This is a genomic window from Aeromonas sobria (assembly GCF_000820145.1).
GTDB classification, from domain to species: domain Bacteria; phylum Pseudomonadota; class Gammaproteobacteria; order Enterobacterales; family Aeromonadaceae; genus Aeromonas; species Aeromonas sobria.
In genome coordinates, this window is sequence record NZ_CDBW01000029.1 from 1 (window position 1) to 57,671 (window position 57,671).

The 57,671-nt window shown below is 59.7% G+C and carries 43 protein-coding genes and 1 pseudogene (1 of these 44 running past the window's edge); 32 read left to right on the forward strand and 12 right to left on the reverse strand.

Annotated elements, in window-relative coordinates; translation table 11 throughout:
• Positions 1-214: 214 nt before the first annotated feature.
• Both BN1135_RS22665 and fabB read right to left on the reverse strand, forming a co-directional pair.
• Positions 215-475 (reverse strand): annotated as a pseudogene (locus BN1135_RS22665) (dipeptidase PepE); the annotation flags it as partial.
• A gap of 741 nt (positions 476-1,216) precedes the next feature.
• Positions 1,217-2,428, reverse strand: coding sequence for a beta-ketoacyl-ACP synthase I (fabB, locus tag BN1135_RS13150; RefSeq protein WP_042021771.1), 1,212 nt, complete (start codon positions 2,426-2,428; stop codon positions 1,217-1,219).
• Between the two features lie 769 nt (positions 2,429-3,197).
• Here fabB and ygeW point away from each other — a divergent pair.
• The 7 genes from ygeW to BN1135_RS13185 all read left to right on the forward strand — a co-directional run bounded on the left by ygeW (position 3,198) and on the right by BN1135_RS13185 (position 12,025).
• Positions 3,198-4,385, forward strand: a complete 1,188-nt coding sequence (ygeW, locus tag BN1135_RS13155) for a knotted carbamoyltransferase YgeW (protein ID WP_042021773.1) — start codon at positions 3,198-3,200, stop codon at positions 4,383-4,385.
• 137 nt (positions 4,386-4,522) lie between these two features.
• Positions 4,523-5,722, forward strand: a complete 1,200-nt coding sequence (gene dpaL / locus BN1135_RS13160) for a diaminopropionate ammonia-lyase (protein WP_042021775.1) — start codon at positions 4,523-4,525, stop codon at positions 5,720-5,722.
• Between the two features lie 109 nt (positions 5,723-5,831).
• On the forward strand, positions 5,832-7,049 hold the full coding sequence (locus BN1135_RS13165) for a YgeY family selenium metabolism-linked hydrolase (protein WP_042021778.1): 1,218 nt from the start codon (positions 5,832-5,834) through the stop codon (positions 7,047-7,049).
• 109 nt (positions 7,050-7,158) lie between these two features.
• Positions 7,159-8,610 (forward strand): dihydropyrimidinase, encoded by a 1,452-nt coding sequence (hydA, locus tag BN1135_RS13170; protein ID WP_042021781.1) that lies wholly within the window; start codon positions 7,159-7,161, stop codon positions 8,608-8,610.
• A gap of 104 nt (positions 8,611-8,714) precedes the next feature.
• The gene (arcC, locus tag BN1135_RS13175; RefSeq protein WP_042021783.1) at positions 8,715-9,647 is read left to right on the forward strand and encodes a carbamate kinase; all 933 of its coding nucleotides are present in this window, start codon (positions 8,715-8,717) and stop codon (positions 9,645-9,647) included.
• A gap of 195 nt (positions 9,648-9,842) precedes the next feature.
• A complete protein-coding gene (locus BN1135_RS13180; protein WP_042021784.1) occupies positions 9,843-10,766 on the forward strand; it encodes a DMT family transporter in 924 nt (307 codons plus the stop codon).
• A gap of 173 nt (positions 10,767-10,939) precedes the next feature.
• Positions 10,940-12,025 (forward strand): calcium/sodium antiporter, encoded by a 1,086-nt coding sequence (locus tag BN1135_RS13185; RefSeq protein ID WP_042021786.1) that lies wholly within the window; start codon positions 10,940-10,942, stop codon positions 12,023-12,025.
• Between the two features lie 130 nt (positions 12,026-12,155).
• Here BN1135_RS13185 and yqeB read toward each other — a convergent pair whose 3' ends face one another.
• Positions 12,156-13,748 carry a selenium-dependent molybdenum cofactor biosynthesis protein YqeB gene (gene yqeB / locus BN1135_RS13190; RefSeq protein ID WP_042021789.1) on the reverse strand — a complete coding sequence of 531 codons (1,593 nt, stop codon included), beginning with the start codon at positions 13,746-13,748 and terminating at the stop codon, positions 12,156-12,158.
• A gap of 27 nt (positions 13,749-13,775) precedes the next feature.
• The gene (yqeC, locus tag BN1135_RS13195) at positions 13,776-14,624 is read right to left on the reverse strand and encodes a selenium cofactor biosynthesis protein YqeC (protein WP_042021791.1); all 849 of its coding nucleotides are present in this window, start codon (positions 14,622-14,624) and stop codon (positions 13,776-13,778) included.
• Position 14,625: 1 nt separating this feature from the next.
• Here yqeC and mocA point away from each other — a divergent pair, with 1 nt between their 5' ends.
• From mocA to xdhC, 11 genes are all read left to right on the forward strand, one after another.
• Positions 14,626-15,273: a molybdenum cofactor cytidylyltransferase gene (gene mocA, locus BN1135_RS13200; protein WP_223290138.1), complete on the forward strand. Its 648-nt coding sequence runs from the start codon at positions 14,626-14,628 to the stop codon at positions 15,271-15,273.
• 320 nt (positions 15,274-15,593) lie between these two features.
• Entirely contained in the window at positions 15,594-18,704 is a 3,111-nt protein-coding gene (gene ygfK, locus BN1135_RS13205; RefSeq protein ID WP_042021795.1) for a putative selenate reductase subunit YgfK, read from the forward strand.
• 30 nt (positions 18,705-18,734) lie between these two features.
• A complete protein-coding gene (gene ssnA / locus BN1135_RS13210) occupies positions 18,735-20,063 on the forward strand; it encodes a putative aminohydrolase SsnA (RefSeq protein WP_042021796.1) in 1,329 nt (442 codons plus the stop codon).
• Between the two features lie 81 nt (positions 20,064-20,144).
• Positions 20,145-20,921 (forward strand): molybdopterin-dependent oxidoreductase FAD-binding subunit, encoded by a 777-nt coding sequence (gene ygfM, locus BN1135_RS13215; protein WP_042021798.1) that lies wholly within the window; start codon positions 20,145-20,147, stop codon positions 20,919-20,921.
• Positions 20,918-23,797: a molybdopterin-dependent oxidoreductase Mo/Fe-S-binding subunit gene (locus BN1135_RS13220; protein ID WP_213391083.1), complete on the forward strand. Its 2,880-nt coding sequence runs from the start codon at positions 20,918-20,920 to the stop codon at positions 23,795-23,797. The genes ygfM and BN1135_RS13220 overlap by 4 nt, the downstream gene beginning before the upstream one ends.
• A 123-nt stretch (positions 23,798-23,920) precedes the next feature.
• Positions 23,921-25,444, forward strand: coding sequence for a nucleobase:cation symporter-2 family protein (locus tag BN1135_RS13225; protein WP_042021800.1), 1,524 nt, complete (start codon positions 23,921-23,923; stop codon positions 25,442-25,444).
• Positions 25,445-25,496: 52 nt separating this feature from the next.
• Positions 25,497-26,813, forward strand: a complete 1,317-nt coding sequence (gene guaD / locus BN1135_RS13230) for a guanine deaminase (RefSeq protein WP_042021803.1) — start codon at positions 25,497-25,499, stop codon at positions 26,811-26,813.
• Positions 26,814-27,209: 396 nt separating this feature from the next.
• Entirely contained in the window at positions 27,210-28,511 is a 1,302-nt protein-coding gene (locus BN1135_RS13235) for an NCS2 family permease (RefSeq protein ID WP_223290139.1), read from the forward strand.
• Between the two features lie 393 nt (positions 28,512-28,904).
• Positions 28,905-31,223 carry a xanthine dehydrogenase molybdenum-binding subunit XdhA gene (gene xdhA / locus BN1135_RS13240; protein ID WP_042021806.1) on the forward strand — a complete coding sequence of 773 codons (2,319 nt, stop codon included), beginning with the start codon at positions 28,905-28,907 and terminating at the stop codon, positions 31,221-31,223.
• Positions 31,216-32,094: a xanthine dehydrogenase FAD-binding subunit XdhB gene (gene xdhB, locus BN1135_RS13245; protein ID WP_042021808.1), complete on the forward strand. Its 879-nt coding sequence runs from the start codon at positions 31,216-31,218 to the stop codon at positions 32,092-32,094. Before xdhA ends, xdhB begins: the two co-directional genes overlap by 8 nt.
• The gene (gene xdhC / locus BN1135_RS13250) at positions 32,091-32,576 is read left to right on the forward strand and encodes a xanthine dehydrogenase iron sulfur-binding subunit XdhC (protein ID WP_042021810.1); all 486 of its coding nucleotides are present in this window, start codon (positions 32,091-32,093) and stop codon (positions 32,574-32,576) included. Before xdhB ends, xdhC begins: the two co-directional genes overlap by 4 nt.
• Before the next feature lie 119 nt (positions 32,577-32,695).
• Here the strand turns inward: xdhC and BN1135_RS13255 are convergent, their stop codons facing one another.
• Positions 32,696-33,235: a glycine zipper 2TM domain-containing protein gene (locus BN1135_RS13255; protein WP_042021812.1), complete on the reverse strand. Its 540-nt coding sequence runs from the start codon at positions 33,233-33,235 to the stop codon at positions 32,696-32,698.
• Positions 33,236-33,751: 516 nt separating this feature from the next.
• Here BN1135_RS13255 and BN1135_RS13260 point away from each other — a divergent pair.
• Positions 33,752-33,940 (forward strand): hypothetical protein, encoded by a 189-nt coding sequence (locus BN1135_RS13260; RefSeq protein ID WP_042021814.1) that lies wholly within the window; start codon positions 33,752-33,754, stop codon positions 33,938-33,940.
• A 66-nt stretch (positions 33,941-34,006) separates the two neighbouring features.
• On the opposite strand, the gene BN1135_RS13265 is transcribed toward BN1135_RS13260, so the two are convergent.
• On the reverse strand, positions 34,007-35,533 hold the full coding sequence (locus BN1135_RS13265) for a YfcC family protein (protein ID WP_042021816.1): 1,527 nt from the start codon (positions 35,531-35,533) through the stop codon (positions 34,007-34,009).
• Between the two features lie 656 nt (positions 35,534-36,189).
• On the opposite strand from BN1135_RS13265, the gene BN1135_RS13270 reads away from it, so the two are divergent.
• Positions 36,190-37,812, forward strand: coding sequence for an acyl-CoA synthetase (locus tag BN1135_RS13270; RefSeq protein ID WP_042021819.1), 1,623 nt, complete (start codon positions 36,190-36,192; stop codon positions 37,810-37,812).
• A gap of 92 nt (positions 37,813-37,904) precedes the next feature.
• On the opposite strand, the gene BN1135_RS13275 is transcribed toward BN1135_RS13270, so the two are convergent.
• From BN1135_RS13275 to BN1135_RS13285, 3 genes are all read right to left on the reverse strand, one after another.
• Complete coding sequence (locus tag BN1135_RS13275) at positions 37,905-39,206, reverse strand: sensor domain-containing diguanylate cyclase (RefSeq protein ID WP_223290137.1); 1,302 nt, start codon at positions 39,204-39,206, stop codon at positions 37,905-37,907.
• Positions 39,207-39,440: 234 nt separating this feature from the next.
• The gene (locus BN1135_RS13280; protein ID WP_042021824.1) at positions 39,441-39,644 is read right to left on the reverse strand and encodes a hypothetical protein; all 204 of its coding nucleotides are present in this window, start codon (positions 39,642-39,644) and stop codon (positions 39,441-39,443) included.
• A 664-nt stretch (positions 39,645-40,308) separates the two neighbouring features.
• Positions 40,309-41,550 (reverse strand): lipase family alpha/beta hydrolase, encoded by a 1,242-nt coding sequence (locus BN1135_RS13285; protein ID WP_042021826.1) that lies wholly within the window; start codon positions 41,548-41,550, stop codon positions 40,309-40,311.
• A gap of 216 nt (positions 41,551-41,766) precedes the next feature.
• On the opposite strand from BN1135_RS13285, the gene BN1135_RS13290 reads away from it, so the two are divergent.
• The 12 genes from BN1135_RS13290 (at position 41,767) to BN1135_RS13345 (ending at position 54,752) form a co-directional block, all read left to right on the forward strand.
• Positions 41,767-42,753, forward strand: a complete 987-nt coding sequence (locus BN1135_RS13290) for a Wadjet anti-phage system protein JetD domain-containing protein (protein ID WP_042021828.1) — start codon at positions 41,767-41,769, stop codon at positions 42,751-42,753.
• A 928-nt stretch (positions 42,754-43,681) separates the two neighbouring features.
• On the forward strand, positions 43,682-44,815 hold the full coding sequence (hybO, locus tag BN1135_RS13295; protein WP_042021830.1) for a hydrogenase 2 small subunit: 1,134 nt from the start codon (positions 43,682-43,684) through the stop codon (positions 44,813-44,815).
• Positions 44,816-44,817: 2 nt separating this feature from the next.
• Positions 44,818-45,867, forward strand: a complete 1,050-nt coding sequence (gene hybA / locus BN1135_RS13300) for a hydrogenase 2 operon protein HybA (protein ID WP_042021833.1) — start codon at positions 44,818-44,820, stop codon at positions 45,865-45,867.
• Positions 45,860-47,047 (forward strand): Ni/Fe-hydrogenase cytochrome b subunit, encoded by a 1,188-nt coding sequence (hybB, locus tag BN1135_RS13305; RefSeq protein ID WP_042021836.1) that lies wholly within the window; start codon positions 45,860-45,862, stop codon positions 47,045-47,047. Before hybA ends, hybB begins: the two co-directional genes overlap by 8 nt.
• Complete coding sequence (gene hybC / locus BN1135_RS13310; protein WP_042021838.1) at positions 47,044-48,747, forward strand: hydrogenase 2 large subunit; 1,704 nt, start codon at positions 47,044-47,046, stop codon at positions 48,745-48,747. The genes hybB and hybC overlap by 4 nt, the downstream gene beginning before the upstream one ends.
• Positions 48,747-49,277 (forward strand): HyaD/HybD family hydrogenase maturation endopeptidase, encoded by a 531-nt coding sequence (locus tag BN1135_RS13315; RefSeq protein ID WP_042021839.1) that lies wholly within the window; start codon positions 48,747-48,749, stop codon positions 49,275-49,277. Before hybC ends, BN1135_RS13315 begins: the two co-directional genes overlap by 1 nt.
• Complete coding sequence (gene hybE, locus BN1135_RS13320; protein WP_042021840.1) at positions 49,259-49,786, forward strand: hydrogenase-2 assembly chaperone; 528 nt, start codon at positions 49,259-49,261, stop codon at positions 49,784-49,786. The genes BN1135_RS13315 and hybE overlap by 19 nt, the downstream gene beginning before the upstream one ends.
• A gap of 129 nt (positions 49,787-49,915) precedes the next feature.
• A complete protein-coding gene (locus BN1135_RS13325; protein ID WP_042021841.1) occupies positions 49,916-51,526 on the forward strand; it encodes an ABC transporter substrate-binding protein in 1,611 nt (536 codons plus the stop codon).
• Positions 51,511-52,521 (forward strand): ABC transporter permease, encoded by a 1,011-nt coding sequence (locus BN1135_RS13330; RefSeq protein ID WP_042021842.1) that lies wholly within the window; start codon positions 51,511-51,513, stop codon positions 52,519-52,521. Before BN1135_RS13325 ends, BN1135_RS13330 begins: the two co-directional genes overlap by 16 nt.
• Positions 52,511-53,326, forward strand: coding sequence for an ABC transporter permease (locus BN1135_RS13335; protein ID WP_042021843.1), 816 nt, complete (start codon positions 52,511-52,513; stop codon positions 53,324-53,326). The genes BN1135_RS13330 and BN1135_RS13335 overlap by 11 nt, the downstream gene beginning before the upstream one ends.
• Entirely contained in the window at positions 53,320-54,108 is a 789-nt protein-coding gene (locus BN1135_RS13340; protein ID WP_042021844.1) for an ATP-binding cassette domain-containing protein, read from the forward strand. Before BN1135_RS13335 ends, BN1135_RS13340 begins: the two co-directional genes overlap by 7 nt.
• Positions 54,108-54,752, forward strand: a complete 645-nt coding sequence (locus BN1135_RS13345) for an ATP-binding cassette domain-containing protein (protein WP_042021845.1) — start codon at positions 54,108-54,110, stop codon at positions 54,750-54,752. The genes BN1135_RS13340 and BN1135_RS13345 overlap by 1 nt, the downstream gene beginning before the upstream one ends.
• A 21-nt stretch (positions 54,753-54,773) precedes the next feature.
• Here BN1135_RS13345 and BN1135_RS13350 read toward each other — a convergent pair whose 3' ends face one another.
• The 3 genes from BN1135_RS13350 to BN1135_RS13360 form a co-directional block, all read right to left on the reverse strand.
• On the reverse strand, positions 54,774-55,619 hold the full coding sequence (locus BN1135_RS13350; protein ID WP_042021846.1) for a DUF2927 domain-containing protein: 846 nt from the start codon (positions 55,617-55,619) through the stop codon (positions 54,774-54,776).
• A 26-nt stretch (positions 55,620-55,645) separates the two neighbouring features.
• On the reverse strand, positions 55,646-56,149 hold the full coding sequence (locus BN1135_RS13355; protein WP_042021847.1) for a M48 family metallopeptidase: 504 nt from the start codon (positions 56,147-56,149) through the stop codon (positions 55,646-55,648).
• Positions 56,150-56,371: 222 nt separating this feature from the next.
• On the reverse strand, positions 56,372-57,671 hold the 3' portion of the coding sequence (locus BN1135_RS13360; RefSeq protein WP_042021848.1) for an L-serine ammonia-lyase. 71 nt of this gene lie beyond the right edge of the window; 1,300 of the gene's 1,371 nt are visible here — the last part of the coding sequence; its start codon lies off the right edge, out of view; the stop codon is at positions 56,372-56,374.

Here is a 57,671-nt window from a genome sequence, read left to right on the forward strand (position 1 = left end):
TTGGGAAACAACGCCGGGGTAAGGGAAAGAGGGATGGTTTCGCCATCCCTCTTTTGCTTTTCTGGCTGCGCTATAGATGGTCAGGCCATCTTGAACGGCGTCAACGCTGCCAGTGGGGCATCCATGAATTCCTGCACCTCCTCGCCGTCTTGTAGCTCTCGCCGCGGGCGCTCCAGTATTCGAGGGTGTCGCCGCTGCTCTCACCGATTATCTGCAGCAGCTGGTTCAGGCGCCAGGTATTGCCAGCGTTGATGAAGATGGAATTCATAGGGTTGTCGAACTGATGGATGCTGATGGTTTCCACCCCTAAGCTTGTGCCAAGCTCATTGGCCTTGGCATCCCAGTCACTGCTGGTCACTACATAGGGGATGAGGCGGATGCGCTTGACCTGTTTGCGAGCGAGCAGGGTTTGCGCCCGAGCTCAGCCGAGCAGACCCGTAAATTCGGTGGCTTTACGTGGTTGAGCAATAGCTATTCTATGAACCGTGTCCTATCGGATATATGGCTGGCATCTGCGGCTATGCAATCAGCTTACGGTATGGCTTCGGGCTAATGTGGCATGTGGCGAATCAGCTTGAGTGGCCATCTGCTCATGATGGTCACTTCCCAACCTTTGCCATTGCTCGCTCAACCATGGTGGCTGGGGTTCTTTCCAGTGACGCATGATTGCACTCGGGGCAGATCTCAAACCAGTTGTAGCCTCGTACCATGACGTCACTCTTGGGGGCGACCGTCTTGTGCCAGCCACATTTGGGGCAGTGAAAGGTAGAAGGGGGCGGGGTAATAGGCATAGGATCCTCAACAAGTTCCGTTTTGGTCCAATTTACCACAGTGACGACTTGTTGAGTGAAGCTGTTTCTGCATGTTGCATCGAAAATCCCCGTTCTTTCAGAACGGGATTAGGTCAAATAAGGTTCTTGATGGCTATGTCCCAATGATGTGTTGAAAGGCTCATATTCAAGTAGGCCATCAGAGATTACAGCGTTCTTCGGGTTGAACAACGGGATGGGGATATCCGGGGTTATATGGCTGGCAAGGGGAGGTAACGGGGTGGTATGGCAGGATGAGCAGCTGTTGGGGTGATACGAATAGAGGCAAATAAAAAATCCGAAACCAACTCAAGTGGTTTCGGATTTTTTCAGTTCTGAAGGACCAATCAAAAGATCCCAAGCTGATGGTGATTGCACCCTGAGGCGCGTTTTATATCAGCCGGATATCAGCCTTTGAACTTGCTGAACACCAGAGAGGCGTTGGTACCGCCAAAGCCAAAGCTGTTGGACATGATGGTATTGAGCTCGGCCTCTTCGTACTCGCGTACGATGGGCAGACCTTCAGCCTTCTCGTCCAGGGTCTCGATGTTGATGCTGGGGGCAATAAAGCCGTGTTCCATCATCAGCAGGGAGTAGACAGCCTCATGAACGCCTGCGGCGCCCAGCGCATGGCCGGTCATCGCCTTGGTGGCGGAGATCTTGGGGCCCTTGGTGCCAAACAGGGTCTGGATAGCTTCCAGCTCTTTGGTATCACCAACCGGAGTGGAGGTGCCGTGGGTGTTGATGTAATCAACAGTGCCAACACCTTGCATCGCCATCTTCATGCAACGCACCGCGCCTTCACCGCTCGGTGCAACCATGTCGTAGCCATCGGAGGTGGCACCGTAACCGGTCAGTTCGGCATAGATGTGAGCACCACGGGCCAGCGCATGTTCCAGCTCTTCAACGACCAGAATGCCACCGCCACCGGAGATAACGAAACCGTCACGGTTCGCATCATAGGTACGGGACGCTTTTTCCGGGGTGTCGTTGTACTTGGTGGAGAGGGCGCCCATGGCGTCAAACTGGATGGTAGAGGACCAGTCCAGCTCTTCACCGCCGCCAGCGAACACCACATCCTGTTTGCCAAGCTGGATCAACTCCATGGCGTGACCGATGCAATGAGCAGAGGTAGCGCAGGCAGAGCTGATGGAGTAGTTGACACCCTTGATCTGGAACGGGGTCGCCAGGCAGGCAGAGGTGGTGGAAGACATGGTGCGCGGCACCATGTAAGGACCCACACGCTTGACCCCTTTCTCACGGGCGATGTCCACAGATTCCGAGGTGTTCTTGCCGGAGGCACCACCTGAACCGACCACCAGGCCGGTACGCTCGTTGGAGACCTGATCTTCCGCCAGACCGGCATCTTCAATGGCCTGCTGCATGGAGAGGTAGGCGTAGGCCGCAGCGTCGCCCATGAAACGCATGACTTTACGGTCGATCAGTTCAGACGGCTCGAGTTTGATGTTACCCCAGACACGGCTGCGCAGGCTGTGCTGCTCGAACTGCTCGGAATAGGTGATGCCGGATTTACCTGCTTTCAGGGAGGCCAGCACTTCTTCCTTGTTGTTGCCGATACTGGAGATGACGCCGATACCGGTGATCACTGCTCTTCTCATTAATTCATCTCGTCTGGAAAAACTGGCACCAAGTCTACCCGCTTTCAGCTGCCAAACTGGTCTGCTTTCACTTAGTAGGTAGAGAAGGTGTGCTTATGGTGAGTGCGAGAGCTTATCACGCTGCCTATCAGGTGTCAGTAACGGGAGAGCTCATCCATCTGTCGTGGCAGAGTGAACGCTTGGTGGTCTCAATCAACCTGGTAGCCTGGTGTAGCTGCGGGCCTGCGACGGTGAACAACCGCTGCAACCCCCAGGCAAGCACGGGGAACTGCGCTATTGCGTCATGCCTCGCCCCAACGTGATGAGTGCAGTTGCTGAAGATGAAAGGTTATGGCAGGACGGCATTGCCCTTGGGGCTGTCTCCCGAGGCCCGGGATATATAGCGCAGATATCAACGCACTCTGTTGAATTATCATAATGATAATGGTCAGCCAGATTATATCATTTCAACCCCTGTAGAACGGGCTGAATGATAATTCTCACCCCCATTGGGCGAGACAATTTATTTATGATTATCTGGGGGGGTAATGCGTTGGTCAGATGTATCTGGCGTTTCATGGAATAAATCGCTGAAATAGCTGCTTTTTTTGTGGGTGGCATCACATACTTTCGCCATTTATTAATATCTGCCAGAATTTTATTAGCTTGGCATGGTTATTGATTGCCTTACATCGACGCTAACCGATGAGCTCACCCACAACCGGGATGCTGGTGACATCGTGAGTGAAAGGGGAGCTATCCATATCTCATCCAATGATTGGGGCGAACGATGAAAGCAGTTAACGAATTAATCAAAGAGATCAGAGCACTCAAGTCCAACCTGCATGAAAAAGATTTTCTGCTGACCTGGGAGCAAACCCCTCAGGAGCTGGAGCTGGTATTGAAACTGGCCGAATCCCTCAAGACCCTGCGCGCCGAAAATATCTGCACCAAACTGTTTAATAGCGGGCTCGGTATCTCGGTTTTCCGCGATAACTCCACCCGAACCCGCTTCTCTTACGCCTCCGCCTTGAACCTGCTCGGTCTGGCCCAGCAGGACCTAGATGAGGGTAAATCCCAGATCGCCCACGGCGAGACCGTCCGTGAAACTGCCAACATGATCTCGTTTTGCGCCGATGCCATCGGGATCCGTGACGACATGTTCCTCGGTGCCGGTAACGCCTATATGCGCGAAGTGGGCGCTGCACTGGACGAAGGGTTCGAAAAAGGTGTGCTGCCCCAGCGTCCGGCACTGGTCAACCTGCAGTGCGACATTGATCACCCGACCCAGTCGATGGCTGATCTCGCCTGGTTGCAGGAGCACTTCGGCAGTCTGGAGAGCCTCAAGGGCAAGAAGATTGCCATGACCTGGGCCTACTCCCCGAGCTACGGCAAGCCGCTCTCCGTGCCCCAGGGCATCATAGGTCTGATGACCCGTTTCGGCATGGATGTGACCCTGGCCCACCCGGAAGGGTATGACCTGATCCCGGACGTGATCGAAGTGGCCAAAGAGAATGCCAAGGCCTCCGGCGGCAGCTTTCGTCAGGTCACCTCCATAGAAGAGGCGTTCAAGGACGCCGATATCGTCTATCCCAAGTCCTGGGCCCCCTACAAGGTGATGGAGCAGCGCACCGAGCTGCTGCGTGCCAATGACCACGCTGGCCTCAAGGAGCTGGAGAAACACTGTCTGGAGCAGAACGCCAAGCACAAGGATTGGCACTGCACCGAGGAGATGATGAAACTCACCAAGAGGGGCGAGGCGCTCTATATGCACTGCCTGCCCGCCGATATTTCCGGTGTCTCCTGCAAAGAGGGTGAAGTGACCGAAGGGGTATTCGAAAAATATCGTATCGCCACTTACAAAGAGGCGAGCTGGAAGCCCTATATTATCGCCGCCATGATCATGGCCCGTAAATTCTCCGCTCCGGCCGAAACCCTGGAAAATCTGATTAAAGAGGCGCAAAAGCGGGTTAAATAAATAACAGCAGGGCAGGGTGAGTATTCATCCTGCCTAGACTGTATAACCCATTATTTCGAGTTTTCTCCCCGTGGCATCTGAATAACGGATCTCCCGGCGAGGCAGCTCTTTGTCAGGTAACGCCTAGTGAGGTAAGCATGTCCCAATTTTCTTTGAAGATGGATATTGCCGATAACCGCTTTTTTACCGCCGAGCCATCACCGCTGTTTTCCCGTGTTGAAGCACAAAAGGCTCGTGCCTTTCATAAAAAACTGGCCGGTTATGAGCCGACTCCCCTGTGCGACCTTATCGATCTGGCCGCCTATATCGGGGTGAAAAATATATTGGTCAAGGATGAGTCAAAGCGCTTTGGCCTCAATGCCTTCAAGATGCTGGGTGGCGTTTATGCCATCGCCAACCTGCTCTGTGAAAAATATGGGGTGGCTATCGAGGATTTCTCCTTTGATCTCATCAAACGCACCATCAAGGAGCCGATGACCTTCGCCACCACCACAGATGGCAACCATGGTCGCGGCGTTGCCTGGGCTGCCAAGCAGGTGGGTCAGCATGCGGTGGTCTACATGCCCAAGGGCTCCGCCCAGGAGCGGGTGGATCACATCCTCAACCTCGGTGCCGAGTGCATTGTCACCGACATGAACTATGACGACACCGTGCGCCTGACCATGAAGATGGCCGAAGAGCGCGGTTGGCACATTGTGCAGGACACCGCCTGGGAGGGCTACACCAAGATCCCGACCTGGATCATGCAGGGTTACTCCACCCTGGCCGACGAAGCGGTCGAGCAGATGCAGGATATGGGCATCAAGCAGCCCACTCACGTGCTGCTGCAGGCCGGGGTAGGGGCGCTGGCGGGCGGGGTGCTCGGTTATCTGGTTGACTGCTTCGGGGCAAAAAACCTGCACAGCATAGTGGTCGAGCCGGATCAGGCCGACTGCATCTACCGCTCCGGCGTGGCGGGGGAGATGGTCAACGTGGGGGGTGATATGCGCACCATCATGGCCGGTCTCGCCTGTGGCGAACCCAACCCGCTCGGCTGGCCACTGCTCAGAAGCTGCACCACCCAGTTCATCTCCTGTGACGACAAGGTGTCGGCGCTGGGCATGCGGGTGCTGGGCAACCCCCTTGGCAATGACCCCCGCATTATCTCCGGCGAATCCGGCTCGGTCGGCACCGGTGTGTTGGCGGCAGTACGTCACCACCCGGATCGCGCGGCGCTGATGGTGCGTCTCGGGCTGGATAGCAACTCGGTGGTGCTGATCATCAACACCGAAGGGGATACCGATGTGACCCACTACCGGGAAGTGGTGTGGGAAGGCAAGCATCCAGCCTGCGAGTAATCACCACGAATCAAAGAAATGATCGCGCCCTGTCAACGGGGCGCGGTAACGGGCACAGGGCGCTGCCGACGAACAGGCCGCGCACTCTCAGTTGTTATGGAGAATCACAATGAGCAAGCAAATTCCGTTTGAAATGGTGTTGGAGAAGGCCTACCAGTACAAGGCCGAGATGAGTCAGTTCCTGCGCGACATGATCGCTATCCCGAGCGAAAGCTGCGATGAAGAGCGGGTGGTACTGCGCATCAAGCAGGAGATGGAGAAGGTTGGTTTCGACAAGGTCGAGATCGACCCCATGGGCAACGTGCTGGGCTATATCGGCCACGGCCCGCACCTGATCGCCATGGATGCCCACATCGATACCGTCGGGGTCGGCAACCGCGCCAACTGGACCTTCGACCCCTATGAGGGGATGGAAGATCACGAGATCATCGGCGGCCGTGGCGCCTCCGATCAGGAAGGGGGCATGGCCTCCATGGTCTATGCGGGCAAGATCATCAAGGATTTGGGGCTGGAAGATAAATACACCCTGCTGGTGACCGGTACCGTGCAGGAGGAGGATTGCGATGGTCTCTGCTGGCAGTACATCATCGAGCAGAGCAAGATCCGCCCCGAGTTTGTGGTCAGTACCGAGCCGACCGACTGCCAGATCTACCGTGGCCAGCGTGGCCGTATGGAGATCCGTGTCGAGGTGCAGGGTGTCAGTTGCCACGGCTCCGCGCCGGAGCGCGGTGACAACGCCATCTTCAAGATGGGCCCGATCCTGGGCGAATTGCAGGAGCTCAGCCACAACCTTGGCAATGACGACTTCCTCGGCAAGGGGACCCTGACCGTTTCCGAGATCTTCTTCACCTCCCCGAGCCGCTGCGCGGTGGCGGACAGCTGCGCCGTCTCCATCGACCGCCGTCTCACCTGGGGCGAGAGCTGGCAAGGTGCGCTGGACGAGATCCGAGCCCTGCCTGCGGTACAAGCCGCCGGTGCCGAGGTCTCCATGTACCAGTACGATCGTCCGGCCTATACCGGTCTGGTCTACCCGACCGAGTGCTACTTCCCGACCTGGAAAGTGGAAGAGGATCACATCACGGTCAAGACCCTCTCCAAGGCCTATCGCGAGCTGTTCCGCAAAGAGCCGGTGGTGGACAAGTGGACCTTCTCGACCAACGGGGTCTCCATCATGGGTCGCCACGGCATTCCGGTCATCGGCTTTGGTCCAGGTAAAGAGCCGGAAGCCCACGCCCCGAACGAGAAGACCTGGAAAGAGCATCTGGTCAAGTGCGCCGCCATGTATGCGGTGATCCCCATGCTCTATCTGGCCGAGCTGGACAAGTAAGGGGTCTGCCGGGGGGTGACCGCTATCGTCGCCCGGCTGTTGCAAGTGCCCCGTCTGTGGCAGGCGGGGCCTTGGTGTTTGAAGCTATGGGAGGTTCGAGGTGGTGGGGATGAAACGGCTGATAAAAAACGGTGTGCTGGTCGATCCACAAGGGGAGTATCGTCAGGATCTGCTGATCGATAACGGGGTGATCCGCGCCCGTGCGGCCGATATCCAGCCCGATGGTGAGACCGAGGTGATCGATGCTAGCGGCTGCTACGTGATGCCCGGTGGCATCGACGTCCACACCCACTTCAACATCGATGTGGGCATCGCCCGCAGTTGCGATGACTTTTTCAGCGGTACCCGTGCCGCCGCTTGTGGTGGTACTACTTCCATCATCGACCACATGGGATTTGGCCCGGCGGGATGCAATCTGCATCACCAGCTGGCCCGTTATCACGACTACGCCGCCGATCAGGCGGTGATCGACTACAGCTTTCATGGCGTGATCCAGCATGTGGATGACGCCATCCTCCACGAAATGGCCGCCATGGTGCAGGAGGAGGGGATCAGCAGCTTCAAGCTCTATCTCACCTACCAGTACAAGTTGGGGGACCATGACGTGCTGCGCGCGCTGGCTCGCCTCAAAGAGGTGGGGGCGCTCGCCACCGTCCATCCCGAGAACGATGCCGCCATCGCGACGCGCCGTGCGGCCCTGTTGGCCGCTGGCCACCATGAGCCCTGGTATCACCCGCAAAGCCGTCCGCTGGAGTGCGAGGCGGAGGCGATCGCCCGGATGATCAATCTGGCGGGGCTGGCGGGCAATGCGCCGCTCTATATCGTCCACCTCTCCAACGGCTTGGGGCTGGAGTACCTCAAGCTGGCGCGCCGTCAGGGTCAGCCAGTCTGGGTGGAGACCTGCCCGCAATATCTGCTGCTCGATGACAGCTGCTACTACCGCGAAGACGGGGTCGACTTCCTGTTGAGCCCGCCGCTGCGCGGGCGCAGCGAGCAGGACAAGCTGTGGGTCGGCGTCGCTGCTGGCGACATCGATACAGTGGCGACCGATCACTGCAACTTCTCCCACGCCCAGCGCATGACCCTCTCGGGCGGCGATTTCAGCCGCTGCCCCAACGGCTTGCCCGGGGTCGAGAACCGGATGTTGCTGCTGTTTGCCCACGGGGTGCTCGGCGGGCGCATCTCGCCATCGCGCTTTGTGGCGCTCACCAGCGCCAATTCGGCGCGCCTGTTTGGCCTCTGGCCGCGCAAGGGCAATCTGCAGCCAGGGGCCGACGCCGATCTGGTGCTGATGGATCCCCGTGGCGAGACCCAAATCCGCCACGCCGCGCTGCATGACAACGGAGACTACAGCCCCTACGAGGGGATGCGCTGCCCCAGCCAGATCAGGATGACCCTCAGTCGCGGCGAGATCGTGGCCCGCGATGGTGAGTTCACCGGACAACGGGGTCATGGCCGCTTTCTGGCGAGGGCACCCTTTGATCCGCAGCTGGTTGATCCGCTGCTGGGCAAAGCGGTCAGTGCGCCATCCCCTTGCGCCACCCAGTTGGCAACTCGCTAGGGTGGGCATTTGCCACGGCACAAATGGCAGAAAACAGCACAGCGATAGACAGAACAACCGAGCCGGTATGACGCCGGCCAACCCTTATCATCGGAGAGCACAAGATGAAACAGCGTATCGTACTGGCCCTGGGGGGCAACGCTCTGGGCAACAACCTGCCCGAGCAGATGAAGGCGGTGCAGAGCACGGCGGGCACCATCGCCGACCTGATCGCCCAAGGGCACGAAGTGGTGGTCACCCACGGCAACGGGCCGCAGGTGGGGATGATCCAGCAGGCATTCGAGGTGGCGGCCCGCCACGAGCCAAAATCCCCCCATCTGCCGATGTCGGTCTGCGTGGCCCTGAGTCAGGGTTATATCGGTTATGACCTGCAAAACGCCCTGCGCGAAGCCTTGCTGGAGCGTGGCATCCACAAGCCGGTCGCTACTCTGGTGACGCAAGTGGAGGTGGATAAAAACGACCCCGCCTTCCTCGATCCGAGCAAACCCATCGGCGGTTTCTTCAGCAAGGAGGAGGCCGAGGTACTGATGGCGCAGGGTGAGCACCTCAAAGAGGATGCCGGTCGTGGTTATCGCCGGGTGGTGGCATCTCCCAAGCCCATTAACATTATCGAAAAAGAGACAGTCACCGCCATGCTGGCCGCCGGTCAGGTGGTGATCACCGTCGGTGGGGGCGGTATTCCGGTACTGCGGGAGGGGAACCATCTGCGTGGTGCCAGCGCGGTGATCGACAAGGATTGGGCCAGTGCCAAGCTGGCGGAACTGATCGACGCCGACATGCTGATCATCCTCACCGCGGTGGAGAAAGTCGCCATCAACTTCGGCAAGCCCGATGTGCAGTGGCTCGATACCCTGAGCGTGGCTGATGCCAACAGCTTTATCGCCCAGGGGCAGTTTGCCAAGGGCTCCATGTTGCCCAAGGTGGAGGCGGCGCTTTCCTTTGCCACCTCGCTGCCGGGACGCAAATCCCTCATCACCTTGCTGGAGAAGGCCGCCGAGGGGATCGCGGGCAAGACCGGCACCCTGATCAGCCAGTAACAGGCGTCTCTACGGTTGATATATGCGCAGGGGGCCTTGGCCCCCTGCTGTTTTTGGCAAGGGCGCTGCCGTGGCTGAGGTCGATATACTCATAGAGCGTGGCCCGACCGCCAGCACAGGGGTAAGATAGCCACCCCGATAAGGGGTTGGCCCACCGGAACAAGAGGCGAAAGGCAGAGCAATGCGTGGTGAGAGATGAGCACAAAGATCAATATGGCGGCGCTGGGGGGACTGGTCCTGCTCACCGCTATCTGGAGTTACAGCTGGATCGTGATGAAGCAGGTGATGCTCTACGCGGGAGCCTTCGAGTTCACTGCCCTGCGCTGCCTGTGCGGTTCCCTGGTGTTATTGCTGGTGCAGGCCCTGCGCGGCCGCCGTTATCTCAAACCCACCCCGTTTCGCTATACCCTCGCCATCGCGCTGTTCCAGACCTGTGGCATGGTGGGGTTGGCCCAGTGGGCCCTGATCAGCGGCGGTGCGGGCAAGGTGGCCATTCTGAGTTACACCATGCCGTTCTGGGTAGTGATCTTCGCGGCGCTCTTTTTGGGGGAGCGGTTGCGCAAGCTGCACTATCTGGCGGTTGGGGTGGCGGCCTGCGGGCTGCTGTTGGTGATCCAGCCCTGGCTGCTGCACCTTGAATCCCTTAAGAGCGCGCTGCTGGGGATTGCCTCCGGCATCTGCTGGGGGATCAGTGCCATCATCGCCAAGCGGATGTATGCCCGCCACCCCGGAGTGGATCTGATGTCCCTCACCACCTGGCAGATGATCTACGCCACTATCGTGATGACGCTGGTGGCGGCGCTGGTGCCAGAGCGCCCCATCGACTGGCAACCTTATGTGATGGGGGCGCTGGCCTATAGCGCCATCTTCGCCACCGCCATTGCCTGGAGTCTCTGGCTCTTCGTGCTGAAAAAACTGCCGGCAGGGGTAGCCAGCCTCAGCACCCTGGCGGTGCCGGTGACTGGCGTGCTGCTCTCCTGGTGGCTGCTCGGTGAAAACCCGGGGCCGGTAGAGGGGAGCGGCATCGGCCTTATCGTGCTTGCGCTGTTGGTGATCAGCCGCAAGGGCAAGCGCTCCGTGGTGTCGGTCGCAGGGGAGACCCGTATAAAGCACGGTTGAGCGGTTAGCGATCCGGCGCTGGGGTTCGTCTGGCGTGGATCAAGGCGCTCTTAAAAGAGCCCGCGACAGCAGAGCAACCTCTCGTTACTATGTCGTTACATAGCTGCGTTGGAACGCAGGTATATGATTCAATGTAATTATTTCAACGAACTTAACGGCAAGGATGAAACCGTATGATGACGCTGATGTGGTTGGCCATAGGCCTGGTGTGTCTGGTGGTGGGGGCTGAATCTCTGGTGCGAGGGGCATCGCGCCTCGCCACCATGATGGGTATCTCCCCGCTGGTGGTGGGATTGACCATAGTCGCTTTTGGGACCAGTGCCCCTGAACTGGCGGTGAGCATTCAGTCTGGCCTCGAGGGACAGGCGGGTATCGCGGTGGGTAACGTGGTCGGCAGCAATATCTTCAACGTGCTGTTTATTCTCGGCGTCTCGGCCTTGATTGTGCCGTTGGTAGTTTCGCAGCAGCTGGTGCGTTTCGATGTGCCCTTGATGATCGCCATTTCAGTGCTGGTGCTGCTGTTTGGTTGGGATGGCCGGATCTCAGCCTTCGAAGGGGCGCTGCTGTTTGCTGGTGTCGTCGCCTATACCGTGTTTCTGTTTGTCCAGAGTCGCCGTGAAACCAAGGCGGTGCAGGCGGAATATGAGCAGGAGTTTGGCCAAAAAGAGCCCGAGACACCTCACAGCTTGCCCCGCAATCTGCTCTTTATCGTGGCGGGATTGGGGATGTTGATCCTGGGCTCCCGCCTGCTGGTCAGCAGCGCGGTGGAGATTGCCCACTACTTCGGGGTGAGCGATCTGGTGATTGGCCTCACTATAGTGGCCGTCGGCACCTCACTGCCGGAGGTAGTGACCTCTATCGTCGCCGCCCTGCGCGGTGAGCGGGATATCGCGGTGGGCAACGTGGTAGGCAGCAATATTTTCAATATTCTCTGCGTACTGGGGCTCACCTCCATGGTGACGCCGGGGGGGCTCGAGGTGTCGGCCACCGCCCTGCAGTTCGATATTCCGGTGATGATTGCGGTGGCGCTCGCCTGCTTGCCCATCTTCTTCACCGGTTACACCATCGCCCGCTGGGAAGGGGCGCTGTTTCTGGCCTTTTACATCGGCTACACCACCTGGCTGATCCTGCACGCCACATCCAGTCCGCTGCAAAGCCAGTTCAGTGCAGCGCTGGTCGGCTTCGTGCTACCCCTGACGGCGATTACCCTGGCGGTGCTGGCGTTTCGTGCCTGGCGCCTGCAGCGAACCCAGCCGTGACGCAGGTAGCCCTGATGTAAAGGGAGCGGCATAACCCGACAGGCCGAAAAAAGCCCCACCATCACGGTGGGGCTTTCTGTTTGGCGGGTTGGTGCCGAAGTCGCAAACGCGAAGCTAGTTTTGCTTCCCCTTATCTGCGCTTGGCCAGGTGCATCATGGCTTCCAGCACTGCGCCGCCGATGGCACGGGCCTTGTCAGAGACGGTGGTGGCATCGGCGCGCTCGCCTCTGGGGTCGATATCGCCAATCTTGAAGCCGACTGGTACTTCGATGCCATCGCTCAGCAGCCCCCGCACCATGCCGGAGAGCGGCGCGATAATGGGGGCATCCCCCACATGGGCAATCACATCTCCTTCCTGCACCAGATCGCCGAGCTTGATCAGGCTCTTCATCACCCCGGGGGCGGGGGCACGCACCACCCGGCGGGCGGAGTGACCCTCGATCACCCCGGGAATGCCGGTATTGGGCTGGGCGGGGCCCTGATAGATGACCCGCCCCAGATGGTGGCCGCGGTTGGTTTCGATCACCGCATCACAGTCGCGTCCCGCCTCAAAACCCGGGCCCAAGGCCACCGTGATGGGGGCCATCTCCTTGTGGGTACCGAGGTTCTGCTTGGCCAAAATGGCATCCACCAGATAGCGGGGCTTGAGCTCGGAGAGGGTGGCGCAGTCGGGGTCAACCAGCAGCGGAATGATGCCCCGATCCAGCTGCTCGAACGCCTGCTCGACGCTCTCGACCCGCTTGGCGCGCACCCCTTCGACACTGGTTTCGCCGTCAAACATCCCTTGCGCGAAGGCGACGGTGCGGCGGATCACCGTGGGTTTGTCGAGATCCAGCATCACCACCTTGAAGCCCGCATTGTGCAGCCGCAACGCGACGCCGGTGGCGATATCGCCGGAGCCGCGCATTACCACCAGTTGATCCCGCTTGAGGCGCACATCGTCCTGCATCAGGCCGCCTGCCTTGCCGTTTTTCACTTGCAGCAGTTCGGCGAGGATGCTGATGGCGATCTCCTCGGGCGTCTCGGCACCGATGTTGTAGCCGATGGGGGCGTGCAAGCGCTGCAACTGCTCCAGACTCACCCCTTGCTGGCGCAGGGCCTGGGTGAAGGTCTGTACCTTGCGCTTGCTGGCGAGCAGCCCCAGATAGGCGAGGGGACGGTTTATCAGCCGCTCCAGCGCCTCCTTGTCCTGATGGTTGGTGGCGATGATGACAAAGTTGGCAGGTTCGATGGCCAGTGCCTCGATTACCGCGCTGATGGTGTCGGCCTGTTTGAGATGGGTGCCGGCGGGGAAGTGATCGGGGTTGAGGCTCCCTTCAAAGCAGTCGCCGACATGGATATCAAAACCGAGCGGTGCCGCAGCATGGGCCAGCGCCCGGTTGACGTGACCGGCGCCGATCAATACCAGACGGGGGCGCAGGCCGTAGACATCGATATAGACCGACATGGCGCCGCCACAATCCGACCCCACCGCATGTTCGCCGTTGCGGGCCATCCGGCCATGGAAGATGCGCGGCTTGCGCTCACCAATGGCGGCCACCGCCTCTTCGATCACCAGCCGTTCAATCATGCCGCCGCCGATGGTGCCGAGGATCTGGCCATCGGCCATCACCAGCATCTGGGCCTGATGGCGGGGGGTGGAGCCGCGGCTCTCGATGATCTGGGCAATGGCAAACGGGGTGTTCTCCTGTTCCAGTCGGGCTGCGTGTGAAAACAGATTCATAAGGTACCTCTTCTTATCCTTAAATCATCATGGGCGAGGCGGCTGTGCCTCATCCTGAGCGAAGTAGCCGAGTGCGTGGCGAATGGGCTGTGGCTCGCGAACCGCTCCCTGCCAGATGGCGTGGAGCTCGGGGTGCCGGGCCAGCAGGTTTATCAAGGGCGGTAGCCATGACGGCTCATTTTGATAATCGCCATTGATAAACCAGATCCGGCGCGCCCTGGCCGGGGTGCCCTTGAACACCCCCTGAGGGTGGGAGAGCAGCTTGTGAAACAGTGCCCAGTCGAGCGGGTCACCGGCCTCTATCCCGCACAGGGCCTGGAATTCGGCCCAGCGGTGGATCTGCTGCGGGTCGGCCTTGGCCCCCACCATGGCGCCGCCCGTCAGGGCGATCACCCAATCACTGCTCTGGGGAATGCAAGGTTCGTGCAAAGCGGGCACTTTCAATAACTTGTGATTGGCGCCATCCGCTTCGACCAGGATGAGATCGAAGCGTTGCTGCCCCTTGATGAGATCAATCTGCTGGGGTGTGGGGCCCGCCACCTTGCCGCTGGCCTGATCGATATGGCTGAACAGGGCGACCAGGGTCGGCTCATCGGGCAGTTGCTGACAGCGGGTCAGCTGGCGGACGGGATCGGCTTCCAGGATCAATTCCCGATAGTGTGACGGGGCAGGCAGAAACATCCGGGTGGTGGTGGTAATTAGCACCCTTTTACCCTGTTTATAAAAATATTCCGCCAGCCAGAACAGGGTGCTGGTTTTTCCACCGGCCCCGCAGAGGCTAATTAAGGTGGTATGGCTATCAATATTTTTGGTGAGCGGGTTTAATAGCGAATCTATATCTGGAAATGCGACAGCAACAGCGTGTGGGTGCGACATGATGACGACCAAAATAAATATCGAAGGGAGTGGAAAACAACGTTGCCAGGAACAAGTGCAGTGTGACTGTATAATAACGGCGGCGGGTTTATCTTCCCGAATGGGTACCTGGAAAATGATGCTACCTTATTGCCAGGGGACAATGCTTGATGCAAGTCTCAAAAATGCCCTGGCCTTTTGTCAGCGGGTTATTCTGGTGGTGGGCCATCGTGGCGAGGAGCTTCAACAACGCTACCTTGAGCGGCCGGATATTGTTGTCGTCCACAATCCCGACTATCGGCAGGGGCTGGGCAGCTCCATCCGCTCTGCCCTGGCGGCCAGTGACGCTGACTACCTCTTTATCAGCCACGGGGATCTCCCCTGTATCCCGCGCGATGTCTATCAACAGCTCTGGCTGGCTCGGGGCTGTGAGTCACTCTTTCCCACCTGGCAGGGGGAGGCGGGCCATCCGGTGTTGCTGCCCAAATCCCTTGCCCGCGAGCTGGCAGCGGCCCCGGTGCAGCCGTCGGTACGGCGCTGGTTGCAAGGGCATCCCCACCGTATGGTGCCAGTCGACAGCCCCGCCATCCTGTTTGATGTGGATACCCCGGAGCGCTATCAGGCGCTGCTGGGCGGTGCGCTGGAAAATGAGAACGAGCGCGCGAAATAACCCTGTTTTAAAAAGATAACGGGGAGATAAATGGCGTATCAAAGTGATATTTCTCGCACTTGATCTGATAGGGCGAGTTCTTTTTAGTCAGCTCATTCAGTAAATTTCAGAGTGATTGATAACTACTCGCAACACCCATAATGGTGGCATCGCAAAATATCCTCATTAATTGGAGCTGTCTCACGCTTTCACCCTAAAAAATAGTTTTGTAGCTGGTGTGGCCTGATAGTTGCTCCTCTCCTTGCCAAGGGGTAAAGCCCGTGCGGGATACCCCATTTATTCATGCTGCCAATGGGCAGAACAGCTGCAAGGAGATTGCCATGGGCGATATTATGCGACCCGTTCCGTTCAAGAACCTTCTGACCCGTATTTTCGCGGAATATAAAGAGAGTCAGAGCATTTTCGGTATTCCCGCCGCGCAATTCTATCGCAAGCAGGACGAGCGCAAGATCAATGTGTTCGGTGAAACCTGCGAAACCCCCATCGGTCCGGCGGCTGGCCCCCATACCCAGCTGGCCCAGAATATCGTCACCTCCTGGCTGACCGGCGGGCGCTTTATCGAGCTCAAGACGGTGCAGATCCTGGACCGTCTCGAACTGGCAAAGCCCTGTATCGACGCTGAAGATGAGTGCTTCAACACCGAGTGGTCCACCGAGTTCACCCTGCCCAAGGCGTTCGACGAGTATCTGAAGGCCTGGTTTGCCCTCTATCTGCTGGAGGAGGTGTTTGACCCGCGCCTTGAAGGGGAGGCCAAGTCCTTCATTTTCAACATGAGCGTGGGTTACAACCTCGATGGCATCAAACAGCCGGCGATGCAGCAGTTCATCCACAGCTTGAAGGATGCCAGCACCAGCCCGAAATTTGCCGAGTACCAGCAAGCGCTGCGCGAACTGGTGGCCGACGAGCAGTTTATCGCCGAGCTGGGACTGGGTGCCCGCCGCGATCGCCTGCAACAGCTGGTGGATCGTATCCCGGCCAATCTGGTGCACGGCGTCACCCTCTCTACCATGCACGGCTGCCCGCCCAACGAGATCGAGGCCATCTGCCGCTACATGCTGGAAGAGAAGGGGCTCAACACCTTCGTCAAACTGAATCCGACCCTGCTGGGCTACCCGCGGGTGCGCGAGATCCTCGACACCTGTGGCTTTGATTACATCGGTCTGAGCGAAGAGTCGTTCGATCACGACCTCAAGCTGGATCAGGCCAAGGCGATGCTGACCCGCCTGATGGCGCTGGGGGCCGAGAAGGGGCTCACCTTCGGGGTCAAGCTGACCAACACCCTCGGGACTATCAACCGCAAGGGGGCGCTGCCGGGTGATGAGATGTATATGTCCGGCCGCGCACTGTTCCCGCTCTCCATCAACGTGGCCGCCGTGCTGTCCCGCGCCTTCGATGGCAAGCTGCCCATCTCCTACTCGGGTGGTGCCAGCAAGTTCAACATCGCGGAGATCTTCGAGACCGGTATTCGTCCCATCACCATGGCCACCGACCTGCTGAAACCGGGTGGTTACCTGCGCCAGATCGAGTGCCTCAAAGAGATCGACGCTTCCGATAGTTGGGGCATGAGTCAGGTGGATGTGGCGAAGCTGGAGGCGCTGGCCGCCAAGGCCCTCACCATGGATTACACCCAGAAGGAGTGGAAGTCCGACGATCGTATCGAAGTGGGTGGCGGTCTGCCGATGACCGACTGCTACGTGGCGCCCTGTGTCACCGCCTGCGCCGTGCATCAGGATATCCCCGAGTACATTCGTCTGATGGGCGAGGGGGAGTATGTGGCAGCCCTTGAGCTGATTTATCAGCGCAACGCCCTGCCCGCCATCACCGGCCATATCTGCGATCACCAGTGCCAGTACAACTGCACCCGTCTCGACTACGACAGCCCGCTCAATATCCGCGAGCTAAAAAAAGTAGCGCTGGAGCGCGGCTGGGAAGGGTACAAGGCGCGCTGGCACAAACCGGCAGGCAGCGGTGACAAGCACCCGGTTGCGGTTATTGGTGCAGGCCCGGCCGGTCTCTCCGCCGGTTACTTCCTGGCCCGTGCCGGTCACCCGGTCACCGTGTTCGAGCGCGAAGCGGATGCCGGTGGCGTGGTCAAACACATCATCCCCGAGTTCCGCATCCCGGCCGAGCTTATCCAGCACGACATCGACTTTGTCGCCGCTCACGGGGTCAAGTTCGAGTTTGGTTGCGATCCGGCGCTCACCGTCGACAAGCTGCACGCCCAGGGCTTTACCTATGTCTTCGTCGGCATCGGCGCCGACAAGAATGGCGGCATGCGTCTCGAAGGGGGTCATGATCGGGTCTACAAGTCTTTTAACTTCCTGCGCAGCTTCAATCAGGGCAAACCGCTGCCGCTGGGCCGCCATGTGGCGGTGATCGGAGCCGGTAACACCGCCATGGACTGTGCCCGCGCCGCTCTCAAGGTGCCGGGTGTCAGCGATGTGACCGTGATCTACCGCCGCAGCGAGAAAGAGATGCCCGCCTATCGCGAGGAGTATCTGGAAGCGGTGGAGGATGGAGTACGTTTCTGCTTCCTCACCAATCCGGAGCGCTTTGAGAAAGATGGCAAGCTTGTCGTGCGGATGATGGCGCTGGGGGATCCTGACGAGCAGGGCCGCCGCCGTCCGGTGCCCACCGAGCAGACCGAAGTGATGCAGATGGATGCGCTGATCACCGCCATCGGCGAGCAGCCTGATTGCGAAGTATTGAAAGCGATGGGCATTCCCCTTGGCAGCGATGGCTGGCCGGACGTGGATAGCCAGACTGGCGAAACCAGCCGTCGCAACGTCTTCCTGATCGGTGACGTGCAGAGCGGCCCGTCCTCCATCGTCGGTGCCATCGGCGGTGCCCGCCGCGCCGCGGATCTGGTGCTCTCCCGCGAGCATATCGCTGGCAGTCAGGCCGAGGTCTCAATCCAGCCGTCGGGCAAGGATGAGATCTACCGCCGCAAGGGGAGCATCGCCGTCACCATGGTTGACAAGAGCGAGCGGGAGGCCTTCGTGGCGCAAGAGGCGCACCGCTGCCTCGAGTGCAACTACCTCTGCAGCAAGTGCGTGGATGTCTGCCCCAACCGGGCCAACGTTGCCATCGCGGTGCCGGGCTTCAAGGACCAGTTCCAGACCTTGCACCTGGATGCCTACTGCAACGAGTGCGGCAACTGCGCCCAGTTCTGCCCGTGGCAGGGCAAGCCCTATCAGGACAAGGTCACCATCTTCAGCCTGCCCGAGGACTTCGACAACAGCCGCAACCCCGGTTTCTATCTGGCGGAAGGCGGGGAACTGCGGATCCGTCAGGGGGGCGAGACCTACCGTCTCACTATCGATGCGCAGAGCCGGATCAAGGATGCCCCCGAGGCGCTCGCAGACATGTGCCGCATCATCAGCCATGTCCACGCCCATCACCACTACCTGCTGGGGGCCGTCGAGGTCTGAGCGAATAACGAATAAGCGAAGGAGCAAACCATGTTTATTCTGAAAAACGTCACCGCCGTCCAGCTGGAGCCGACCCGGGTACTGGAAGGGGTGGATATCGCCATCGAAGGCACGCTTATCAAAGCGGTAGGGCCCAATCTGCGGGCCCTCTACCCGGAGGCCAACTATCGGGAGATGGGGGGCAAGCTGGTGATGCCGGGCATCGTCTGTGCCCACAACCACTTCTACTCCGGCCTGTCGCGGGGGATCATGGCCAACATCGCCCCCTGCCCGGACTTTATCTCTACCCTGAAAAACCTCTGGTGGCGGCTCGATCGGGCGCTCGATGAGGAGTCCCTCTACTACAGCGGCCTCATCTGCTCGCTGGAGGCGATCAAGAGCGGCTGTAGCGCGGTGATCGACCACCAGGCCTCGCCCAACTTCATCAAGGGCTCGCTGAATGTGCTGCGCAAAGGGTTTATGGAGGCGGGTCTGCGCGGCATGACCTGCTTCGAGACCACGGATCGCAACGGTGGTCTGGCCGAGCTGCAGGCCGGGGTGGAGGAGAACATCCTGTTCGCACAACAGATCGATGCGGCCAAGGCCAAGGGGAGTGAACCTTATCTGGTGGAGGCCCATATCGGCGCCCACGCCCCCTTCACCGTGCCCGACGAGGGGCTGGCCATGCTGCGCGAAGCGGTGCAGGTGACCGGTCGTGGTCTGCATATCCATGTGGCGGAAGACCGCTACGACATGGCTCACGGCCACCACCACTATGGCAAGGAGCCCATCGCCCGGTTGGACGAGTTTGGCCTTATCGACAGCAAGAGCCTGATCGCCCACGGCATCTTCCTGAGCCCGGCCGACATCGAGCTGCTCAACAGCCGCGATGCCTTCCTGGTGCACAACGCCCGCTCCAACATGAACAACCACGTGGGCTACAACATGCACCTGCCGGAGTATCGCAATCTGGCGCTCGGGACCGACGGCATCGGCTCCGACATGCTCGAAGAGTTCAAGTTCGCCTACTTCAAGCACAAGGATGCCGGTGGTGCCCTGTGGCCCGACAGCTTTGCCCGCTTCCTCTGGAACGGCAACACCCTGCTGGAGCGCAACTTCGGCGCCAAATTTGGCCGCCTGGAGCCAGGCTACAAGGCCGACCTCACCATTTGCGACTACGACGCACCGACCCCGCTGGCGCCGCGCAACCTCGGCGGCCATCTCGCCTTCGGCATGGGATCTGCCTGCGTCAACAGCGTGATGGTGGAGGGGCGCATGGTCTATCAGGACCGCGAGTTCCCGTTCGATGTCGCGCCCATTTATGAGCAGGCCCGCAAGGTGGCGAGCCGCCTGTGGCAACGGATGGATCAGCTGGCCTAAGGCCACCTTCCGCAGTTTTTGGACCGGATTGCCCGCCCAGTGGATTCACCCGGCGGCGGGCAGCAAGAGTAAGGACGACACATGATTGAGCAATTCTTCCGACCCGAGCAACTGGGTCAGGCTTTGGAACTCAAGGCCAGCTTCGGCAACGACGCCGTCTACATGGGGGGCGGCAGCAAGCTTAACGCCGCCCCGACTCGCACCGACAAGAAGGTCGTTATCTCACTGGACAAGCTGGGGCTTGACCAGATTGAGCAGCAGCACGGCCAGCTCCATATCGGCGCCACCGTCACCCTGCAGACCCTGAAAGAGGATCCCCGTACCCCGGCCGCCCTGTGCGAGGCGCTGGGGTTTGTCTACTCCCGCCATCTGCGCAATCAGGCCACCATTGGCGGCGAAATTGCCTGCCAACAGCAGGACTCCCCGCTGTTGCCGGTACTGCTGGTGCTTGAAGCCGTGGTGGTGCTGGAGAACAACCTGCTGCAACCCATCGACGCCTATCTGGCGGGTCAGCGCAATGCCCTGGTGCTGGGGATTGTGCTGCCGGAACCTGAACTGCGCTGCGCCACCCGCCGCATCAGCCGCAATGCCGACGGGCTGGCGGTGATGATCGCCGCCGTGGCCCTCGACAGCATTGGCGAGATGCGGGTGGCCGTCGCTGGCGTCACCCCGCAGCCGATGCGTTTGCGGGATCTGGAGCGCCGCTCCTTGCACGATGCCGCGCTGGAGGCCGCCGTGAGCGAGCTGATCTCGCCCCGTGAGGATCTGGCGGGCAGCATAAGTTACAAGCGGTATATCACCGGTGTAGTGGTAGCGGATCTGCTGGTGGACTGCCAGCAGCAGGAGGTGCAAGCATGATGGAACTCAACTTTACCCTGAACGGTGCTCTGCGTACCGTCATCTGCAAGGCCGGTGATAACGCTCAAATGGTGCTGTTCAACCAGTGCCGGATGCACTCGGTGCGCAACAGCGACGACGGCTTCGGTTTCGCTGGCTCCGACGCCATTCTCTTCAACGGCAAGGTGATCAACGCTTCCCTGTTGATCGCCGCCCAGCTGGATGGATCAGACGTGCGCACCGCCGAGTCGCTCGGTAGCTGGAACCAGCTCAGTCTGGTGCAGCAGGCGATGGTGGATGTGGGCGTGGTGCAGTCCGGTTACAACGATCCGGCCGCCGCGCTGATCGTCACCGACCTGCTTGATCGCCATCCCGAGCCCACCCGTGATCAAATCGACGATGCCCTCTCGGGTCTGTTTCACCGCGATGGCGGTTACCAGCAGTTCTATCAGGCCATCGAGCTTGCCTGCTCACGGATGAAGGATCCCGATTACCTGTGCCAGATCGCCCCGGAATTTCGCGACGATCTGCGCCATATCGGCAAGAGCTGCCCGAAAGTGGACGCCGCCAAGATGGTGCAGGCCAAACCCTGCTACGTGGAGGACAGGGTTACCGACGATGCGCTGATCATCAAGATGCTGCGCAGTCCCCATCCCCATGCGGTGATCACCAAACTCGACGTGAGCCGAGCCGAAGCGCTGCCGGGTGTGGTGCATGTCATTACCCATCTCAACTGCCCGGATGTGTTTTACACCCCGGGTGGCCAGAGTGCCCCCGAGCCGTCACCGCTCGATCGCCGCATGTTTAGCCGCAAGGTACGCCACGTTGGGGACAGGGTTGCCGCCGTGGTGGCTGAGAGCGAAGCAGTCGCGCTGGCTGCGCTGAAACTCATCGAGGTCGAGTATCAGGTGCTGCCTGCGGTCATGAATATCGACGAGGCGATGGCCCCCAATGCACCGCTGGTGCATGACGAGCCCATCATCTATATGGCCGGTGCGCCTGCGGATCTGGAGCAGCAGAACGCCTGCTCGGTGCGACGTGGCGACGAGCACATGATCATCAACTTCCCCATCGGTTCCCGCCCGCACGAGAACATCGCCGCCAGCGTCCATGGCCAGATTGGTGACGTGGTCAAAGGCTTTGCCGAGGCGGACGAGATTGTCGAGCGCACCTACGAGTCGACCCAGGCCCAGCAGTGCCCGACCGAGCCGCACATCTGTTTTACCTACATGGATGGGGATCGTCTGGTCATTCACGCCTCCACTCAGGTGCCGTGGCACGTGCGCCGTCAGGTGGCGCGCATCGTAGGCCTCAAGCAGCATCAGGTGCACGTGATCAAGGAGCGGGTTGGGGGCGGCTTTGGCTCCAAGCAGGATATCCTGCTGGAAGAGGTGTGCGCCTGGGCGACCAGGGTCACCGGCCGTCCGGTCACCTTCCGCTACACCCGTGAAGAGGAGTTCATCAGCAACACCTCCCGCCACGTGGCCAAGGTGAAGGTGAAAGTGGGGGCCAAGAAAGATGGCACCATCACCGCCATCGAGATGGATTTTCGCGCCAACACCGGCCCTTACGGCAACCACTCCCTGACGGTGCCAAGCAACGGCCCTGCGCTCTCCCTGCCGCTCTATCCGTGCGACAACGTGCGCTTTACCGTCAACACCTACTACAGCAACATCTGTCCAACTGGCGCCTATCAGGGTTACGGCGCGCCCAAGGGTAACTTCGCGCTGACCATGGCCATTGCCGAACTGGCCGAGAAACTGGGGATCGATCAGCTCGACATGGTGGAGCACAACCGGGTGCACGAAGGGGACATCCTCAAGGTGCTGGGGGCCATCGGCGAGGGCAAGATGCCTACTTCTGTGCCCCACGCCGCCAGTTGCGCCCTTGAGCCGATCCTCAAACAGGGACGGGAGCTTATCGCCTGGGATAGCCCCAAACTCGCCGACGGAGATTGGCGCATCGGTCGTGGTGTCGCCATCATCATGCAAAAATCGGGGATCCCGGACATCGATCAGGCCAACTGCATGGTCAAGCTGGAATCGGACGGCACCTTTATCGTCCACTCCGGTGGCGCCGATATCGGTACCGGCCTCGATACCGTGGTCGCCAAACTGACCGCCGAAGTGCTCGGTTGCCCGCTCAGCGATGTGCATGTGATCTCTGGCGACACCGACCACGCCCTGTTCGACAAGGGGGCCTACGCCTCGTCTGGTACCTGCTTCTCCGGTAATGCGGCCAAGATGGCGGCCGAGAACCTCAAGGCGAAGATCCTGTTCCACGGTGCCGCCATGCTGGGGGAACCGGTGGAGGATGTGGAGCTGGTTCACCCGGGCATAGTGCGCGGCAAGCTGGGGGAGGTCTCTCTTGCCAAGATTGCCCACAAGTCAGAGACCGGCACCGGTTTTGGCATTCTGGTGGGCACCGCCAGCTACATCACCTCGGAGCTCGCCTTTCCGTATGGGGCCAACTTCGCTGAGGTGGCGGTCAACGTCAGAACCGGCCAGATCCGCCTCGACAAGTTCTACGCCCTGCTCGACTGCGGCACCCCCATTAACCCCGAGCTGGCCCTCGGCCAGATCTACGGGGCGACCATGCGGGCCATCGGCCACACCATGACCGAGGAGATTTGCTACGACAGCAAGGGCATCCCGCTCACCCGGGATCTCAAGAGCTATGGCGCGCCCAAGATCGGTGATATTCCCCGCGACTTCCGGGCCTTCCTGGTACCGAGTGATGACAAGGTCGGCCCCTACGGCGCCAAGTCCATCTCGGAGATCGGGGTGAACGGCGCGGCACCCGCCATCGCCACCGCCATCCACGACGCCTGCGGTGTCTGGCTGCGCAAGTGGCACTTCACGCCGGAGCAGATCCTGCGCGAACTGGGCAAGCTGTAGTCACAACAGAGGCAGAGACCGGCAGGGGGAGCAAGCTCCCCCTGCCGGATCAACCCGGGTCACTGTGGGGTGTGATGCGCCGGGGTTATTGGATCGTTTTCGATACGCCGGGAGTAATGAAGGATGTCTAAGAAATCGCGCAAGGACTCTGATCTTATCTACGCCTTGGAAGATAAGCCCCCCTTTGGCCAGTCGCTGGTCGGGGCTGTTACCCATCTACTGGCCATACTGGTTCCCATGGTTGCTCCGGCCCTGATCGTCGGGGCCGCCCTTAATCTTTCCCAAGAGATCACCACCTATCTGGTCTCGATGTCGATGATCGCCTCTGGCATCGGCACCTGGTTGCAAGTTCATCGTTACGGGCCCATTGGCTCGGGCCTCCTTTCCATTCAGTCGGTCAACTTCTCGTTCGTCACCGTGATGATCTCCATCGGGACCGCCATGGGGAAGGAGGGGATCGACGAAGCCCAGATCATCTCCTCGTTGATGGGGATCTCCTTCGTCGGAGCCTTTCTGGTGATGGGGGCCTCCTTTGTGCTGCCCTATCTGACCCGGGTCATCACCCCCACAGTGAGCGGTATCGTGGTGCTGATGATCGGTCTGTGTCTTATCAAGGTCGGCATCATCGACTTTGCCGGCGGTATGGCTGCCAAGAGCAGCGGTACCTTCGGTAACTATGAAAATCTCGGTGTCGGTTTGCTGGTGTTGGCAGTCGTCATCGGTTTTAACTGCTGCAAGAGCCCCCTGCTGCGCATGGGGGGGATCGCCATCGGCTTGCTGGTGGGCTATCTGGTCTCCATGATGCTGGGGATGGTGGACTTTTCTGTCTTGCAGGGGTTGCCCCTGATCACCGTGCCCATGTTGTTCAAATATGGTTTCTCCTTTGATTTCGGTGCCTTTCTGGTGGCGGGCACCATCTATCTGCTGAGCGTGCTGGAAGCGGTCGGGGCGCTGACCGCCACCGCCATGGTCTCTCATCGTCCGGTGGAGGGGGAGGAGTACACTCGCCGCCTCTCCGGTGGGGTGCTGGCCGATGGCTTGGTATCGGTGATTGCCTCGGCGCTGGGTTCCCTGCCGCTCACTACCTTCTCCCAGAATAACGGGGTGATCCAGATGACCGGGGTCGCCTCCCGTCATGTGGGCAAATTCATCGCCATGATCCTGGTGATCATGGGCATCTTCCCGGTGGTGGGTCGCTTCTTTACCACCATTCCATCACCCGTCCTCGGCGGGGCCATGACGCTGATGTTCTCGATGATCGCCATTGCGGGGTGCCGGATCATCATGACCCACGGCATGGATCGGCGGGAGACACTGATTGTGGCCACCTCGCTGGGGCTTGGGCTCGGTGTCTCCTATGACCCGAGTGTTTTCAGGGTGCTGCCCGATGCCCTCTATGTCTTGGTGGAAAACCCCATCTGCGCCGGGGGGATCACCGCCATCATCATGAATCTGGTGTTACCGCAAAGCCGCAAGCGCAAGGTGGCCGTCAAGGATGCCGAGGCGGTGGAGGTTATCCAGCTAAGCGACAAACCGGATGTGATCTTTACCGCCCGCAGCGCGGGCCAGCCATCGGCCAGCAAGGGTGAGGGTTCACTAGAGCCAGTGCCCAGGCAAGCGGTGGCGCCACAAGTGGAACGGATCTGACGGTTAAACCGGCAAAAAACGTCAACAGAACAAGAGAAACAGGGAAACGGTTATGAAAAACGACAACTCTGTCAAAGCGGTGCGCGGCAGTTTCTTCGATATCACCCGGGTGGTGGATCAGCCCGAGGAGATTGAGGCCAATGCCCGTCTTATCGAGGATGGCCTGCTGATCATTCGCAACGGTTGCATCGACTGGTTCGGTGAGTGGGAGGAGGGCAAGGCGCGCATTCCGGCCGAGGTGCGGGTGCGGGATTATCGCGGCAAGATGATAGTGCCGGGCTTTGTCGATACCCACATTCACTATCCTCAGAGCGAGATGGTGGGGGCCTACGGCGAGCAATTGCTGGAGTGGCTCAACAGTCACACCTTCCCGGCCGAGCGGCGCTACAACGATCTCGAGTATGCCCGCGAGATGTCCACCTTCTTTATCAAGCAGTTGCTGCGCAACGGCACCACCACTGCGCTGGTGTTCGGCACCGTTCATCCCGAGTCGGTGGACGCCCTGTTCGAGGCGGCCAGCCGCATCAATATGCGGATGATCGCCGGCAAGGTGATGATGGATCGCAATGCCCCCGATTATCTGCTTGATACCGCGCAGAGCAGCTATGTGCAGAGCAAGCAGCTTATCGAGCGCTGGCACGGCAATGGTCGCCTGCTTTATGCCATCACACCACGATTTGCCCCCACCTCGACCCCCGAGCAGCTCACGATGGCGCGGCGACTGCGCGAAGAGTTTCCCACCACCTATCTGCACACCCATCTGTGCGAGAACAAGGATGAGATCGCCTGGGTCAAATCCCTTTTCCCAGCGCACAAGGGCTATCTCGATGTCTATCACCAGCATGGGCTGACCGGTCACAACTGCGTCTTTGCCCACTGCGTCCATCTGGAAGAGCAGGAGTGGGATTGCCTGAAGGAGACCGGCTCCACCATCGCATTTTGCCCCACCTCCAACCTCTATCTCGGCAGTGGCCTGTTCAAGCTGCACAAGGCGTGGCGCAAGCAGATAAAGGTAGGGATGGGCACCGACATCGGCGCCGGCACCACCTTCAACATGCTGCAGACCCTCAACGAGGCCTATAAGGTGATGCAGTTGCAGGGCGAGCGGCTTTCGGCCTATCAGGCCTTCTATCTGGCCACTCTGGGCGGCGCCCATGCGCTGGGGTTGGATGAGAAGATCGGCAGCTTTGCGGTGGGCAAGGAGGCGGATTTCGTGGTGCTCGACCCGGTCGCCACCCCGCTGCAGCAGCTGCGTTATGACAACTCTACCACCCTGCGGGACAAGCTCTTTGTGTTGCTGACCCTGGGGGATGACAGATCCATCTACCGCACCTATGTGGATGGCCAACTGGTACACGAACGGGGGTAGGGGATGGAGGGGGCTGCCACGGCGCAGCCCCAAAGCATACGGCGGCTGGCGTACCCCTAGGGGCGCCAGTCTTGCCGCACGACAGGGGATCTCCCCGCAATAGAACCTGAAATGGCCCGGTTTTTTGACCAGCAAGGCAAACGTTTGAGTCAAGGCTGCCTGCCCTGGTCTGTCTGTCGCTCTCTCTGCCGCCATCGCCTGTTTTTCACCAGACAGGCGCTCGGTAGACCCGCAGATCCTGTCGCCATTTCGTCATGGAACATTCAGGCGCGTGTGAAGGAGTTGGGTATGACCCAAGCAAACAGCAGGACAAACAGCGTGGAACAGCTGGCCAATGATGACGCCAGCAACAGCGCACCAAAGCAACAGCCGCTCACGGCTCTAGATCGCTACTTTATGATCAGCGAGCGGGGCAGCAATATCAGGCAGGAGGTACTGGCAGGCCTCACCACCTTCCTTGCCATGGTCTACTCGGTGATCGTGGTGCCGAGCATGCTCGGCAAGGCGGGCTTTCCTCCCGCTGCCGTGTTTGTCGCCACCTGTCTGGTGGCAGGTTTTGGTTCGCTGCTGATGGGGCTCTGGGCCAAGCTGCCAATGGCCATTGGTTGTGCCATCTCGCTGACTGCGTTTACCGCCTTCAGTCTGGTGCTGGGGCAGCAGATCCCCATTCCGGTGGCGCTGGGGGCCGTCTTTCTGATGGGGGTGATCTTTACCGCCATCTCGGTGACCGGGGTGCGTAGCTGGATCCTCGACAACCTGCCGATGGGGATTGCCCACGGCACCGGCATCGGGATCGGTCTCTTCCTGCTGCTCATCGCTGCCAACGGGGTGGGGCTGGTGATCAAGAACCCGCTGGAGGGGCTGCCGGTAGCGCTGGGGGCCTTTACCTCCATGCCGGTCATCATGTCCCTGATCGGCCTTGCGGTGATCTTCGGGCTGGAGAAGTTGAAAGTACCGGGGGGGATCCTGCTGGTGATCATCGCCATCTCCATCTTCGGCCTTATCTTCGATCCGGCGGTGAAGTATCAGGGGCTGTTCGCCCTGCCGAGCCTATCGGACGAGCAGGGCAAGTCCCTCATCTTCACTCTGGATATCATGGGGGCTCTCTCGCCGCTGGTGCTGCCAAGTGTGCTGGCGCTGGTGATGACGGCGGTGTTTGATGCCACCGGCACCATCCGTGCAGTAGCGGGGCAGGCCAACCTGCTGGATAAAGATGGTCACATCATCAACAGCGGCAAGGCCCTCAGTGCCGACTCGGTCAGCAGCATCTTCTCCAGTCTGGTGGGGGCGGCGCCTGCTGCCGTCTATATCGAATCGGCGGCAGGCACGGCGGCGGGGGGCAAAACCGGCCTGACTGCCACCGTGGTGGGCGGCCTGTTCCTGTTAATGCTGTTCCTCTCGCCGCTCTCCTATCTGGTGCCAGCCTATGCCACCGCTCCGGCCCTGATGTATGTGGGGCTCTTGATGCTGAGCAACGTCACCAAGCTCGATTTCGATGACTTTGTCGGGGCCATGTCCGGGCTGGTGTGCGCGGTCTTTATTGTGCTCACCTGCAATATCGTCACCGGCATCATGCTCGGCTTCAGCTCGCTGGTGATCGGCCGCATCTGTTCGAAGGAGTGGCACAAGCTTAATCTGGGCACCGTCATCATCGCCCTGGCGCTGGTGCTCTTTTATGCAGGGGGGTGGGCTATTTAGGGATAACCCGCCCGCTTGGGGCCGCGCTGGCGGCCCCATTTTTTATGCTTGTTGTTTTTTTATGTCTGCGGCGCTCAGCCCGCCCACGCTGGCTATCACGTCTCGGCCGCCTGTAGTTGAGTGGTGCCATGGCTATACCATTTTGATAAATCTCCCTACCAGATTGATAGGCTCTCGCCCTCGCAGCTCCCATCCTGCCGCTTTTTTCACCGTCGATGTGTCCCGTTTGCTCAGGGGCGGGTCTGCTTTTGTCGCTGCGGGTTGGCAAAGGGGAGCTAGACGGGATCCCCTTCACACTTCTCCCCATTGTCCTGGCGCGGGTGGGAAACAGGCGCATATCTTGCTGTTTTTTATGTCGGTTCCAGATTTTTCCCTTCGAAAAAGGACTTGCATATGTCCATAGGATTACCGCTCAAGCGGGTGGATGCCGAGGCCAAGGTGACCGGCAGCGCCCGCTATACCGATGACAACATCATGCTCGGGATGCGCCACGCCAAGTACGTGCGAAGCAATATCGCCCACGGCAAGGTGCTCGCCATCGATGCGACCGAGGCGCTGGCCCTGCACGGGGTCGAAGCCGTGTTTACCCATGCAGATGTGCCCACCACCTGTTTTCGTACCGCCGGTCACGCCTGGTCCCTCGATGAGACCAAACGGGATGTGAAAGACAGGCGCCTGCTCACCGACCATGTGCGCCATTTCGGTGATGGGGTCGCCATCGTGGTGGCGCGCGATTCGCTGGTGGCTGAAAAAGCGGCCGCGCTGGTTAAGGTGACCTACGAGCCGTTGCCGGTGATGACAGATGCTGCAAGCGCACTGGCGGACGGTGCCTATCCCATTCACCCGAGCGGCAATCTGCTGCGCCAAAGCCAACTCAGAGCCAATGAACCGGAGCAGGCCATTGCCGCTGCCGATCTGCAGTTTCAGGCTCACTATCAAACACCTGTGGTGCAGCACTGCCATCTGGAGACGGTGACCTGCTACGCCTACATGGATCAGCCGGATCACATCATCGTGGTCAGCAGCACCCAGATCCCCCAGATTGTGCGCAGCCGGGTGGCCAAATCCCTCGGCCTGCCCTGGTCCAGCGTGCGAGTGATCAAGCCCTATATGGGGGGCGGTTTTGGCAACAAGCAGGATGTGCTGGAAGAGCCGATGGCGGCATTTTTGAGCTACAAGCTCGGTGGCGTGCCGGTCAAGGTAACCTTGAGTCGGGAAGAGTGCTTCTTCGCCTCCCGCACCCGCCACGGCTTTGCCATCGACGGCAAGATGGGCCTCAACCGCGACGGCACCCTCAAAGGCTATCAGCTGGACGTGCTCTCCAACACCGGCGGGTATGCCTCTCACGGCCACTCCATCGCCAGCGCCGGTGGCAACAAGATCAGCTACCTCTATCCGCGCAGCGCTTTTGGTTATGACGCCACGACCTTCTACAGCAATCTGCCCACCGCCGGTGCCATGCGCGGTTACGGCGCGCCGCAGGTGATTTTTGCCCTCGAATGCATGCTGGATGATGCCTGCGCCGAACTGGGGCTGGATCCGCTTGATGTGCGCATCGCCAACGTGGCGCGGGAGGGGGACGTCAATCAAGTCAACCAGAAGACCATCTACAGCGCCGGGTTGCCGGACTGCCTGCTGCGTGGTCGCGAGATGTTCGAGTGGGATCGGCTCAAGGCCGAGTGTCTGGGGCAGGATTCTGCCAGCCGGGTGCGGCGCGGCATCGGGGTGGCGTGCTTTAGCTACGGCTCCAACACCTATCCGGTGGGGGTCGAAATTGCCGGGGCCCGCATGCTGCTCAATCAGGATGGCACCGTCAATCTGCAGATCGGTGCCACCGAGATAGGGCAGGGGTCGGATACCGTCTTTGCCCAGATGGCGGCCCAGACCCTGGGCATTCCGTTTGAGCAGATCCGGGTCATCTCGACTCAGGATACCGACATCACCGCCTACGATCCGGGCTCGTTCGCCTCGCGCCAGAGTTATGTGGCGGCCCCTGCCATCCATCAGGCGGCGCTGCAACTGCGGGCCCGCATTCTGTCGCTGGCGGCCCAGCTCTGCCATCAGGATGTAGGGTCGCTGACCCTGATCGACGGCTACGTGGTGCTGGCCGGAGCGCCGGACAAGGTGCTGATCAGCGTCGCCGAGGTGTCGGTCAACGCCTACTACCACCTCACCATCGGTGGCCAGATCACCGCCGAGGTCTCCCACAAGACCACCACCAATCCGCCCAGTTTCGGCTGCACCTTTGTCGATCTCAGCGTCGATATCGATCTCTGCAAGGTGGCCATCAACCGCATCATCAACCTGCATGATGCCGGCAAGATCCTCAATCCGCAGCTGGCGGAGGGGCAGGTGCACGGTGGCATGGGGATGGGGATCGGCTGGTCGCTGTTCGAGGAGATGATCATCGACGCCAAGAGCGGCGTGGTGCGCAACCCCAACCTGCTCGACTACAAGTTCCCCACCATGCTGGATTTGCCCGAACTTGAATGCGACTTCGTGCAGACTTATGAGCCCCAGTCGGTCTATGGCCACAAATCACTGGGGGAACCGCCGATCATCTCCCCCGGCCCGGCGATCCGTAACGCCATTCGCATGGCGACCGGGGTGGCCATCAACGAGCTGCCCATCACCCCCAAGACCCTGTTCCGGGAGTTTGTCGCCGCGGGTCTGATTACCGAGGGATCACGGGAGGAGCAACACCATGTTTGATATTGCCCGTTACTACAAGGCGCACAGTGTGGCCGAGGCAGTCGCCCTGCGCCAGGCTGACCCCGAGGCGCGTCTCTTGGCCGGTGGCACCGATGTGATGATCCAGCTTCATCACCTCAACGCCGCCTATCGCCATATCGTCGATATTCACGACTTGCCGGAGCTCAAAGGGGTGAGCGAGTTGCCTGATGGGTCGATCCGTATCGGCTCTGGCACCACCTTTACCGAGATCATCGAAAACGAACTGGTACAGCGCCGCCTGCCGATGTTGGCCGAAGCGGCTGCCACCATCGCGGGCCCGCAGATCCGCAACGTCGCCACCTATGGCGGCAATATCTGCAACGGCGCCACCAGTGCCGACTCGGCAGCGCCCACAGTGGCACTAGAAGCAGAGCTGGAAATTGCCGGCCCGGGTGGCACACGCCGCATTCCCATCGCCGGTTTTCACACCGGCCCGGGCAAGGTGGCGCTGCAACCGGCGGACATTCTGGTGGCGTTTCATTTTGCCCCTGATCACCATCCCCATGTGGGATCCCACTACTTCAAGTACGCCATGCGGGGGGCCATGGATATTGCCACCATCGGCTGCGCCGCTTACTGCCAGATTGAGAATGGCCACTTCAAGGGGCTGCGGCTGGCCTACGGAGTGGCGGCCCCGACACCGGTGCGCACGCCTCACGCAGAAGCGGCGGCCGAGGGGCAACCCCTGACCCGGGCGACGCTCGCGGCCATTGCCGAGGCGGTGGTGGCCGATGTGGCGCCGCGCTCCTCCTGGCGGGCGGAGAAAGAGTTTCGCCTGCACCTTATCAAAACCCTGGCGCAGCGGGTGGTCGCCTGCGCTGTCGAACGTGCCGGAGGCAAGATCCTATGATGCAATCGCAAAGCTGTCCCACTGTTGCGATCCAGTGCGAGATCAACGGCAAGCCCTACTCCTATGCGGTGTCACCCACCATGTCGCTGCTCTACTTCCTGCGTGGGCAGGGGCTGATCAGCGTGAAAGAGGGGTGCAGCGTCGGCGAGTGCGGCGCCTGTACCGTGCGGGTAGATGGCACCGCCATCGACAGCTGCCTCTATCTGGCGGTCTGGGCCGATGGCAAATCCATTCGCACAGTGGAGGGGGAGCGCAAAGGCAATGAGCTTTCCGATGTGCAACAGGCCTTTATTGACGAGGGGGCGGTGCAGTGCGGTTTTTGCACCCCGGGCCTCGTGATGGCGAGCGCGGCTTTGCTCGACAAGACAGATCGCCGTCCGCTGACCGATGCGGAGATCCGCCGCGGCCTCTCGGGCAACCTCTGCCGCTGCACCGGTTATCAGAACGTGGTGCGGGCGGTGAAGAAGTGCTGCAAGGGGTAACAGCCTGAGCGCAATGACCGTGAGTGCCGTTGTTTGGAGTAACGGGAAACAAGCCGCCCCAAAAAACACAGGCCCGCCTCGAAAGAGGCGGGCCTATTGCTGACTGGCACCAAGGGGGATCACACTTTTGGCTGGTCGATCACCAGTTTGCCATCCTTGATCGGGATGGTGGCACCCGGGGCTTGCTTCATGCGGATCACCCCCTCCTGGCCAGCGAGGCGGTAGGTCACGTCATAACCTATGGTGTTGACGCTGCTCTGTTGCACGGTTTTGCAGCGCTGCTCGGTGGTGGTGTAGGTGTCGCTTGCCTGCATATTGCCCTGTACCTGATTACCGGCATATCCCCCTGCCACAGCTCCGGCAGCGGTAGCCACCTTCTTGCCGCTGCCACCGCCAAACTGGTGGCCAACCACCCCTCCCAGCGCGGCACCCACCACTGAACCCAGGATCTTGTGTTCATCCTGTACCGGCTTGCGGTGGGTCACAGTGACGTTGCTGCACTCCTGCTTCGGGGTCTTGATGGTTTCGGTGATCGGCTTGCTGGCGATCACCTCGGCAAAGGTGGGCTCCGGGGTGAAGAGGGAGCCGCTGGCCGCTGCCGAGAGCGCCAGGGCCGAGGCGATGCCAATGCCGATACCTGCCATCATGGACGTGTTCATGTTGTTCTCCTGCCGTGTATAGGGTGCTCATCGAGCTTGGCGTCATCTTGTCATAACCGGTTGGTTGGACAAGGTCAGGCGTGCGGGTCTGCGACAGTTGCTGACAAGGTCAAAAAATAGCCACCCTGAAAAAGTGTCTGGCTTTGGCGACAACGATGTAAAAGTGACCAGATTCTGACACTTGGCGGCTCCTGATCCTGAAATAAGCAAGGTGTGAGTCGCATTTTGCAATGAAAGACGCGGGGGAAAAGCAAGAGTGGCAAGGTGTTGACGGCGGTCGGTCAAGGGGTGGCGATGGTGGTGGTGCTCTGCCCTTCGATATGGCCCGCAAGTGGTTGATAAATAGCTATAGCCCCATTAGATGTTGGCCGATAAGAGATCACGGCAAGCATTTTGCTTTGGTTAGGTGGCAGACAGAGGGTGAACGGGTCGGCAGGGGCAGAGGAAGTGTGACAGCCACGTAAGACCTGAAATGGATGTGTTCACCCGAGGTCACCGGATCAATAAGGGGGATATATGTCAATGTTACCCAGCTGGATCACCCCGGCCATCCAGGCCGACATCATCACGGTGCAGCAGGCCGAACGTCTGCTCTCATCGCTCTACCAGCCTCTTGCCGAACAGGGGGAGGAGCTACCCGCCGATATCGCCGACATCAGCCTCAAACTCTACTGCTTCCGCCAGCAGAGCCGGGTACGTCATTAAGGCTGAATAACAACACCCCGCGTCAGGGCGCGGGGTGTTGTTACCAACGCATCAAGCGTCAGCCAATCAGGCCAGCATCACTTGCACTACCAGCATCAGGGCGCCAAATCCCAGCACAAAGCCCACCATGGGCAGCACGAACTTGACCCACTTGTTGAACTGGATGCCGAGCATCTGCAGAGTGACCAGCACCAGTCCGGTGGGGGCCAGGAACAGCATGGCGTATTGCCCCCAGTTGTAGGCCGAGACCACGATATAGCGGGGAATCATCACGGTATCTGCCAGCGGTGCCATGATGGGCATGGAGAGCACCGCCAGCCCGGATGAGGAGGGCACTACCAGCCCCAGCAGGGCGAATACCAACATCTGCGACACCGCGAATACGGCGCCGTGCATGCCGGAGACCAGATCGGAGGCGTAGGCTAGAATGGTGTCCGAGATCATCCCCTGATCCAGCACCAGATTGACCCCCCGTGCCAGCCCGATGATGAGCGAGACCGCAACCAGTTCCGACGCCCCCTGAGTGAAGGCCTCGACCGCCTCTTTCTCTTTGAGACCCGAGATGAAAATGATGATGATGGCGATGGTCAGGAAGGAGGCCGCCATCTGCGGGAACCACCAACCGGCCATGGAGACGCCCCACACCATCAGCGGAAAGGCGAGGATAAACAGGGTCAAAATGATCTTGCGGCGTAGGGTGAAGGGCACCCCTTCGTCCATGGACCCCTCTTTGAGAAAACGGGCGCGAAAGCTGTCGCGATCCTCATAGGTGTAGGAGAAGGCCGGGTTGGCCTTGATCTTCTTGCAGTACCAATAGAGATAACCGATCACTACTAGCGTTCCGACCAGACAGCCGACGACACGAAAGATCAGCCCCTCGGTAAAGGGAATGCCGGCGGCATTGGAGGCGATCACCACCGAGAAGGGGTTGATGGTGGAGAAGGTAGTGCCCATGGAGGCGGCGAGGAAGATGGCCCCCACGCAGACGATGGAGTCATACCCGAGCGCCAGAAAGATAGGCACCAGTATGGGGTAGAAGGCGACAGCCTCTTCCTCCAGTCCGCAAGTGGTGCCTCCCAGCGCCATCACGAAGCAGACCAGCGCCACAAACAGGAACTCGTTGCCCCGGGTCTTGCGCGATAGCGCCACCAGCCCCGCACTGAAGGCGCCGGTCTTGTTGATGACACCGATCAGCCCCCCGAGCACCAGAATAAAGACGATGATATCCGCCCCCTCGATGGTGCCCTTGACCATGCTGACCGCCACGTCACCGAGCCCCTTGGGTGTCTGCTCCAACCGGGCATAGGTGCCGGGAATGGCGATGGGTTTACGAATGGTGCCGTTGGTAAATTGATCCACCGCAATATTGATATTGAGTTTTGCCAACGCATCCTGAGTGGCGGGTATGCGGCTAATGTCACCTTGTGGGCTATTGACCATCAGAGTTGCACTGGCTGGATTATAAGAGAGCTTGGAGTAGGCGCCCGCCGGAATTATCCAGGTCAGCGCAATGGCCAGCAACATAATAAAAAACAGAATGGTAAACGCAGTGGGGAATTGTCTGCGTGGTGTGGTATTCGGCACGGCACACATAAAATGCTCCTTGATAAAGCAGGTTTGGGCTCGGCGGAATATCGGGTCAATAGGGTTTCTGCGTCATACATCTCGAGTACGCAAATTCACTGTGGATCGCGTAGTGATTGGCGAGAAATCTGGCCTGATATTGAACATCCGGTAGATTGTTTCACGCTGTAACCGTAACCCGTGCGTAGCTGGATGAACATGGCGCAGTGCTCGCTTTATGGGATGGCTCACAGAATTTATTTGTCACGAATTTAATGACTGGTATGAAATAAACAGCATTATGCAATAACTATTTCAGTCTTAGTGCAACGTTACTTGCCTTAAATAAAAAATCATGAAAATAGTGGGCGCTGAGATGAATGGAATATCAGATAAAGCGATTTTGACTAAACAATATTCATCCATCGTCAACTTTAGTTATGCCCCAAAAAATAGAGCGTGAAAAAATCGGCACTATTTCTCGTAACGAAAATAGATTTCCGCAATTAAAATAGATCGCCCCGTTGGCAGGAGGCAGCTCCTCTAAGACGTTTTGCTAATACCTGCCGCCACTGGCGCACTGTTAGGCTGTCATCCCCATAAGAGACCAGCGATGGGTAGGATGCCCATGTCGCTCGTTGATCCCGGAACTGCCCGTTTTGTGCCACCTGTGAGGAAGGAATCCGATGACAGAGCAGAACATCTATGAGCGCGACCTTGCCAAAACTGCCGCCAATTTCGAGCCCCTGACCCCCATCAGCTTTTTGGGGCGGGCGGAGCGGGTCTATCCCGACTATCCGGCGCTGATCCACGGCTCGCTGCGCCAGAACTGGGGCGAGACCGCCCGCCGTTGCCGCCAGTTTGCCTCGGCCCTGCGGCTGCGTGGCATCGGAGAGGGGGATACCGTCTCCATCGTTGCGCCCAATATCCCGGCGATGTTTGAGGCGCACTTCGGGGTGCCGATGAGCGGCGCGGTGCTCAACACCATCAATACCCGGCTCGATGCCGAGTCGATGGCCTTTATCTTCCAGCATGCCCAGAGCAAGGTGGTGCTGGTGGACAGGGAGTTTGGCCTTGTGGTGCGCAAGGCGCTGGAGCTGCTGGAGCACCAGCCGCTGGTCATCGCTATCGACGATCCCCTCTACCGGGAGGGGGCGCTTATTGGTGACCTCGACTATGAACAGTTCCTTGCGCAAGGGAGTGGCGATGAGCCCGGCTGGCTGCCAGAAGATGAGTGGCAGGCTATTTCGCTCAACTATACCTCGGGCACCACCGGCAATCCCAAAGGGGTGGTCTATCACCATCGCGGTGCTCACCTCAACGCCATCAACAATGTGCTCTCCTGGGAGCTGCCCAAACACCCGGTCTATCTCTGGACCCTGCCGATGTTTCACTGCAACGGCTGGTGCTTCCCCTGGACGCTGGCCGTGACCGCTGGGGTGAGCATCTGTCTGCGCCATGTGCAGGCCACCGCCATTTATGACGCGCTGCACGAGCACAGGGTGAGCCACTTCTGCGCGGCGCCCATCGTGCTCAATATGCTCAACAATGCCGATCCGGCGCTCAAGCGGGGGCTGGATCACCCCATCAAGGTGATGACCGCCGGGGCGGCGCCCCCCGCGACCGTGATCGCCGGGATGGAGGCGATGGGGATCGCCGTGACCCACGTTTATGGCTTGACCGAAACTTATGGCCCCTGCGTGTTGTGCGAACCGCAAAGAAGTTGGGAAGGGCAGGACGCCACGGCGCTCTCCCGCCTCAAGGCGCGGCAGGGGGTTGCGTCACCGCTGCAGGGGGAGATGCGGGTGGTCCATCCGGTCAGCGGCGAGCCGGTAGCCAAAGATGGCAAGTCCATGGGAGAGATAGTGCTGCGGGGCAATGTGGTGATGAAGGGCTATCTCAAAAATCCGGCGGCCAGCGCAGAGGCGATGGCGGAGGGGTGGTTTCGCAGCGGGGATCTGGCGGTGTGGCACCCGGATGGTTATGTGGAGATCAAGGACAGATCCAAGGACATCATCATCTCCGGCGGCGAGAACATCTCCAGTCTGGAGGTGGAAGATGTGCTCTATCGCCATCCCGATGTGGACGAAGCGGCAGTGATCGCCATGCCCGACGAGAAGTGGGGGGAGGTGCCCTGCGCCTTCGTGAAATTGAAAGAGGGGCGAGAGACCACCCAGGCGGAGCTGATCGCGTTTTGCCGGGAGCAGATGGCCCACTTCAAAGCCCCCAAGCGGATCATTTTTACCCCGCTACCCAAGACCTCTACCGGCAAGGTGCAGAAATTTGTGCTGCGCAAACAGCTGGGATAGCGATCAACAAGCTCCGTGACTGCGCCAGCGTGGGCCATCAATCTGAGGGACAACAGAAGGAGAGTGGAGGGTCGCAGGCCCCCGTTGTTTAGCTAGTCTGCCTTGCACACCACGCAATTGCGGCCAGCCTGTTTGGCTTGATAGAGCATCTGGTCGGCGCGGGCGTAGAGGCTTTCCATCAATTCGCCCTCACTATTTTCCACCAACCCGGCGCTGATGGTGATGATGAGTTCATCGCCATCGTGCAGGGCTAACGGACTTTGCATCACCTGTTGGCACAGCCGTTCGGCCAGCGACGAAGCCGCCGACAACCTGGTGTTGGGCAGTAAAATGGCAAATTCGTCGCCGCCGATGCGGGCTAGCACATCTTCGCTGCGCAGCACCGATTGCATCACCCTGCCCAGATGAATCAGCGCCCTGTCCCCCAAGGGGTGACCATAGCGATCGTTGATGCACTTGAACTGATCCACGTCCAGTACCATCAGTACCGATTTGACGTGGTGGCGGGCATTCAAACTCAGGTTCTTTTCGCATACCTCAAAGAAGAAACGGCGATTATAGAGGCCGGTGAGGCCATCTTGCACCGACTGCTGGTGCAGTTGTTCCTTGAGTTGATGCAGCTCGGTGATATCGGAGGAGATGCCGATCAGGGTCGGGGTGCCATCGGCCAGTAAAAAGGGCACCTTGACGGACCAGTAGTATTGCTGATTGCCCTCAATATCGGTCAATGACTCTTCCCCGGCTTGCAGCTCGCCCGTTTCGAATACCCGGTTGTCCAGCCGCCACAGCTGGCAGGCGCTGGCCGCAGGGATCACCTCGTCATCGCGCCGGTTGATGATCTGCTCGGCAGGAAGGCCAAGTAGATCAGAGACCTTTTGATTGACGTAGAGAAAGCGGTGCTGGCTGTCTTTCATATAGATATGGGCATCCACGTTGGCGAGGATAATTTCCAGCAATTGATGCTGTTCTGCCAGATGAGCCTCGATCTGCTTCTTCTCGGTGATATCGGTAGAGATGCCGCACAGGCCAATCAGTGCGCCATCCCTGCCATACATGGGCTTTTTTACGCTCCAGTAGATGCGTTTCTCACCGGTCTCTTTGAGGTAGTTGATCTCCTCCTGACAAATCTCGATCTGCTGTGTCAGTACCTGACGATCATGACGTTGCAGGGTATCCGAGTGGTCGAGGTCAAAAAAAGCACTGTCATCCTGGCCCTGCAGCTCGGCCAGGGTGCAACCAAAGAGATCCAGCACGGCCTGATTGGCATAGACGTAGCGGCCATCCAGATCTTTGGTAAAGAGGTAGGCACCGATCTCGTTGAAGATCGATTTGAGGTGATCCAGCTCATATTCTAATCGGGTGGATAAGGGGGCATCCTTCATGGGGTTGGCCATCCTTGGTCATTACAATGCGAGCGTTGTATACCGATGTAATGGGTATCAACTGCTTTAAATTAAGCACGGATCCCGAGATCATTCACGATTATTCCCGCAAGATCAGCGCCATATCACAAAGCATCTGTTGTGGGTGACGTGGCGGGATTTATAAGAGCCCTTTGCGAAGGCAGCCAGCACCTGTGGCGCCGGGGTGAGCGGCCATTATTGACGAGATCGACCGGATCGATGTAGTTACCCCTGCGGTATTCTGACCCCTTTATCAAGATAGAGGCTGCTGTAGTGAGAGCGATGGGTGACGAACATCACCTGATGACGGCTACCGTCGGAGAGGATAATAAAGTCGCCCGTCATGGCGGGGCTCTGCAGGGTGATCTCCTGCTCCGGGGTGGTCAGGCGATCGACATCTTCTTTGAAGGTGAGGGTGTAAGAGTACATATGGCGCTCCACTGCTGGCTCATATCAAACACTCTGTTGAAGGTAGCTGCTGGCAAGGCCATACGCGGAGCCCGAATGGCGCCGTTAGAGCAAAAAGCAGGATAATCGGGTTGAACCGGGTTTTGGGGGGGAGCCGTAATCTGGTTAACCCAGGCCACTGATGTGCAAAACCGCCAGCTTAAGGTGGCCAACATATCGGGCTCACTTCACGCTGGCGGTTTTTCTTATTGAGGTATGTTCAGCTGCTATTTCAGGGCTTTTTTCAGTTTCTTGATCTTGCCTTCATGTTTGGCAATTTTCTCAAGACGTGCGGCGATCTTCTTCTTGATCTCTTTTTTGTTCACTTTGGCCATAGGTGGCGCTCCTTTGCTATGGGGACACACAAGGTGTCATGGTGGTCTGTCCTTCGACAACCCAGCCTGCCACAGGCGCCCGCTCTGGGCCAGCACTCTGTTGTATTAATAGACAGTTTTCGCTGGGGTGACGATATACCAGGCCGTCGAGAATTCAGACAGATCAGTGACACTGCGGTGGGAAGATCTGCAGGCCGGCATGGTACTTTTCGGCGTTGTGTCCACCGGTTGCCACATTCATGATGCCATTAGCGTCGCCCCATGGCGGACGAATTAGCGGTGTCGCCGAATCCTTGTTGGTAGGCCGACCCTTATGCCTTATGCGGGGCAAGCCATTGCAGCAGTTGTTGGCCCACTTGCGGGCTGGCGAGCAGGGCCATATGGCTGGTGCGGTAGGCAATCATGGTATGAGAAGGGGGGAAGGTCAGCTGGTGGCGAGCCTCGTTGTGCTGGCCGAGGGCGCTACGCAAGGGGACCAGCCCATCGCCAATCAATCTGTCTGCCAGCAGACTGCGTTTGGCGGCGGTGGTGGCCGCGATGGCAAAGCAGTTCACCCCGGCAGGCAGGGGTAGTGGTGTGCGCGGATCTCGCAAGTGCGTAGGGTGGACGGGCGCTGCGAGCGGCTCGATCACCTTGCCGTGGCGCAGATCCTTGATCCCGATGCTGCGCACCCTTGCCAGCCTGACAAAGGGCTCGGTGTAAGTGGTAGCGGGCAACAGTTGCTCTAGCCAATGGCCTGCATGTTCCAGCGGCGCACCATGGTGGGGGGTGCCGATAAAGAGCAGGTTGCGCAGGTGTGCGGGCCAGGCGAGATCACCGTGGTTGGCATAATGACAAGCGCTGCGGGCAACCAGTCCCCCCATGCTGTAGCCCAGCACGCTGATCTCCTTGAGTTGCCCCGGCCAGTGGTTGGTCAACTGTTCCAGCAACAGGGCCAGCTGTTGGCCATTTTGGGCAATGGGCAGCCCCGAGTTGTAGCGCAGATAGAGGGGCACATAACCAAGGGTATTAGCCAGATTTTCCCCATGATTGACGGGCTGGTCCTGATAGCGGGTTTGCCACTGCAGATCATTCATGCACAGGCCATGCACCATCAACAGTACCCGTCCTTCGGGGGGAAGATCTGCGGGCATCGCCTGCCAATCAAGAGGCTTGTCTTGATAGCGCAGGGTCATGGGGGTGGCGAGGGCGTTGTCGCTCTCGACCAGCTTGTCCCCCATTATCCCGTTGAGGGTGGCGATCAGAGCGGCGCGTTTGGGGGTCTCGGGAATGTGGTGCAACGGCGGGGTCGGCGGCAGGTGCGTCAGCAGCCCATTAATGCCATGGCTCAAGGTGTTGGCCGCCCCATGCACACCTTTGTAAACCAGCCCGGTGATCCCCCCAGTCTTCCCTTTGTCTCGCCCCTTAAACCCCATGCCGCTCAATATCGCTTGATGCACAGCTTCGGTCATCTGTACTGCGGCGGGCAGGGCCAGGGTGAGCAACTGCGCCAGCTCGCGGAGATCCGAAACATGCCACGAGGAGGGTTGTGGTTTGTCTGTCGACTGGGTCATGGGAAGCCCTTGTGAAAGCGGGTATCGCGTTGTCGGCCCGTGCCGTACATTGGCGGCGTATCTCTCTATCAAACCAGCTTGCGCTGTTTGTGGCGGGTTTACCAGTAACGGGCCGGGCATGGTGGGGCTGATGAGAACCGCTTGCGAAGCCGGTCACAGTAATGACAGGGAAAATCACCTCTACTTCGTCATATGAAGCCGTATGGGGAGGTGAGAATGTCGCTGTTTGATGAAGTCCGGGTACAGGAATTGTGTGTCCGGCGGCTCGATAGCCAGGATGCGAAGGGTTGTTCGTTCAATAGCAAGCATGGCCACGAGTTGCAGGCCCTGCTGCAGGCGGTGGGCGGGGTAAGGCCGGTCGGTCGCAGTGCCCGTCATGTATTGACGGAGGCGGGACGCGCTTATCTGATCGGACAGTTGGCGCAGGTGCAGCCCCCCGAACCGGACAAGGGAGAGCAGTTGCAAAGCCTGGGGATAGCGTTGCCGTCACAGCTCAATCAGGCCAGCTTTCATGCGCTCTGGCACGGGGATAGCAAACATCCGCGCGTCGGGGACAACGCCAGCCCACAGTGTGCGAATATGACCTTGACGCAGGATGAGGTGATCCGTCTGCGCACGCTGGATCCGCTCTCATTGGTCGATCAGCATGGTCAACCTCAGGATATGACAGCGGTGATAACGCTACTGGGTGAGCTGGCCTTGCCTGAACGGGCGCTGGCCACCCTGGCGGCCATCTGGTGGCAAGGGCATCAGGTCATCACGGTGGAGAACAAGGGCGCCTTTGTTGACTACCCGCTCCAGCCCGGGCAACTGCTGCTGTTTGCCCCCGGGCGTAATACCACCCTTGCTAAACGGCTTATCCCGCTATTGCCGCAGGGGGTGCAGTGGGCTCACTTTGGCGATCTCGATCAACGGGGTATTGATATCGCTATCGAGCTGGCGCGCGACCTTGATCGTCCAGCGCTGCTCTGGCTACCTTGCGATCTGCGGCCCTATCTGGGTCATTACGCCCGACCTGTGGGCTCCTTCACCGCTGGCAGTGGCAAGATCCCTTGGCGTGCGCTGCCGTTGGTTGATGATGAAGGGGGAACGGAAGCGCTCCCTTGGCTGGATGTGCTGAGGAGTCAGGCTCGGTGGCTCGAGCAGGAGGTATTGATTACCGCGTCAGCTTGGCGGTGCTGGCCATTGGCAAGGTCGAGTTGAACTCATCAGGACGTCACTCATCTGCAGAATAGTGGTGATGCTATCGTTATGTCAGAGCGAACCTTCGGATGGCTACTATTATCATCTTGCCATGATGAGGGATGTATAAATATTCCAGCATGGCCATTGAATAAGAGCTTTTATCATTATCGTGGTGTGTTTATATCCATTTACGTGTTGGTTAATTACGTGAGGTGACGTTAAGGTAAATATTGTGCTGTTTAACAATGTAACTTGTATATTAACGAACAACTCATCAACAATTGCGACATTGCCAATATGTTAATAGCGCGGTGCCGACGTTTTTGGGAACGTCTTTTGAATGTGAATCACCATTCATCTTTGTGCGTAAATTTCGCCATTTGAGAAAATTTTTCCCATCGGATAAGCAGGGCGGTTGTAGGGGCTATTTTTCCATTGATAGCGTGGTAGGTGCCAACAAGGGGAGCGCAATGGGCCTGACGCAAGCCTGACCCGCTACCCGCTACCCGCCAGTGCTGCCAGTGCTGCCGGTGAAGGCGCATCAGGCAAGGGAGCCAAGCATCCAGTCTGATAGGGGGCAGCAACGTGGATGACAAAAATATGCGGCTGGGTGCATGAAGATATATCCAGCGGAGCATTTATGGCGGCGTATCCGGTTTGTGAAATTAAGAATGTACCCAAGTCGCCGCCCATATTAATTTAACCATTTGGTAAAGATTGGTCTGTTGTGCGATTAATTATTTTGCATCCAATTAAATTCATTAAATTTATGCGTTAGTTGGTATCTCTTTAGGGGTAAATGATTTTATTTGTGATGTAGCTCGCCTCGAAAATAGGGGTAAGCCTGTCGAAATTGATAGAGATCAATACTGCAGGGGGGGTGAGTCCTTAGCATTTCCGCTATTAAGCATTTACCAAACAAGTGCTCACTACGGGAATAAGAAGAATGGTCGAGGATAATTTTTTATCGGCTCATGGGATTAATCGCCGTGATTTTATGAAATTGTGTGCCGGGATGGCCGCAACCCTGGGATTAAGTCAGAATGCCGTCGCCAAGATGGCCACCGCGCTCACCAGCCCCGAGCGGCCGCCGGTGATCTGGATTGGGGCGCAGGAGTGTACCGGTTGTACCGAGTCACTGCTGCGCGCTACACACCCCACCATCGAGAACCTGATCCTCAATACCATTTCGCTGGAGTACCACGAGGTGCTCTCGGCGGCTTTTGGTCATCAGGCGGAAGAGAACAAGCACAACGCCATCAAGCGCTATAAAGGCAAGTATCTGCTAGTGGTGGATGGCTCCATTCCACTGAAAGATGGTGGCGTCTACTGCATGGTGGCCGGTGAGCCCATCGTCGACCATATTCGCCGTGCCGCCGCCGATGCGGCTGCTGTCATCGCCATCGGCTCCTGCTCCGCCTGGGGCGGTGTGCCTGCCAGCGGTAGCAACCCGACCGGCGCCGTCAGCCTGGAAGAGGCCCTCGGTAATATCGGCACCCCGATCATCAATATCCCGGGTTGCCCGCCCAATCCCCACAACTTCCTCACCACGGTTGCCTACTACATCACTTACGGCAAGCTGCCAGCGCTGGATAGCAAGAAACGTCCGCTGTTTGCCTACGAGCGTCTGATCCATGAGAACTGCGAGCGTCGTCCGCACTTCGACGCTGGCCGTTTTGCCAAGGAGTTTGGCGATGAGGGCCATCGTCAGGGCTGGTGCCTCTACCATCTGGGCTGCAAGGGGCCGGAGACCTACGGCAACTGCTCGACCCTGGAGTTCTGCGATGTGGGCGGCGGCATCTGGCCGGTCGGCATCGGCCACCCCTGCTATGGCTGCAACGAGCAGGGGGTCGGTTTTAGCAAGGGGATCTTCCAGCTCGCCAAGGTAGAGAACCCGACCCCGCGGGTGGATAAACCCGATGTGAAGATCCAGGAGGGGGGCTATACCTCGCCCACCGCGACCGGCCTGATCGGTGGCGCCCTCGGGGTGCTGGTAGGTGTGAGTCTGATGACGGTGCGTGAACTCGGTCGCCAGCAGAAGCGCCACGAAGCCGGGCAGCACCCATCACGGGAGGAGTAACCGTGAACAGACGCAATTTCCTCAAATTCGCCTCTGCCAGTGCACTGGCGGCAGGGGCTGCCGTGCCCGGCACTGCCATGGCGGCGGCAAAGAACAAACCGCCCATTCCCGGGTCGCTCGGCATGTTGTATGACTCCACACTCTGCGTCGGCTGTCAGGCCTGTGTGGCGGAGTGTCAGCGTCTCAACGGCAACCCGTCCAATCCGGAGGGAGCACAGACCTGGTCCACCAACGACAAGCTGACCCCCTACACCAACAACATCATTCAGGTGTGGAAGAGCGGCACGGGTGAGCATAAGGATCAGCTGGTGGATGGCTACGCCTACATCAAGAAGCAGTGCATGCACTGCGTCGATCCCAACTGCGTCTCGGTCTGTCCGGTGCAGGCCCTAAAAAAAGATCCCAAGACCGGCATCGTTCACTACGACCCAAGCGTCTGCACCGGCTGCCGCTACTGCATGGTGGGCTGCCCGTTCGATGTGCCCAAGTATGACTACGACAACCCGCTGGGGGCGATCCACAAGTGCGAGCTCTGCAACCAGAAAGGGCTTGAGCGGATTGATCAGGGCAAACTGCCTGGCTGTGTCGAGGTGTGCCCCACCGGCGCCGTGATTTTCGGCACCCGCGAGGAGCTGATGGCCGAGGCCAAGCGCCGCCTGCTGGCGAGCCCTGGCAGTGAATATGCCTATCCGCGCCAGACCTTCAGCGCCAACGATCCTTACCTGCACGAGGTGCCCAACTACCAGCCTTACGTCTATGGCGAGAAGGAGGGGGGCGGCACTCAGGTGCTGGTGCTGGCCGGGGTGCCCTATACCAAGCTCGACATGCCCGATCTGCCGGAGCTCTCCTCCGGTGCCCGCTCCGAGCATATCCAGCACACCCTCTACAAGGGGATGGTGCTACCCATGGTGGTGCTGACCGGCCTCTCGGTGCTGATCCGCCGCAATACCAAGAAGAACGGTCACGATCACCATCATGACGATGATCATGATCAGGGGAGTGCGCAGATCAAGGATCAGGACGCAACAAAGGGAGGCAAGGATCATGAGTAACCATAAAGCTCATCCCCTCGGCGGCAAGCTGGTCAGCTGGCCGGTGCTGGTGCTGGCACCTTTTGCCGTGCTGTGCGGCATGCTGATCCTCAAACGTCTCGTCTTCGGTCTGGGCTCGGTCACCGATCTCAACGGCGGCTATCCCTGGGGGCTGTGGATCTCCTTTGACCTGCTGATCGGCACCGGTTTCGCCTGTGGCGGCTGGGCGCTGGCCTGGGCGGTCTATGTGTTCAACCGCGGCGAGTATCACCCGCTGGTGCGGCCAGCCCTGCTGGCGAGCCTGTTCGGCTACTCGCTCGGTGGTCTCTCCATCACCATCGACGTGGGGCGTTACTGGAACCTGCCGTACTTCTACCTGCCCGGCCACTTCAACACCTCCTCGGTGCTGTTCGAGACGGCGGTCTGCATGACCATCTATATCGGGGTGATGGCGCTGGAGTTCGCGCCCGTGCTGCTGGAAAAGTTTGGCTGGAAGGCGTCACTCATTCGCCTCAACAAGATCATGTTCTTCGTGCTGGCGCTGGGGGCCCTGCTGCCCACCATGCACCAGTCCTCCATGGGCTCCCTGATGATAGTGGCGGGGGAGAAGATCCATCCGCTCTGGCAAAGCTACGAGCTGCTGCCGGTCTTCTCCTTGCTGACCGCATTCATCATGGGCTTTTCCATCGTGGTGTTTGAGGGCTCTTTGGTACAGGCGGGACTGGCGGGGCGGGGCCCCAACGAGAAGTCGCTCTTCTACAAGCTGACCCAGGTGATCGACATCTTCCTGATCCTGTTTGTGGCGCTGCGCTTTGCCGAGATCGTCATCAATGACAAGTCGGAGTACCTCTCCGATCTCAATCGCTTTTCCATCATGTTCTGGAGCGAGATTGCGCTGATGATCTTCCCGTTGCTGGTGTTCCACTGGGACAAGAGCCGCCGGGATTCGCGCATGTTGTTCCTGGGGGCCCTCAGCATGCTGCTGGGCGCAGCCCTCTGGCGACTGGATTACTCCCTGCTCGCCTTCAACCCCGGCAATGGCTACCACTACTTCCCCTCCGCGGAGGAGGTGCTGATCTCCCTGGGCTTCGTCGCCATCGAGGTGTGTGCCTATTTGCTGTTGATCCGGCTCTTGCCGGTACTGCCATCACTTGAACGTGTTCACCAAGATTATCAGGCCCGAGGGAAAGCCAACGTATGAGCCAACGTATCACCATAGACCCCATCACCCGCATTGAGGGGCACCTGCGTATCGACTGCGAGATCGAAGGCGGCATAGTCACCAAGGCCTGGTCGTCCGGCACCATGTGGCGCGGGATGGAGGAGATTGTCAAAGGGCAAGACCCACGGGATGCCTGGATGATTGTGCAGCGTATCTGCGGGGTATGTACCTCCATTCACGCCATCGCCTCGGTGCGGGCGGTGGAGAACGCCATCGGTGCCAAGGTGCCGGTCAATGCCCAGTTCATCCGCAACCTCATCATCGCGGCCCACAACATCCACGATCACATCGTCCACTTCTACCAGCTCTCGGCGCTGGACTGGGTGGATATCACGGCGGCGCTGCAGGCCAATCCGCAAAAAGCGGCGGATATCCTCAAGGGGGTCTCTACCTGGTCCCTCAACAGCGCCGAAGAGTTGACCAAGGTGCAAGATAAGATCCGCGCTTTGGTGGCCAGTGGCCAGCTCGGCATCTTTGCCAATGGCTACTGGGGCCACAAGGAGATGAAGCTGAGCCCGGAGGTAAACCTCATCGCCGTGGCCCACTACCTGCAGGCACTGGAATGCCAGCGCGATGCCAACCGCATCGTCGCCATTCTGGGTGGCAAGACCCCGCACATTCAGAACCTGGCGGTGGGCGGGGTAGCAAACCCCATCAATCTGGATGCGCCGAGTGTGCTCAACCTCGAGCGGCTGCTCTATGTGAAGAGCTTTATCGACCGGCTCGGCGAGTTTATCGAGCAGGTCTACAAGGTGGATGCCGCCATCATCGCCGCGCACTACCCCGAGTGGCTGAGTCTGGGGCAGGGGGCCAAGCACTACCTGAGCGTGCCCGAGCTCCCCACCGACGCCAACGGCGGCAGCTTCCTGATGCCGGGTGGCTATATCGAGAATGGCAATCTGGCGGGTTATCGCCCCATCGAGAGCCATCAGGATGGCTGGCTGATGGACGGCATCGCCGAGAGCAACAAGCACGCCTGGTACAAGGATGACGAGCCCCTCAAGCCGTGGGAGGGGAAAACCGAGCCCAACTACACCGGCTGGCAGGATGATGGCAAATACTCCTGGGTCAAATCCCCCACCTTCTACGGCAAGGTGGTGGAGGTGGGGCCGCTCGCAGACCTCTTGGTCAAACTGGCCGCCAAACACCCGGAGACGGTGGCGCACTTCGACCAGTTGAACGGCATTTATAAAGCGCTCACCGGCTCGGCCATCAAGACCGAACAGCTGCACTCCACCATGGGCCGCATCATTGGCCGCGCGGTGCGCTGCTGCGTGCTGAAAGATACCCTGGCGCACCAGTGGAAGGCGCTGGTGGACAACATCGGCAAGGGGGATACCACCGCCTACATCAAGGCCGAGATCCCGGCAGATAAAGAGTTTCGCGGGGTGGGCTTTGAAGAGGCGCCGCGCGGCATGCTCTCCCACTGGATCGTGATCAAGGGTGGCAAGATCGAGAACTATCAGGCGGTGGTGCCATCGACCTGGAACTCGGGCCCACGCAACTTCAATGACGAGCCCGGCCCCTATGAGCAGGCGCTGGTGGGCACCCCGGTGGCGGATCCCGCCAAACCGCTGGAAGTGGTGCGTACCATCCACTCGTTCGACCCCTGCATGTCCTGCGCGGTCCACGTGGTGGATACCCAAAATGGCGAAGTGACTCAGGTGAAGGTGCTGTGATGAACACCCTGATCCTGGGCGTGGGCAACCTCTTGCTGAGCGACGAGGCCGTCGGTGTGCGCATCGTCGAGGCGCTGGGGCGCGAATACCGTTTTGCCCCCGGCATCGAGCTGCTGGACGGCGGCACCGCCGGTATGGAGCTGCTGGAAGCCATGGCCAGTCGCGACCACATCATTCTGGCGGATGCGGTGCGCAGCGGTAATCCACCGGGCACAGTGGTGACCCTGAAAGATGAGGAGATCCCGATCCTGTTTGGCCGCAAGATCTCCCCCCATCAGCTTGGGCTGGCGGATGTGCTCTCAGCGCTGCATATGACGGGGGAGTCGCCCAAGCGGCTCACTCTGATCGGGGTCGAACCCGAATCCCTCGAACCGCGCATCGGCCTCACCCCAGTGGTGGCAGCCGCCATGGGGGAGGCGACGGATCGGATTTTGACCCTGCTGGCCAGTGTTGGCGCCCCCGCCATTGCACTCTCCGACGCCGAGCGGGCCAAACAGGAGCAGGAGGGCTTATGGCGCAGTCCCATTTAAGCGAGGCAGATGCCATGCAGGAACGCGGGCAGGAGGTTTCGGGTTTTGCCACCAATCCTGCGCCGTTACTGGTAGCCCAGTATGAGCGGATCGCCCGGGAGGAGATGCAAGGGCTGCCCTTCTATCACGCCACCATGCCCATAGTTGCGGAGTGCGTGCTGTTTGAAGAGCAGTGGCTCGGCTGCGTGCTGACCCCCTGGATGCTGAGCGTGGTGGTGTTGCCAGGGCCAGATCAACTGTGGCCGGTGCGCAGCAGCAGCGATCGGCTAGCCCTGCAGCTCCCCTGCGGCAACATGACCTTTATGGTGGGTGAACTGCCCGAGACAGGGCAGTTGCTGGCCAGCTCCCTGATGTCGCCGCTCGAACCCCATCTCGGGGCCGAGCAGGGGCGCTCACTGGTGAGCAGCACCCTCAAGATGCTGCTCTCCTTGCCGGTGCAGCAAGGGGCTGGCGGTGTGGATCTGGGGCGCAGACGGCTATTTGGTGCCCGACGTGGCCAACCGGCATAGTCGCTAGGTTTCACGCGAAATCAAGTTTAGAATAGGGGGCCACTTTGGCCCCTCACTCGCATTTACCAGCACGCATTCAACCTCTTCTTTCAGAGATAAAGAGTGAGTGGAACCATAAAAAGGATCCCCATGACGATTCCACGCAATTGCCTTCGCCATTACGTCGGCCCCAGTGCTGCCGCCCTGTTGACTCTGCTGCTGGGCACCGCCTCTCATACTGCGCTGGCCGCCGCCCAACCTGTGCCTGCCGAACTCAAGCTTGCAATCGGCGCCGAGCCCACCGAAGGGTTTGACCCTCTGCTCGGCTGGAGTCACGGCAGCTACCTGCTGCTGCACAGCCCGCTGCTTAAACAAAACGCCGATCTCGGCTGGCAGGATCTGCTCACCCAATCGGTGACCCCGAACCAGGACGGCAAGGGGTGGCGGATTACCCTCAAGCCTGATCTGAAATTCTCCAACGGCGCACCGCTCACCGCCGAAGACGTCGCCTTTACCTACAACAGCGCGGCCAAGGGCGGCGGCAAGATCGACATGGGCAACTTTGTCTCGGCCAAGGTGGTCTCGCCTACCGAGGTTGCCATCACCCTGAGCGCTCCCCAGAGCACGTTCGTTAATGTGCTGGGCTCCCTCGGTATCGTGTCGAAGAGGGATTACGACGCAAAAGCGTACGCCCAAAAACCAGTCGGCGCAGGCCCTTACCGGCTGGTGAGCTTCCTGCCCGGTCAGCAACTGGTGGTGGAGGCGAACCCCTATTACGCCGGTGGTAACAATGATTTCAAACGGCTGGTGTTTGTCTTTATCGATGAAGAGAGCGCCTATGCCGCCGCCCAGAGCAGCCAGCTCGATCTGGTGCGCATTCCCCCATCGCTGGCGCCCACCGTGCCTGCCTCCCTCAAGCTGTGGGTTCGGCCGAGCGTGGAGAACCGTGGCATCGTCTTCCCCATTCCGCCTGCCGGTCAAAAGGACGCCAAGGGTTATCCCATCGGTAACGACGTGACGGCCGATGTGGCGGTGCGCCGCGCCATCAACTACGCCATCGACCGCAAGCTGCTGGCCGATCAGCTGCTGGAAGGGCACGCCATCCCCGCTTACAGCGCGGTGGAAGGCTTGCCTTGGCTAAACAAAGCCACTGCCTTCAAGGATGGGGATGCGGCCCATGCCAACGCCCTGCTCGACGAGGCGGGCTGGAAGATGGGCAGTGACGGCATTCGCCACAAGGGCGACCTGCGCGCCGCCATTACCCTCTGGTACACCAGCGGTGACAGCACCCGCCGGGATCTGGCGGAAGCGGTGCGCGCCATGCTCAAACCCATTGGCCTTGAGGTGAGCCTCAAGTCCGGCAGCTGGGAGCAGGTAGAGCGGGAGATGCACGCCAATCCGGTGTTGATGGGGTGGGGGAGTCTGGATCCCATGGAGCTCTATCACCACTACCAGAGCGGTTCGGGCGGGGTAGAGTTCTACAACCCGGGCTACTACAGCAATCCTGTGGTGGATGGCCACCTCAAGCAGGCGCTGGATGCTCCGAACTGGCAGGCGGCCGTGCCGTTCTGGCAGCAGGTGGAGTGGGATGGCAAAACGGGTGCCGGGGTACAGGGGGATGCCGCCTGGGCCTGGCTGCTCAATGTGCAGCACACCTATCTGGCCAACAGCTGCATCGACCTTGGCAAGGGGGCGCCGGAAATTCACGGTAGTTGGTCCCTCCTCAACAACCTGCAGGATTGGCGGTGGACGTGCCGTTAAGTTCGCCCTTGAGTCATTCAGGTTATCTGTTGCTAAAAGCCCTGCTGCGTCTGGCAGGGCTGCTCTGTCTGGTCTCGGTCGCCACCTTTGTGCTGCTGAGCTACTCCCCCCTCGATCCCATCAAGGCCTATATCGGTAACGATCTGCTCCATGTGCCGCCCGAGCAGTACGCCCGCATTGCCGCCCGCTGGGGGCTGGATCAGCCGCTCTGGCTGCGTTACTGGCACTGGTTTACCCAGGTGCTGCAGGGGGATCTCGGTTACTCCATGCTCTACAACGCGCCTGTGGGTGAGGTGATAGGCCAGCGCTTTGCTGCCTCCTTCCTGCTGCTGGCGGGGGCCTGGCTGCTCTCCGGCTTTTTCGGCATTTTGCTCGGACTTTGCGCCGGTCGCTATCTCAACCGCTGGCCCGATCGCTTTATTTGCCGCTTTGCCTATCTGCTCGCCTCCCTGCCCACCTTCTGGGTTGGTCTGCTGTTGCTCGCGCTGTTTGCTGTGCACTGGCCGCTGTTGCCGGTCTGCTGCGCTTGGACGCCGGGCCTCGCTGCCGATGAGGCTGACTGGCTGATGCGATTGCGCCATCTGTTGCTGCCGGTCACCACGCTTGCGTTGCTCGGAGTGGGCAACATTGCCCTGCATACCCGAGGGCGGGTGGCCGAGGTGCTGGAGAGCGACTTTATCCGCTACGCCCGCGCCCAAGGGGATGGTGGCTGGCCCATGTTGCGCTTTCATGTGCTGCGCCACGCCCTGACCCCGGCGATCTGCCTGCAGTTTGCCTCCCTCGGTGAGTTGATTGGCGGGTCGCTGTTGGCGGAGAAAGTGTTCTCTTATCCGGGGCTCGGGCAGGCGACGGTGGATGCGGGGCTGCGGGGCGACATCCCCTTGCTGATGGGCATAGTGCTTTTTTGCACCTTGCTGGTCTTTATTGGCAACACTGTGGCCAGTTTGCTGCTGGCGCGCATCAATCGTGGCTGGGAGGGTGAGCATGCTGTTTAATCCGTTACCCTCCATAGTGCGGCTGGGTTTTGCCCTGATCGGATTGACGCTGCTGGCTGCTTACGGCTGGAGCCTCTCTCATCAGGATGTGCCGATGGATCTGCTGGCGCGCCAGCAACCCCCCTCGCTGGCCCACTGGTTTGGCACTGATCAGATGGGGCGGGATCTCTGGTTGCGGGCCTTTCAGGGCACCCTCACCAGTCTGGAGCTGGGGATCAGCACTGCGCTCTGTAGTGGCCTGCTGGCCATGGTGGCGGCAAGCCTATCGCTCATTCATCCCAGATGCGATGTGGCGGTGCGGCTGCTCATTGACGCCATGCTGGCGCTGCCCCATATGCTGCTGCTGATCCTTATCTGTTTTACCGTGGGAGGCGGCATGCGCGGGGTGATTCTGGCGGTGGCGCTGACCCACTGGCCCAAGCTGGCGCTCATTCTCTGCGCCGAGGCGCGGCGGATCGCCTGCAGCGACTACATGGTGCTGGCCCGCTGTCAGGGGATGGGGGCGCTGCGTCGCTGGCGCACCCACCTGCTGCCGGGGTTGTTGCCCCAGTGGTTTATCGGCACCTTGCTGATGTTTCCCCATGCGGTGCTGCACAGCGCGGCTTTGAGCTTTCTCGGCTTTGGTCTGGCGGCCCACGAGGCCTCCCTTGGCCTGCTGCTGGCCGATGCATTGCGTTATCTGGCCGGTGGCGGCTGGTGGCTGGCCCTCTTCCCGGGGCTGATGTTGCTGCTGTTGGTATTGCTGTTTGATCAGGCCACCCGGGCCTTGCAACAGCTGCTGTGGCACAGGAGTGAACCATGCTGAGTTTTGACCATGTGACCATAGAGGCGGCCCACTACTCCTGGTTGGGGCGGCGCAGTTGGCAGCCTTTGCTGACCGATATCAGCCTGCAACTGGCACCGGGGGAGATAGTGGCACTAGTGGGAGGGAGCGGCGAGGGCAAGAGCCTGCTGCTGCAAAGCGCCCTGACCCTGCTGCCGGACAACCTGCGGATGCGCGGCGCCATCTCCCTCGATGGCACGCCTTTGTGTGATGCCAGCCGGGCCCGTCTGCGTGGCCATACCCTCTGCTATGTGCCGCAGGGGGTGAGCGCCCTCAATCCATTGCTGACAGTGGAGCGCCAGCTTGGCCGCGCGGCCAAGCTATGTGGTCAGAACGGTTCCCGCGAGCGGCTTGGCGAGCAACTGCTGCGATACCAGTTGCCAGCCACCACGCTGGACAGATACCCGCGTCAACTCTCCGGCGGCATGGCCAAGCGCATTCTGGCCTGCACTGCGGCACTCGGCGGCGCCCGCTACATTCTGGCGGACGAAATCACCGCCTGGCTCGACGAAGGGCTGGCCTGTCTGCTGCTCAGCCAATTGCGTGAATTGGCCAATCAGGGCAGCGGCATCCTCTGGGTCACCCACGATCTGGCGCTGGCGGCGCGGTTTGCCGATCGCATTGTTGCCCTTCATCAGGGGCAGGTGAGCGACACCTTGAGCAGCCACCACCTACAACAGGGACAGGGGAGCGAGATGCTCCGTGCCCACTGGCAGGCGCTGCCGGAGTTCAACTCGCTCTTCTCTGTGCCGGAGGTTTCCTGATGTTTGAAGTACGGGATCTCACTATCGCTCAGGGGGAACGCCCCCTCTGGCAGGAGCTATCGCTGACGGTGAAAGCGGGCGAACGGCTCGGCATCTCCGCCCCGAGCGGTTATGGCAAAACCACGCTGGGGCGGGTATTGGCGGGCTGGCAACCGGTTCGGGGAAGCGGGGAAATGCGGCTGGATGGGCAGCCGGTGCCTGAACAGGTAAAAGGTTATAACCCCATCCAGCTGGTGCCCCAGCATCCGGAACTGACCTTCAATCCCTATCGCACCACAGGGCAGGCGCTGTGGGATGTGTGGCACCCCGATGACGCCATGCTGGCCCGTTTTATGGTCAAGCCTGAATGGCTTGGTCGTAAACCCGGTCAACTCTCCGGTGGTGAGCTGGCCCGCATCGCGCTGTTGCGCGCCCTCGATCCCCGCACTCGTCTGCTTATTGCAGATGAGGTGACCGCCCAGCTGGACCCGCAAATTCAGCGCCATATTTGGCAGGAGTTAATGCGCGAGTGCGAACAGCGTGGGCTTGGCATCCTGATTTTTAGTCACCAACAGGCGCTGCTGCGCCAAATTTGCCATCGGGTGCTGCGCTTCGAACCTCACTGCGAACCAGTGGCTGGGGAGATGGCAGCCACTGCTGCCTGATAGCACCGGCAGGTGAGGTATTCACTGCCCCGCCCAGCTTTTCAAACTCTGCTGCTGCACCCGGCGATTGGCTTCGCGGATCTCCCCCTTGGCGCGCAGATCCGCCAGCGCAATGGGCAGTACCGCGCGGATCTCGTCACTGCTCATCCCTGCCTTGAGGGCCGGGTGATAGGCCATCTTGAGCAGCACATAGTCGAGGCCGGTCAGAAAGCTGTCGATGCTGTTGTCATTGAAGATGGAGGGGAACACCTTGTCCGAGTCGTTGGGCAGCCCCATCACCTGGGTGAACTCCTCTACCACGCAGTCTAGAAAGCGCCCCTTGGCCCGGCTGTAGTCCACCGGAATGATGATGGTGGCACGGCTGATCTCGTGCTGCGGATTGGTGGCGAAGTTGGCAAGGCAGAGTCCCTCCTTGAGGGCAATGTTGACCGACGGGTCGTTCCCCATGGTGCGGTTGGCCCAGCTCTTCATCTTGCTGTAGTCGGTCATGATCAGGGTCAGATTGGGCTTTGCGGTTACCATGCTGATGGGGTGGCCGGTGATGCGGGCCAGATGGGCCGCCTGCACCTTCACCACGTCCGCTTGCAGCGGCTTGTCCCCCGACTCGTTGATGAGCTGCAACCGGATCGGTTGCTGCCAGCGGGCGAAGCGGGTCTGCTTGGCTTCGCCATACTCCCGCTCCATGGCGATGGCCATAAAGCTCTCGGTGAGATAGCTGTTGCTCTGCCAGCGCTCATCGGCCCGGGCGCTGTGGCCCGCGAGCAGAAGCAGCAGGGCTAGTAACCCGCGTGACGCGCGCCCCATATGGGTAATAAATAGCCTGGTGGTAAGTAGCGTGGTGCTAAAGGGAATGGCGGCAAATGACATGTTTCCTCCTTGAAACGGTTGTCAGCCTAGCGGCTGGCCTTGTCGATATCGCGCCAGGTGAGCCAGAGTCTGAGATCAAACTCCAGTTGATGATAGTCCGGCTCCATGTGCTGGCAGAGCTGATAGAAGCTCTTGTTGTGATCCTTCTCTTTGATGTGGGCCAGCTCGTGTACCACGATCATCTTCAGAAAAGGGGGCGGTGCCTCTTTGAACAGGGCGGCAATGCGGATCTCGTTCTTGGCCTTGAGCTTGTTGCCCTGGATCCGGCTGATATAGGTGTGCAGGCCGAGGGCATCCTTGATGACATTGATCTTGCCATCGAAGACCACCTTGGATAACGGCGCCGAACTCTTGAGGTAGCGGTTCTTCAGCTCCATGGTGTAGGCCAACAGCGCCTTGTCACTCTGGACCTGATGGCTATCGGGATAGCGTTTGGCCAGCATATCCCCCAGCTTGCCTGCACTGATCAGTTGTTGTACCTGGGCTTTGAGGGGATCTGGATAGCCACCCAGATAAGTCAGTTCCGCCATGTCTATTACTCGTTACATCCAAAAGAGCGCCATTGTAGTGATCGCCGGCCCGCTTGCCTACTGCTGGCCGCCTGTGGCTAGCTTCCTGACCCTGTTCGACAGGCATAAAAAAATCCGAAACCCTGCAACAGGTTTCGGATTTTTCATTGTTGGGGATCGGTCAATGGCGCCTTAACTGGCCGCCATCATCGACGATCCCGCTTTGAACAAGAGGGGAAACCCTTATTCGCAAGAGACCTGCATCACTTTGATGGCCAGACCACCACGGGACGTTTCACGGTACTTGGAGTCCATGTCCTTGCCGGTGATGTACATGGTCTCGATGACCTTGTCCAGTGATACACGTGGCTTGGAGGTACGACGCAGGGCCATGCGGGAGGCGTTGACCGCCTTCATGGCGGCAATGGCGTTACGCTCGATGCAAGGCACCTGTACCTGACCGGCAACCGGATCACACGTCAGACCCAGGTTATGCTCCATGCCGATCTCGGCGGCTTCACAGACGTGCTCCGGGCTACCGCCCATCAGCTCGGTCAGACCGGCAGCGGCCATGGAGCAGGATACGCCCACTTCACCCTGGCAACCCACTTCGGCACCGGAGATGGAAGCATTCATCTTGTAGAGAATACCGACGGCACCGGCAGCCAGATAGAAACGGGTGTACTCATCACGGCCAACCGGCTGGATGAACTTGTCGTAGTAGGCCAGCACGGCCGGGATGATGCCGGCGGCACCGTTGGTCGGTGCAGTGACCACACGGCCACCGGCCGCGTTCTCTTCACTCACGGCCAGCGCGAACATGTTGACCCAGTCAATGATGTTCATCGGATCGTTGGAGAGATTCTCGTTGGTGCTGAGCTGACGGAACAGCGGGGCAGCACGGCGGGGAACCCGCAGCGGGCCGGCCAGTACACCTTCGGTGCGGCAGCCGCGCTCGATCCCTTCACGCATGGTGTTCCAGATCTTGCCGAACTTCTTGTAGATCTCTTCCGGGGTATTGAAGCACTTCTCGTTCTCCAGCATCAGGGCGGAGATGGAGAGACCGGTCTGGCTGCTGTGGGCAATCAGTTCAGCTGCGCTCTTGAACGGATAACGGACCGACATGTCGCCGCTGTCTGCTTTGCCAAAGTTCTCTTCGTCAACGATGAAACCACCGCCGATGGAGTAATAGGTCTTGCTGTAAACCGCTTCATCTTCAATGAAAGCAGTCAGCTTCATGCCATTTTCGTGCAGCGGCAGGGCTTCGTCATGGAACACCATGGCATTGCGCGGAAAGCTGACGGTGTGGCAGTGCAGACCGATCGGCAGACGCTCGGTCTGCTCGACGCGAGAGATAAACTCGGGGATCGCATCGATATCGACGTTTTCCGGCAAGTTGCCTGCCAGACCCATGATGATAGCGGTGTCGGTGTGGTGGCCTTTACCGGTCCAGGAGAGGGAGCCGTAAACATCCACTTTGATACGGGTGATCTCGCGGATTTTGCCGCCTGCGCGCAGCTCGTCAACAAACTGCTTGGCCGCT

What these genes read in the sequence shown, in the direction of transcription:
- fabB (WP_042021771.1), bottom strand. Translation starts at nt 2,428, where the DNA reads ATGAGAAGAGCAGTGATCACCGGTATCGGCGTCATCTCCAGTATCGGC.
- ygeW (WP_042021773.1), top strand. Translation starts at nt 3,198, where the DNA reads ATGAAAGCAGTTAACGAATTAATCAAAGAGATCAGAGCACTCAAGTCC.
- dpaL (WP_042021775.1), top strand. Translation starts at nt 4,523, where the DNA reads ATGTCCCAATTTTCTTTGAAGATGGATATTGCCGATAACCGCTTTTTT.
- BN1135_RS13165 (WP_042021778.1), top strand. Translation starts at nt 5,832, where the DNA reads ATGAGCAAGCAAATTCCGTTTGAAATGGTGTTGGAGAAGGCCTACCAG.
- hydA (WP_042021781.1), top strand. Translation starts at nt 7,159, where the DNA reads ATGAAACGGCTGATAAAAAACGGTGTGCTGGTCGATCCACAAGGGGAG.
- arcC (WP_042021783.1), top strand. Translation starts at nt 8,715, where the DNA reads ATGAAACAGCGTATCGTACTGGCCCTGGGGGGCAACGCTCTGGGCAAC.
- BN1135_RS13180 (WP_042021784.1), top strand. Translation starts at nt 9,843, where the DNA reads ATGAGCACAAAGATCAATATGGCGGCGCTGGGGGGACTGGTCCTGCTC.
- BN1135_RS13185 (WP_042021786.1), top strand. Translation starts at nt 10,940, where the DNA reads ATGATGACGCTGATGTGGTTGGCCATAGGCCTGGTGTGTCTGGTGGTG.
- yqeB (WP_042021789.1), bottom strand. Translation starts at nt 13,748, where the DNA reads ATGAATCTGTTTTCACACGCAGCCCGACTGGAACAGGAGAACACCCCG.
- yqeC (WP_042021791.1), bottom strand. Translation starts at nt 14,624, where the DNA reads ATGTCGCACCCACACGCTGTTGCTGTCGCATTTCCAGATATAGATTCG.
- mocA (WP_223290138.1), top strand. Translation starts at nt 14,626, where the DNA reads ATGACGACCAAAATAAATATCGAAGGGAGTGGAAAACAACGTTGCCAG.
- ygfK (WP_042021795.1), top strand. Translation starts at nt 15,594, where the DNA reads ATGGGCGATATTATGCGACCCGTTCCGTTCAAGAACCTTCTGACCCGT.
- ssnA (WP_042021796.1), top strand. Translation starts at nt 18,735, where the DNA reads ATGTTTATTCTGAAAAACGTCACCGCCGTCCAGCTGGAGCCGACCCGG.
- ygfM (WP_042021798.1), top strand. Translation starts at nt 20,145, where the DNA reads ATGATTGAGCAATTCTTCCGACCCGAGCAACTGGGTCAGGCTTTGGAA.
- BN1135_RS13220 (WP_213391083.1), top strand. Translation starts at nt 20,918, where the DNA reads ATGATGGAACTCAACTTTACCCTGAACGGTGCTCTGCGTACCGTCATC.
- BN1135_RS13225 (WP_042021800.1), top strand. Translation starts at nt 23,921, where the DNA reads ATGTCTAAGAAATCGCGCAAGGACTCTGATCTTATCTACGCCTTGGAA.
- guaD (WP_042021803.1), top strand. Translation starts at nt 25,497, where the DNA reads ATGAAAAACGACAACTCTGTCAAAGCGGTGCGCGGCAGTTTCTTCGAT.
- BN1135_RS13235 (WP_223290139.1), top strand. Translation starts at nt 27,210, where the DNA reads ATGATCAGCGAGCGGGGCAGCAATATCAGGCAGGAGGTACTGGCAGGC.
- xdhA (WP_042021806.1), top strand. Translation starts at nt 28,905, where the DNA reads ATGTCCATAGGATTACCGCTCAAGCGGGTGGATGCCGAGGCCAAGGTG.
- xdhB (WP_042021808.1), top strand. Translation starts at nt 31,216, where the DNA reads ATGTTTGATATTGCCCGTTACTACAAGGCGCACAGTGTGGCCGAGGCA.
- xdhC (WP_042021810.1), top strand. Translation starts at nt 32,091, where the DNA reads ATGATGCAATCGCAAAGCTGTCCCACTGTTGCGATCCAGTGCGAGATC.
- BN1135_RS13255 (WP_042021812.1), bottom strand. Translation starts at nt 33,235, where the DNA reads ATGAACACGTCCATGATGGCAGGTATCGGCATTGGCATCGCCTCGGCC.
- BN1135_RS13260 (WP_042021814.1), top strand. Translation starts at nt 33,752, where the DNA reads ATGTCAATGTTACCCAGCTGGATCACCCCGGCCATCCAGGCCGACATC.
- BN1135_RS13265 (WP_042021816.1), bottom strand. Translation starts at nt 35,533, where the DNA reads ATGTGTGCCGTGCCGAATACCACACCACGCAGACAATTCCCCACTGCG.
- BN1135_RS13270 (WP_042021819.1), top strand. Translation starts at nt 36,190, where the DNA reads ATGACAGAGCAGAACATCTATGAGCGCGACCTTGCCAAAACTGCCGCC.
- BN1135_RS13275 (WP_223290137.1), bottom strand. Translation starts at nt 39,206, where the DNA reads ATGGCCAACCCCATGAAGGATGCCCCCTTATCCACCCGATTAGAATAT.
- BN1135_RS13280 (WP_042021824.1), bottom strand. Translation starts at nt 39,644, where the DNA reads ATGTACTCTTACACCCTCACCTTCAAAGAAGATGTCGATCGCCTGACC.
- BN1135_RS13285 (WP_042021826.1), bottom strand. Translation starts at nt 41,550, where the DNA reads ATGACCCAGTCGACAGACAAACCACAACCCTCCTCGTGGCATGTTTCG.
- BN1135_RS13290 (WP_042021828.1), top strand. Translation starts at nt 41,767, where the DNA reads ATGTCGCTGTTTGATGAAGTCCGGGTACAGGAATTGTGTGTCCGGCGG.
- hybO (WP_042021830.1), top strand. Translation starts at nt 43,682, where the DNA reads ATGGTCGAGGATAATTTTTTATCGGCTCATGGGATTAATCGCCGTGAT.
- hybB (WP_042021836.1), top strand. Translation starts at nt 45,860, where the DNA reads ATGAGTAACCATAAAGCTCATCCCCTCGGCGGCAAGCTGGTCAGCTGG.
- hybC (WP_042021838.1), top strand. Translation starts at nt 47,044, where the DNA reads ATGAGCCAACGTATCACCATAGACCCCATCACCCGCATTGAGGGGCAC.
- BN1135_RS13315 (WP_042021839.1), top strand. Translation starts at nt 48,747, where the DNA reads ATGAACACCCTGATCCTGGGCGTGGGCAACCTCTTGCTGAGCGACGAG.
- hybE (WP_042021840.1), top strand. Translation starts at nt 49,259, where the DNA reads ATGGCGCAGTCCCATTTAAGCGAGGCAGATGCCATGCAGGAACGCGGG.
- BN1135_RS13325 (WP_042021841.1), top strand. Translation starts at nt 49,916, where the DNA reads ATGACGATTCCACGCAATTGCCTTCGCCATTACGTCGGCCCCAGTGCT.
- BN1135_RS13335 (WP_042021843.1), top strand. Translation starts at nt 52,511, where the DNA reads ATGCTGTTTAATCCGTTACCCTCCATAGTGCGGCTGGGTTTTGCCCTG.
- BN1135_RS13340 (WP_042021844.1), top strand. Translation starts at nt 53,320, where the DNA reads ATGCTGAGTTTTGACCATGTGACCATAGAGGCGGCCCACTACTCCTGG.
- BN1135_RS13345 (WP_042021845.1), top strand. Translation starts at nt 54,108, where the DNA reads ATGTTTGAAGTACGGGATCTCACTATCGCTCAGGGGGAACGCCCCCTC.
- BN1135_RS13350 (WP_042021846.1), bottom strand. Translation starts at nt 55,619, where the DNA reads ATGTCATTTGCCGCCATTCCCTTTAGCACCACGCTACTTACCACCAGG.
- BN1135_RS13355 (WP_042021847.1), bottom strand. Translation starts at nt 56,149, where the DNA reads ATGGCGGAACTGACTTATCTGGGTGGCTATCCAGATCCCCTCAAAGCC.